The sequence below is a fragment of the Nostoc sp. genome (assembly GCF_036917395.1).
Taxonomy (GTDB): domain Bacteria; phylum Cyanobacteriota; class Cyanobacteriia; order Cyanobacteriales; family Nostocaceae; genus Nostoc.
In genome coordinates this window covers 1-57,479 of sequence record NZ_JBALDI010000007.1, presented here as the reverse complement: position 1 = coordinate 57,479, position 57,479 = coordinate 1, and the positions used below count along the sequence as shown (strand labels likewise).

The 57,479-nt window shown below is 42.7% G+C and carries 55 protein-coding genes, 1 tRNA gene, 1 pseudogene and 1 other annotated feature; of the genes and pseudogenes, 24 read left to right on the top strand and 33 right to left on the bottom strand.

From position 1 onward, the window contains the following. Positions 1 to 329 precede the first annotated feature (329 nt). The 9 genes and pseudogenes from V7K46_RS05805 to rplS all read right to left on the bottom strand — a co-directional run bounded on the left by V7K46_RS05805 (position 330) and on the right by rplS (position 7,236). On the bottom strand, positions 330 to 1,976 hold the full coding sequence (locus V7K46_RS05805; RefSeq protein ID WP_335111651.1) for a type I restriction-modification system subunit M: 1,647 nt from the start codon (positions 1,974 to 1,976) through the stop codon (positions 330 to 332). A gap of 620 nt (positions 1,977 to 2,596) precedes the next feature. Beyond that, positions 2,597 to 2,989: a 50S ribosomal protein L7/L12 gene (rplL, locus tag V7K46_RS05800; protein ID WP_335111650.1), complete on the bottom strand. Its 393-nt coding sequence runs from the start codon at positions 2,987 to 2,989 to the stop codon at positions 2,597 to 2,599. A gap of 241 nt (positions 2,990 to 3,230) precedes the next feature. Next, positions 3,231 to 3,758 (bottom strand): annotated as a pseudogene (gene rplJ, locus V7K46_RS05795) (50S ribosomal protein L10); the annotation flags it as partial. Positions 3,759 to 3,821: 63 nt separating this feature from the next. Then, positions 3,822 to 3,989, bottom strand: a sequence feature (ribosomal protein L10 leader region). Between the two features lie 113 nt (positions 3,990 to 4,102). Then, positions 4,103 to 4,816 carry a 50S ribosomal protein L1 gene (gene rplA / locus V7K46_RS05790; protein ID WP_335111649.1) on the bottom strand — a complete coding sequence of 238 codons (714 nt, stop codon included), beginning with the start codon at positions 4,814 to 4,816 and terminating at the stop codon, positions 4,103 to 4,105. A gap of 214 nt (positions 4,817 to 5,030) precedes the next feature. After that, positions 5,031 to 5,456, bottom strand: coding sequence for a 50S ribosomal protein L11 (rplK, locus tag V7K46_RS05785; RefSeq protein ID WP_292835967.1), 426 nt, complete (start codon positions 5,454 to 5,456; stop codon positions 5,031 to 5,033). Between the two features lie 6 nt (positions 5,457 to 5,462). After that, positions 5,463 to 6,104: a transcription termination/antitermination protein NusG gene (nusG, locus tag V7K46_RS05780; protein ID WP_229490338.1), complete on the bottom strand. Its 642-nt coding sequence runs from the start codon at positions 6,102 to 6,104 to the stop codon at positions 5,463 to 5,465. Continuing rightward, positions 6,104 to 6,325: a preprotein translocase subunit SecE gene (gene secE, locus V7K46_RS05775; RefSeq protein WP_334797941.1), complete on the bottom strand. Its 222-nt coding sequence runs from the start codon at positions 6,323 to 6,325 to the stop codon at positions 6,104 to 6,106. The genes nusG and secE overlap by 1 nt, the downstream gene beginning before the upstream one ends. Positions 6,326 to 6,649: 324 nt before the next feature. Next, positions 6,650 to 6,722, bottom strand: a tRNA-Trp gene (locus V7K46_RS05770). Positions 6,723 to 6,873: 151 nt separating this feature from the next. Continuing rightward, positions 6,874 to 7,236 carry a 50S ribosomal protein L19 gene (gene rplS, locus V7K46_RS05765; protein WP_334978399.1) on the bottom strand — a complete coding sequence of 121 codons (363 nt, stop codon included), beginning with the start codon at positions 7,234 to 7,236 and terminating at the stop codon, positions 6,874 to 6,876. Positions 7,237 to 7,389: 153 nt separating this feature from the next. Between rplS and V7K46_RS05760 the strand changes: the two genes are divergently transcribed. Both V7K46_RS05760 and V7K46_RS05755 read left to right on the top strand, forming a co-directional pair. Further along, positions 7,390 to 8,334 (top strand): glycosyltransferase family 2 protein, encoded by a 945-nt coding sequence (locus V7K46_RS05760; RefSeq protein ID WP_335111648.1) that lies wholly within the window; start codon positions 7,390 to 7,392, stop codon positions 8,332 to 8,334. A 451-nt stretch (positions 8,335 to 8,785) separates the two neighbouring features. Next, positions 8,786 to 9,844, top strand: a complete 1,059-nt coding sequence (locus V7K46_RS05755) for a glycosyltransferase family 4 protein (RefSeq protein WP_335111647.1) — start codon at positions 8,786 to 8,788, stop codon at positions 9,842 to 9,844. Between the two features lie 5 nt (positions 9,845 to 9,849). Here the strand turns inward: V7K46_RS05755 and V7K46_RS05750 are convergent, their stop codons facing one another. Next, positions 9,850 to 10,512, bottom strand: coding sequence for a hypothetical protein (locus V7K46_RS05750; RefSeq protein ID WP_335111646.1), 663 nt, complete (start codon positions 10,510 to 10,512; stop codon positions 9,850 to 9,852). Between the two features lie 279 nt (positions 10,513 to 10,791). Here V7K46_RS05750 and V7K46_RS05745 point away from each other — a divergent pair, with 279 nt between their 5' ends. After that, entirely contained in the window at positions 10,792 to 11,454 is a 663-nt protein-coding gene (locus V7K46_RS05745) for a hypothetical protein (protein ID WP_335111645.1), read from the top strand. Between the two features lie 259 nt (positions 11,455 to 11,713). Here the strand turns inward: V7K46_RS05745 and V7K46_RS05740 are convergent, their stop codons facing one another. Then, a complete protein-coding gene (locus V7K46_RS05740) occupies positions 11,714 to 14,995 on the bottom strand; it encodes an efflux RND transporter permease subunit (protein WP_335111644.1) in 3,282 nt (1,093 codons plus the stop codon). 169 nt (positions 14,996 to 15,164) lie between these two features. After that, positions 15,165 to 16,661: an efflux RND transporter periplasmic adaptor subunit gene (locus V7K46_RS05735; RefSeq protein WP_335111643.1), complete on the bottom strand. Its 1,497-nt coding sequence runs from the start codon at positions 16,659 to 16,661 to the stop codon at positions 15,165 to 15,167. A 70-nt stretch (positions 16,662 to 16,731) separates the two neighbouring features. On the opposite strand from V7K46_RS05735, the gene V7K46_RS05730 reads away from it, so the two are divergent. From V7K46_RS05730 to V7K46_RS05720, 3 genes are all read left to right on the top strand, one after another. After that, positions 16,732 to 16,881, top strand: a complete 150-nt coding sequence (locus V7K46_RS05730) for a hypothetical protein (RefSeq protein WP_335111642.1) — start codon at positions 16,732 to 16,734, stop codon at positions 16,879 to 16,881. A 306-nt stretch (positions 16,882 to 17,187) separates the two neighbouring features. Beyond that, positions 17,188 to 17,730 (top strand): phycobiliprotein lyase, encoded by a 543-nt coding sequence (locus V7K46_RS05725; protein WP_335111641.1) that lies wholly within the window; start codon positions 17,188 to 17,190, stop codon positions 17,728 to 17,730. A gap of 266 nt (positions 17,731 to 17,996) precedes the next feature. Then, positions 17,997 to 18,323, top strand: coding sequence for an RNA recognition motif domain-containing protein (locus tag V7K46_RS05720; RefSeq protein ID WP_335023385.1), 327 nt, complete (start codon positions 17,997 to 17,999; stop codon positions 18,321 to 18,323). A gap of 169 nt (positions 18,324 to 18,492) precedes the next feature. On the opposite strand, the gene V7K46_RS05715 is transcribed toward V7K46_RS05720, so the two are convergent. The 5 genes from V7K46_RS05715 to V7K46_RS05695 form a co-directional block, all read right to left on the bottom strand. Beyond that, on the bottom strand, positions 18,493 to 18,822 hold the full coding sequence (locus V7K46_RS05715) for a nuclear transport factor 2 family protein (RefSeq protein WP_335111640.1): 330 nt from the start codon (positions 18,820 to 18,822) through the stop codon (positions 18,493 to 18,495). A 65-nt stretch (positions 18,823 to 18,887) separates the two neighbouring features. Continuing rightward, entirely contained in the window at positions 18,888 to 19,130 is a 243-nt protein-coding gene (locus V7K46_RS05710; RefSeq protein ID WP_335111639.1) for a hypothetical protein, read from the bottom strand. Next, positions 19,114 to 19,389: a BrnT family toxin gene (locus tag V7K46_RS05705; protein WP_335111638.1), complete on the bottom strand. Its 276-nt coding sequence runs from the start codon at positions 19,387 to 19,389 to the stop codon at positions 19,114 to 19,116. The genes V7K46_RS05710 and V7K46_RS05705 overlap by 17 nt, the downstream gene beginning before the upstream one ends. Before the next feature lie 903 nt (positions 19,390 to 20,292). Beyond that, complete coding sequence (locus tag V7K46_RS05700) at positions 20,293 to 22,005, bottom strand: diflavin flavoprotein (protein ID WP_335111637.1); 1,713 nt, start codon at positions 22,003 to 22,005, stop codon at positions 20,293 to 20,295. Between the two features lie 153 nt (positions 22,006 to 22,158). Further along, entirely contained in the window at positions 22,159 to 23,883 is a 1,725-nt protein-coding gene (locus tag V7K46_RS05695) for a diflavin flavoprotein (protein ID WP_335111636.1), read from the bottom strand. 110 nt (positions 23,884 to 23,993) lie between these two features. On the opposite strand from V7K46_RS05695, the gene V7K46_RS05690 reads away from it, so the two are divergent. Both V7K46_RS05690 and V7K46_RS05685 read left to right on the top strand, forming a co-directional pair. Next, positions 23,994 to 24,827, top strand: coding sequence for a pantothenate kinase (locus V7K46_RS05690; RefSeq protein ID WP_335111635.1), 834 nt, complete (start codon positions 23,994 to 23,996; stop codon positions 24,825 to 24,827). Positions 24,828 to 25,069: 242 nt separating this feature from the next. Further along, positions 25,070 to 25,603: a hypothetical protein gene (locus V7K46_RS05685; RefSeq protein WP_335111634.1), complete on the top strand. Its 534-nt coding sequence runs from the start codon at positions 25,070 to 25,072 to the stop codon at positions 25,601 to 25,603. Positions 25,604 to 25,703: 100 nt separating this feature from the next. Here the strand turns inward: V7K46_RS05685 and V7K46_RS05680 are convergent, their stop codons facing one another. Continuing rightward, on the bottom strand, positions 25,704 to 26,522 hold the full coding sequence (locus V7K46_RS05680; protein WP_335111633.1) for an alpha/beta fold hydrolase: 819 nt from the start codon (positions 26,520 to 26,522) through the stop codon (positions 25,704 to 25,706). 90 nt (positions 26,523 to 26,612) lie between these two features. Next, positions 26,613 to 27,107 carry an NUDIX hydrolase gene (locus V7K46_RS05675; RefSeq protein ID WP_298921009.1) on the bottom strand — a complete coding sequence of 165 codons (495 nt, stop codon included), beginning with the start codon at positions 27,105 to 27,107 and terminating at the stop codon, positions 26,613 to 26,615. Positions 27,108 to 27,720: 613 nt separating this feature from the next. Here V7K46_RS05675 and V7K46_RS05670 point away from each other — a divergent pair. Both V7K46_RS05670 and V7K46_RS05665 read left to right on the top strand, forming a co-directional pair. Next, a complete protein-coding gene (locus V7K46_RS05670) occupies positions 27,721 to 28,305 on the top strand; it encodes a PEP-CTERM sorting domain-containing protein (RefSeq protein WP_335111632.1) in 585 nt (194 codons plus the stop codon). A gap of 504 nt (positions 28,306 to 28,809) precedes the next feature. Then, the gene (locus V7K46_RS05665; RefSeq protein WP_012412073.1) at positions 28,810 to 28,977 is read left to right on the top strand and encodes a hypothetical protein; all 168 of its coding nucleotides are present in this window, start codon (positions 28,810 to 28,812) and stop codon (positions 28,975 to 28,977) included. 70 nt (positions 28,978 to 29,047) lie between these two features. On the opposite strand, the gene argH is transcribed toward V7K46_RS05665, so the two are convergent. The 6 genes from argH to trmD form a co-directional block, all read right to left on the bottom strand. Next, positions 29,048 to 30,436 carry an argininosuccinate lyase gene (gene argH, locus V7K46_RS05660; protein WP_335111631.1) on the bottom strand — a complete coding sequence of 463 codons (1,389 nt, stop codon included), beginning with the start codon at positions 30,434 to 30,436 and terminating at the stop codon, positions 29,048 to 29,050. 75 nt (positions 30,437 to 30,511) lie between these two features. Then, positions 30,512 to 30,718, bottom strand: coding sequence for a hypothetical protein (locus tag V7K46_RS05655; protein ID WP_334797964.1), 207 nt, complete (start codon positions 30,716 to 30,718; stop codon positions 30,512 to 30,514). A 107-nt stretch (positions 30,719 to 30,825) separates the two neighbouring features. After that, the gene (gene larB, locus V7K46_RS05650) at positions 30,826 to 31,614 is read right to left on the bottom strand and encodes a nickel pincer cofactor biosynthesis protein LarB (protein WP_335111630.1); all 789 of its coding nucleotides are present in this window, start codon (positions 31,612 to 31,614) and stop codon (positions 30,826 to 30,828) included. 77 nt (positions 31,615 to 31,691) lie between these two features. Beyond that, positions 31,692 to 33,476 carry an ABC transporter substrate-binding protein gene (locus V7K46_RS05645; RefSeq protein ID WP_335111629.1) on the bottom strand — a complete coding sequence of 595 codons (1,785 nt, stop codon included), beginning with the start codon at positions 33,474 to 33,476 and terminating at the stop codon, positions 31,692 to 31,694. Between the two features lie 458 nt (positions 33,477 to 33,934). Then, entirely contained in the window at positions 33,935 to 34,420 is a 486-nt protein-coding gene (ispF, locus tag V7K46_RS05640) for a 2-C-methyl-D-erythritol 2,4-cyclodiphosphate synthase (RefSeq protein WP_335111628.1), read from the bottom strand. A gap of 24 nt (positions 34,421 to 34,444) precedes the next feature. Continuing rightward, positions 34,445 to 35,167 (bottom strand): tRNA (guanosine(37)-N1)-methyltransferase TrmD, encoded by a 723-nt coding sequence (gene trmD / locus V7K46_RS05635; protein WP_335111627.1) that lies wholly within the window; start codon positions 35,165 to 35,167, stop codon positions 34,445 to 34,447. Positions 35,168 to 35,704: 537 nt separating this feature from the next. Between trmD and V7K46_RS05630 the strand changes: the two genes are divergently transcribed. Continuing rightward, positions 35,705 to 36,568: a cyanophycinase gene (locus tag V7K46_RS05630; RefSeq protein ID WP_094348499.1), complete on the top strand. Its 864-nt coding sequence runs from the start codon at positions 35,705 to 35,707 to the stop codon at positions 36,566 to 36,568. Between the two features lie 96 nt (positions 36,569 to 36,664). On the opposite strand, the gene V7K46_RS05625 is transcribed toward V7K46_RS05630, so the two are convergent. Beyond that, positions 36,665 to 36,835 (bottom strand): hypothetical protein, encoded by a 171-nt coding sequence (locus V7K46_RS05625; protein WP_335111626.1) that lies wholly within the window; start codon positions 36,833 to 36,835, stop codon positions 36,665 to 36,667. A 334-nt stretch (positions 36,836 to 37,169) separates the two neighbouring features. Here V7K46_RS05625 and cphA point away from each other — a divergent pair, with 334 nt between their 5' ends. After that, positions 37,170 to 39,875 (top strand): cyanophycin synthetase, encoded by a 2,706-nt coding sequence (gene cphA / locus V7K46_RS05620; protein WP_335111675.1) that lies wholly within the window; start codon positions 37,170 to 37,172, stop codon positions 39,873 to 39,875. A gap of 213 nt (positions 39,876 to 40,088) precedes the next feature. Here the strand turns inward: cphA and tatA are convergent, their stop codons facing one another. Next, the gene (gene tatA / locus V7K46_RS05615; RefSeq protein ID WP_335111674.1) at positions 40,089 to 40,262 is read right to left on the bottom strand and encodes a twin-arginine translocase TatA/TatE family subunit; all 174 of its coding nucleotides are present in this window, start codon (positions 40,260 to 40,262) and stop codon (positions 40,089 to 40,091) included. A 486-nt stretch (positions 40,263 to 40,748) separates the two neighbouring features. Next, the gene (locus tag V7K46_RS05610) at positions 40,749 to 41,831 is read right to left on the bottom strand and encodes a DNA-methyltransferase (protein WP_335111625.1); all 1,083 of its coding nucleotides are present in this window, start codon (positions 41,829 to 41,831) and stop codon (positions 40,749 to 40,751) included. Positions 41,832 to 42,007: 176 nt separating this feature from the next. Between V7K46_RS05610 and V7K46_RS05605 the strand changes: the two genes are divergently transcribed. Beyond that, on the top strand, positions 42,008 to 42,154 hold the full coding sequence (locus V7K46_RS05605) for a hypothetical protein (protein ID WP_335111624.1): 147 nt from the start codon (positions 42,008 to 42,010) through the stop codon (positions 42,152 to 42,154). A 124-nt stretch (positions 42,155 to 42,278) separates the two neighbouring features. Here V7K46_RS05605 and V7K46_RS05600 read toward each other — a convergent pair whose 3' ends face one another. Continuing rightward, entirely contained in the window at positions 42,279 to 43,682 is a 1,404-nt protein-coding gene (locus tag V7K46_RS05600; RefSeq protein WP_335111623.1) for a serine/threonine protein kinase, read from the bottom strand. A 94-nt stretch (positions 43,683 to 43,776) separates the two neighbouring features. Here V7K46_RS05600 and cbiT point away from each other — a divergent pair, with 94 nt between their 5' ends. Beyond that, the gene (gene cbiT, locus V7K46_RS05595) at positions 43,777 to 44,379 is read left to right on the top strand and encodes a precorrin-6Y C5,15-methyltransferase subunit CbiT (RefSeq protein WP_334873296.1); all 603 of its coding nucleotides are present in this window, start codon (positions 43,777 to 43,779) and stop codon (positions 44,377 to 44,379) included. 149 nt (positions 44,380 to 44,528) lie between these two features. Further along, positions 44,529 to 45,416, top strand: a complete 888-nt coding sequence (locus tag V7K46_RS05590) for a phosphatidate cytidylyltransferase (RefSeq protein ID WP_273766656.1) — start codon at positions 44,529 to 44,531, stop codon at positions 45,414 to 45,416. A 571-nt stretch (positions 45,417 to 45,987) separates the two neighbouring features. On the opposite strand, the gene V7K46_RS05585 is transcribed toward V7K46_RS05590, so the two are convergent. Further along, a complete protein-coding gene (locus V7K46_RS05585; protein ID WP_335111622.1) occupies positions 45,988 to 46,701 on the bottom strand; it encodes an LmeA family phospholipid-binding protein in 714 nt (237 codons plus the stop codon). 133 nt (positions 46,702 to 46,834) lie between these two features. Here V7K46_RS05585 and V7K46_RS05580 point away from each other — a divergent pair, with 133 nt between their 5' ends. Both V7K46_RS05580 and V7K46_RS05575 read left to right on the top strand, forming a co-directional pair. Next, on the top strand, positions 46,835 to 47,593 hold the full coding sequence (locus tag V7K46_RS05580) for a pseudouridine synthase (RefSeq protein ID WP_335111621.1): 759 nt from the start codon (positions 46,835 to 46,837) through the stop codon (positions 47,591 to 47,593). Between the two features lie 29 nt (positions 47,594 to 47,622). Then, the gene (locus V7K46_RS05575; RefSeq protein ID WP_335111620.1) at positions 47,623 to 48,438 is read left to right on the top strand and encodes a helix-turn-helix domain-containing protein; all 816 of its coding nucleotides are present in this window, start codon (positions 47,623 to 47,625) and stop codon (positions 48,436 to 48,438) included. A 53-nt stretch (positions 48,439 to 48,491) separates the two neighbouring features. On the opposite strand, the gene malQ is transcribed toward V7K46_RS05575, so the two are convergent. Continuing rightward, positions 48,492 to 50,000, bottom strand: coding sequence for a 4-alpha-glucanotransferase (malQ, locus tag V7K46_RS05570; RefSeq protein ID WP_335111619.1), 1,509 nt, complete (start codon positions 49,998 to 50,000; stop codon positions 48,492 to 48,494). A 186-nt stretch (positions 50,001 to 50,186) separates the two neighbouring features. Here malQ and V7K46_RS05565 point away from each other — a divergent pair, with 186 nt between their 5' ends. Beyond that, a complete protein-coding gene (locus V7K46_RS05565; protein WP_335111618.1) occupies positions 50,187 to 50,618 on the top strand; it encodes an NUDIX hydrolase in 432 nt (143 codons plus the stop codon). 120 nt (positions 50,619 to 50,738) lie between these two features. On the opposite strand, the gene V7K46_RS05560 is transcribed toward V7K46_RS05565, so the two are convergent. Beyond that, complete coding sequence (locus V7K46_RS05560) at positions 50,739 to 51,182, bottom strand: type II toxin-antitoxin system VapC family toxin (RefSeq protein WP_335111617.1); 444 nt, start codon at positions 51,180 to 51,182, stop codon at positions 50,739 to 50,741. A gap of 2 nt (positions 51,183 to 51,184) precedes the next feature. Next, the gene (locus V7K46_RS05555) at positions 51,185 to 51,493 is read right to left on the bottom strand and encodes a hypothetical protein (RefSeq protein WP_335111616.1); all 309 of its coding nucleotides are present in this window, start codon (positions 51,491 to 51,493) and stop codon (positions 51,185 to 51,187) included. Between the two features lie 218 nt (positions 51,494 to 51,711). Between V7K46_RS05555 and V7K46_RS05550 the strand changes: the two genes are divergently transcribed. From V7K46_RS05550 to V7K46_RS05525, 6 genes are all read left to right on the top strand, one after another. Then, a complete protein-coding gene (locus V7K46_RS05550) occupies positions 51,712 to 52,839 on the top strand; it encodes a Rid family detoxifying hydrolase (protein WP_335111615.1) in 1,128 nt (375 codons plus the stop codon). Between the two features lie 44 nt (positions 52,840 to 52,883). Then, positions 52,884 to 53,144: a ribbon-helix-helix domain-containing protein gene (locus V7K46_RS05545; protein WP_335111614.1), complete on the top strand. Its 261-nt coding sequence runs from the start codon at positions 52,884 to 52,886 to the stop codon at positions 53,142 to 53,144. A gap of 2 nt (positions 53,145 to 53,146) precedes the next feature. Next, positions 53,147 to 53,452, top strand: a complete 306-nt coding sequence (locus V7K46_RS05540; RefSeq protein ID WP_335111613.1) for a type II toxin-antitoxin system RelE/ParE family toxin — start codon at positions 53,147 to 53,149, stop codon at positions 53,450 to 53,452. Between the two features lie 181 nt (positions 53,453 to 53,633). Then, the gene (locus V7K46_RS05535; protein WP_335111612.1) at positions 53,634 to 54,107 is read left to right on the top strand and encodes a hypothetical protein; all 474 of its coding nucleotides are present in this window, start codon (positions 53,634 to 53,636) and stop codon (positions 54,105 to 54,107) included. A 126-nt stretch (positions 54,108 to 54,233) separates the two neighbouring features. Then, positions 54,234 to 54,509, top strand: coding sequence for a hypothetical protein (locus V7K46_RS05530; RefSeq protein ID WP_335111611.1), 276 nt, complete (start codon positions 54,234 to 54,236; stop codon positions 54,507 to 54,509). 96 nt (positions 54,510 to 54,605) lie between these two features. Next, positions 54,606 to 57,176 (top strand): tetratricopeptide repeat protein, encoded by a 2,571-nt coding sequence (locus tag V7K46_RS05525; protein WP_335111610.1) that lies wholly within the window; start codon positions 54,606 to 54,608, stop codon positions 57,174 to 57,176. The last annotated feature ends 303 nt before the right edge of the window (positions 57,177 to 57,479 follow it).

Below are 57,479 nucleotides of genomic sequence, written 5' to 3'. Positions count from 1 at the left end.
CGAGACCCTACGCGAACGGGGAAGTCAAAAGTCAAAAGTCAACAATTCAAGGTGCGTTAGCCTACGGCATAACACACCCTACAAAGTTTTTATTATGCCAATGCATTGGCTTGTTATGCCAATTTGTTATTTCGGCGATCGCATTTGTTGCTTTGGCGATCGCATTTGTTGCTTTGGCGATCGCATTTGTTGCTTTGGCGATCGCATTTGTTGCTTTGGCGATCGCATTTGTTACTTCGGCGAACTCATTTGTTATTTCGGCGAACGCATTTGTTACTTTGGCGAACTCATTTGTTATTTCGGCGAACTCATTTGTTACTTCGGCGAACTCATTTGTTATTTCGGCGAACGCATTTGTTATTTCGGCATACGCACGAGTTACAGAATAACGGTTTACCTACCCTTCGTTGTAACAAAGTCATCGGGTCAAAACCGTGACTAGTAAACAATTCTTGCTTTGCATCCACCTCAGACTTGGGTACACCACCCAAAAGATGCGATCGCACATCTTGAGGTTCTGGCGGTGGAGTATCATCAGCATAGCGGCGAATATTACAGTTGTATTCGTAGTCAGCTAATTGTTGTTGAGTCACCACCGCCGCATAACCAGGAATCCCAGGATAATCGGCATTAGTTGTAAAATCTTCATAAGCCGAGACAATTTTTTCTATATGTTCAGGACGCAAAGAATTTTGAGCGCGTCCAGCCTGAAATTCAGCATCAGCGTTGATAAATAACACCTTACCTTGAGTCGCTTTTGGTTTTGCACCTTTGGGACGCATCACCAAAATACACGCCGGAATCCCTGTACCATAAAATAATTGTGGTGGTAAGCCAATCACTGCCTCTAAATTATCCTCTTCAATAAATAACTGGCGGATTTTCTTTTCTTCTCCACCGCGAAACAGTACCCCATGCGGCATTACTGTCGCCATAATTCCATCTTGCTTTAACACCGCCAGCATGTGCTGGGCAAACATCAAATCAGCTTTTCCACTTGTAGGGCAAAAAACACGGAATCGCTCTTTAAACTCCATATCATTATCTTTATTACCCCGGCTGTAGTTTTGCGAAAACGGTGGATTACTCAATATTCGGTCATAATGCTTTAAATTCCCGCCTTCTTTAATCGGCACCATCAAGGTATCGTCGTTCTGAAGCACAGCATTGGGGATTCCATGCAGCAATAAATTCATCTTGCAGATAGCCCAAACTCCCCCGTTATTGTCTTGTCCGTAGAGTCTCAAATCGCGGGAATTTCCACCGTGTTCTTCTATGTGCTGCTTAGATAAAATTAACATTCCCCCTGAACCCACACAGGGGTCATAAACCTCCATCCTTTCTTGGGGATTGACAATTCGCACCATTAATTTCACCACTCCACGGGGAGTATAAAATTCACCGCCCTTTTTACCAGCAGAGTCAGCAAAAAAATAAATTAAATACTCATAGGCTGCACCCAACAAATCGGGAAATTCTAAATCTTCATTCCGTAGCGATCGCTTGTCAAAATGTTCTATCATTTGGCGTAACTGCAAATCGCTTAACGTACTTTTGCCACCCACCTGCTTATTAAAATCAATATGCTCAAAAACATTCTGCAACACCGCCTGATTAGCATCAGCAAGTTTGTGTAGGGCAATATTAAGTTTATTGCCTATTTGTTGATGAAAGGTGTTAACTATAGTACTCCAACGAGATTCTAGTGGCACAAATAACGTATAAGCTTCTGTATTAGTTGGAACGTAGCGGTTAGGGTTGTTGGCCCTTTTCTTAGCGGCTTCTTCACTCTCCCCTTTATCCATAAACTCCCTGACAATTTGCTGATAGCGCACCTCAAAAACATCAGCAGCCCGCTTTAAGAACAACATCCCAAAGATAAATTCCTTATATTCAGAAGCGTCCATTTTGCCGCGCAAAATATCAGCCGCCGCAAATAAGTGACGTTCCAGTTTCGGAAGAGTGAGTTTTGCCATAACAGTAAAATCCCCTGCTTTTCATGCTCAATAATTTAGCTTTACTTCCTGAGTGTCACCACTAATTAACTTACCCTCTGTCTTTTTATAGACAATCATTCATAATACGAACTTGAATACAAAAATGGTATTTTACACCAGGCTGATTGGCTTTATAGACAAGATATAAAAAAACAAGAAAAACAATGCGAACTTTTGAAACGAACACAATTAGAGAGTCGTCAAGTTTAAATTGTTGGGTAAGCAAGTTTGTAGTAAGGACTTTACTCCTTATTAGACCTCTTGCATAAATCCTTGAATCACCCCTCCCCAACACATCGGGGAGGGGGCAGGATTTCAAGTTTCCCCCCTTTATAAGGGGGGATTAAGGGGGTCTATTCGACTTATGCAAGAGGTCTAATTTCTAGGCACTAAAGTGCTTACTACAAACCCTCAAAACTAGTACAATAAGGCGGAAATAAGCCAACCATTCCAAATCAACGAAACCCTTATGCTGTATTCATTTTTAATTTTTAATTTTTAATTTTTAATTTTTAATTCCGCCTTGCAGTACTAGCCTGATATGAAAAAAAGGAGCCTGACTCAGACTCCTTAATAAAAAATTAGTAATAAAATTGTGACTACTTAACAGTCACCTTACCGCCAGCTTCTTCGATCCGCTTCTTAGCATCTTCAGCAGCATCCTTAGCAATACCTTCTTTAACTGCCTTGGGTGCAGCTTCCACCAAGTCTTTCGCTTCTTTCAGACCCAAACCGGTCAATTCCCGGACAATCTTCAGCACGGCAATCTTCTTATCAGCTGGGACTGATTCGAGAACCACTTCAAACTCGGTTTGCTCAACAACTTCCTCAGCAGGAGCAGCACCACCACCACCAGGCATCATCATCATGCCGCCAACGGGTGCAGCAGCACTCACGCCAAAAGCTTCTTCAATTTGCTTGACTAACTCAGAAGCTTCCAGCAAAGAAAGGCTTTTTAGCTGTTCTAAAATTTGATCGGTTGTAGCAGACATTGATATAACTCCTGTAATTTTGATTATTTATTTAGCCATTAGTCATTGGTCTTTAACTATAGACTTTTGACTTTTGACTGATGAACCACGAAGTCTATTCAGCAGCAGTTTCGGCGCTGCTATCTTGTACAGCAGGGCTTTCGGTACTGCTATCTTGTACAGCAGCAGTTTCAGTATTGCTATCTTGTACAGCAGCGGTTTCAGTATTGCTATCTTGTACAGCAGCAGTTTCGGTGCTACCACCACTTTGCTCTTGGTCAGCCACAGCCTGCAAAGCACGAGCCAGTGAACCAGGAACTTCGTTGATACCCACAGCAATCTTGGTAGCCAAAGCGTTGATAGCCCCAGCAATTTGGGCTATGAGTTGTTCCTTAGATGGCAAGTCTCCCAGTACCTTGACATCCGGTTCTTTGAGTAGACGACCTTCCAGTACACCACCGCGAAGTTCTGTTTTCTTGGTGACTTTTTGGAATTCTTGGTATGCCTTAATTGCCGATGAAAAATCTTCTTTTACCAGCAAAAAGGCAGAAGCACCATTGAGCAATTCTGACAAAGGCTGCCATTTTTCATCATCTCTAATGGCAATGCCCATTAGGGTGTTCTTCGTCACCTTACAAACGGTGCCACTAGGACGCAGCCGCCGCCGTAAATCGGTAATTTCAGCAACTGTTAGCCCCTGATAGTCAATTACCAGGGCCAGAGTTGACTCACTCAAAGTTACTTTGAGGTCAGCTACTATCTCTTTTTTATTTTCTACTGTTCTACCCATTCCAATCTCACCTCCTTAAAATAATCGGGGAAGTGCCCTAGTTGTACGTTTCTTCTAAACCTGAACCCAAACAACAAACCCCAGCTGATATAGCCGGGGCTGAGTAGTAAGACTCCTAATGCCATAGTTACCACACCTTTATAGGTGGTAATTTTGACAATCAGAGTTTTAACCTCGGCAGGATATTAAGCTATTAGCACCTGCTGTCTCCGGCTTTACCTATTTAATTTAAAGTTAGGAGTAGAGACGCGATTAATCGCGTCTGTACGGGAGTTAGGAGTAGAGACGCGATTAATCGCGTCTGTACAGGAGTTAGGAATAAAATTCATAACTCATAACTCTTATTAACCTGCTTCGCTCAGTTTCAAATCTCGTAGGGCGGTGATATCAACTTTAATCGATGGCCCCATAGTGGCTGACACATAAAATGTGCGCCAATAACGACCTTTAGCTCCTGAAGGACGGTTACGGTCAATCGTCTCCTGTAATGCCTTTAGGTTGACTAACAAATCTTCAGGCGAGAAAGTTGCCTTACCAAACATAACATGAACAATACCAGTTCGATCGGCTCGGAATTCTAATTTACCAGCTTTAAATTCTGCGATCGCACTTGCTAAATCAAATGTCACGGTTCCACCCTTAGGCGATGGCATTAAACCACGTGGTCCAAGCAACTTACCCAGCTTTGCCACCTGTGGCATCACATCAGGTGTGGCAATCAGCTTGTCAAAATCCATCCTACCTTTCTGGATTTCGTCAATCAGTTCTTCTGAACCTACTATATCAGCACCAGCGTTGCTTGCTTCGTTTACCTTTTCGCCTCTGGCTATCACCGCCACCCGGATGATTTGTCCTGTACCTTTAGGCAGTCCTACCGTTGTCCGTAACTGTTGGTCTGTATACTTAGGGTCAATTCCCAGCCGGATATGCGCTTCAGCAGCTTCAGCAAATTTAGCTGTTGCTGTGTCTTTGAGAAGGGCTAAAGCCTCTAGGGGTTGATAGTCCTTATCTTCTACTTTTGCTTGCAGCGTCTGCAAACGACGCGATATTTTCACCATTTTTTTCTCCTGGGGTAATTCCGAAGCTTCGCCTCTCCCCCGATACAATTTTGGATTTTAGAGTAGGAAGTTAAAAGTGAGGAATGAGGAGTTACTAATTTAAAATTCATAACTCTGCCAATTTTAGATTTTTAATTTTGGATTTTGGATTAAAAAAAATTTAAAATCTAAAATCTAAAATCCAAAATTGAATGACTCATAACTCATAACTTTTTTAATCTGTGACTGTTATACCCATATTCTTAGCCGTTCCTCCCACAATCTTCATTGCCGCGTCTATGTCGTTGGCATTCAGATCGGGGAGTTTCGTTTGGGCTATTTCTTGCAATTGTGCTTTGGTAATTGACCCAACCTTCTTTTTGTTGGGTTCATTCGAGCCTTTTTCAACTTTCGCCGCCTTCCGAATCAGCACTGAGGCTGGTGGCGTCTTGAGTACAAATGTAAAACTCCGGTCTTCAAAAACCGAAATTTCTACAGGGATCACCATTCCAGCTTGATCTGCTGTTTTGGCGTTGTATTCTTTACAAAACATCATGATGTTGACGCCGTGTTGACCCAATGCGGGCCCGACTGGCGGTGCTGGATTGGCTTTTCCAGCATTCAGGGCCAGTTTAATGACCGCTACTATTTTCTTCGCCATTTGTATTTAGCTCTGTTTCTCTACCTGATTAAATTCCAATTCTACTGGTGTATCCCTGCCGAAAATTGACAGTAAGGCTTTGAGCTTACTCCGCTCTGGAGAGACTTCAATCACCTCGCCTTCAAAGTCTTTAAATGGACCAGAAAGCACCATTATCTTATCACCAGTAGCCATGTCAATTTTGACAACAGCTTCCTGTTCGCTGGTTTGTTTGAATATACGTTCGACTTCTGAAGAACTCAGTGGTATGGGGTTGACATGACCGCGACCCTTACTACTACCACGTTTTTGTTCTGCACCAACAAAATTAATTACATGGGAGGTGTTTCGTACCACCTGCCAGGTATCATCATCCATCATCATCCGCACCAGCACATAGCCAGGGAAAACTTTTTCTTCTGTATGCTGGCGACTGCCATCTTTGCGGATTTTCACCGCTGGCGTTTGCGGAATTTCTACCTGGACAATTTTGTCAGCTACATCAAAAGTTTGAATACGTTGCTCTAAGTTAGTCTTTACACGCTTTTCACAGCCTGAGGCTACTTGCACTGCATACCAGCGTGCTTCTTTTGACGCTGCTTCTGCTGTTTCTCCTGTTTCCTCCGACTGCAACGTGGAGTTGCGAGGTTCGTCTGTTGCAAAAGTCATCAGAACACCTGTTTTGCTGCCCAACCAAACAATCCATCAACCAAGTATATCAAAGATGCGGAGAGTGCCACCATTAACAACACAGCGGCGGATTCGCTCACTATTTGTTTCCGACTGGGCCAGACTACTTTCTCAAGTTCTTCTTTGATTCCCTGTATGAACTTGCCCAAGCTAAACCCATTTGTGGTTTCTGGCAATTCTGCTTCACTTTTTTTGACCACGACCCTTTATCCCCCCGTTTGTCACTCAATTTTGGATTTTGGATTTTAGATTTACCCCATACCTTAAGGCAAAGGCGCTTAATTTTAGATTTTGGGTTGTCGATTTTAGATTTATTCTCAATCTAAAATCGGCAGATTTTGTCTTTTTAATCCAAAATCTAAAATCTAAAATTCGATGATCCCAGTTTGCAGTTTCGACTCTATTTCACTTAACTGAAAGCAAAACAACTGCAAATACAATAATAAGTTTACCCGAAATTATTATCGCTAACTGCTATATTAGCAGCTGCGTAATTATTTCGGGCTTTGTTTTTTGCTCTTAAGCGCGCCCTGGAGGACTTGAACCCCCGACATCAGGTTTTGGAGACCTGCGTTCTACCAACTGAACTAAGAGCGCACAAGCTGTTTTTGATTCAGTCATTGCGCTGAACTAAATTTCAGTTTAACGCAATATGCGATTTATATCATATCTCAATTTTGCCCTTGGGAACAAGTCAGCGGCAGATGCCGCTTGAGGCTTGAGTCTCCCATAATGATTGAAGGAGGAATCACAAAGGGCGGTCAAACCGTTGCTTGATCCGGGTTGCCTTACCTACGCGATCGCGGAGATAATACAGTTTAGCACGGCGAACCTTACCGCGACGTAATACCTTGATGCTGTCAATCCGGGGAGAATGCAACAGAAACACCCGCTCAACGCCCACACCTTGAAAAACCTTACGGACTGTAATAGTTTCGTTGATGCCACCATTGCGCTTGGCAATAACTACTCCCTCGTAGGGTTGTACACGGTACTTTTCGCCTTCCTTGATTTTCACTCCCACTTTTACTGTGTCGCCCACATAAATGTCGGGCAGATTCGATTTTTTCTGTTCCGCTTCAATGGAGCGGATAATCTCTTGAGCGTTCATAGTCTTTCCGTCTGCTTACAAAAAACTCCCAATCATCAATCATAAATCGATAATCCTATTTCAGTCTACTTGTTGTGATTGATAATTTTACTGATACAACAGCCTAGAGATCAAAGCTATATTGCAGAATGCTGTACCACAAGGGTGAAATTTATGAAATTTAGCGTCGTCATCAGTACTTATAATCGCTTGAACTTGCTGCAAAGGGCAATTGACTCGGCTCGTAACCAAACAATCGAGTGCGAGGTGGTTGTTGCTGACGACTGTTCATCTGATGACACCCAAACATATCTCAAAAGCTTAGGGGACAAGGTTGTTTACCATCGGAACGAAGTGAACCTTGGTCATGCAGCAACTGTAAATGCTGGAGTTGCCAAAGCTAGCGGCGACTGGATTAAGTTTTTAGATGATGACGACTATTTAGCGCCCAACTGCATAGAAGAGATGGCTAAGGCGATCGCACTTCGTCCCGATGCTGTAATCTGCTCTTGTGTGGCGGCTCAGGTGGATGGCAATGAAGTTGAACTCAGTCGCACCCCGCAAGTTGGCCCCGGATTAGCTTTTTATGTTCCACAAGCCGATATTCACTACGGTATGCTCTTAGAGCTTGTACCTTTTGGCACACCTGTACAAGTAGCTTGTCAGCGTGATGCTTTCCTGCAAACTGGTGGTTGGGACTCCACACTCGATGCTAACTGTGATGACATCGATTCCTGGATTCGGATTGCTCAGTTTGGTGATGCTATTTTCTTCAACCAATGTCTTGCTTACCGCACTATTTGGCCGGGTGCATATAATCAAAAGTTTTCTTTGTCTCGGCGGTTGGCGACAAATATTTTGATGAAGGAGAAAATTTACGCCTTGGTAAATGACCAACATCGCTCAAAGATTCCCGTCTTTCAGGATATAAAAAATTACCTGAAACTCCATTGGATTTTAGTAGCACTGAAGCAAAAAAATATCAAAAGTTTTTTTTCAATGATAGATCCGTCTGTACTTTCTCCTCAGTCTTGGAAATTTTTGCTAACTGCTGTCTCATCACGCCGCTCTCAAGGACAAAATTCTGAGGTTCGTAAACTTGTATTGATTGAGTCCTAACTTTTTAAGCATTGATAAACATTTGATTATCAGAGAATATTATGCCTGAAGAAAAAGTATATTTAGAGCTTTCAGAAAGTTATAAATACACAGCCAAAATCAGAGCGATCGCTGTGTTGAATGGTATTCATATATCTGCTGTGCTGTAGTAAAGTCCGATGCCAGGGTATTAGCTTATGCTGGTCATAGCCATTGGGGAATACAAAATAAGGCTATAGAGACTGAAATAGCAGATTCAGTCTTCAGAATTTTGGAGTTTTACCCCGATTTATCGAGCCGTTACTGAATAAGTCTTTAAGCTAAGTAACTGGTTATAAGCGCTCTTAGTCAGTAGCAAGTGGTCAATTTCACGTGCTACTGACTACTCTTGAGTTGTCGCTGAAGACCTGAATAATTATGTTGATTTACACCCAGTTACTTATCTTGATTTTTTATACATATCTCAAAGATTATGCGAATCATACATATTTTAAACCACGTTCAAGAAATAGGTAACGGTATTGTGAATGTGGCTGTGGATCTGGCTTGTTTACAGGCAAAATCTGGTCATGAGGTAGCGGTTATTTCTGCTGGTGGTGAATATGAGAAATTACTAAAGATGTATGGTGTCAAACACTACCAATTAGACCAAGCTAGGAAACCGATAAATATTATCAAAGCAGCTGGGCGTTATCGAGCGATCGCAGCAGAATTTCAGCCGGATATCGTTCATGCACATATGATGACGGGAGTCATCCTAGCACGCATTTTTAAAGGGCACAAATATGCTTTAGTTTCCACAGTCCACAACGAATTTCAGCGTTCTAGCCTGCTGATGGGTTTAGCTGACAGGGTAATTGCCGTTAGCAAAGCTGTACGAATATCTATGGCAAGGCGTGGTATTTTAGAAAACAAGTTGCGGGTAGTATGCAATGGAACTTTGGGTAGTCCTCGCACCCGACAAATACAAGATTATCAACCTTTAGCGTTACAGCGTCCAGCGATCGCTACCGTAGCCGGGATGTATCAACGCAAGGGAATCAGTGAGTTAATCGCTGCCTTTGAACAAATTGCTTTAGATTTTCCCCAAGCGCACCTTTATTTAGTAGGAAATGGCCCTGATAAACGGCTATTTGAAGCACAAGCACAAGCAACTTCTGTAAAAGAACGCATTCATTTTGAAGGCTTCCAGCCGGAACCTCAACGCTATCTCATATCTTGTGACATATTTGTGTTGGCTTCTCACCGTGACCCTTGCCCTCTGGTACTTTCGGAAGCTAGGGAAGCTGGAACTGCGATTATTGGCACTCAGGTAGACGGGATTCCTGAAGCTTTGGACAATGGGCAAGCAGGACTTTTAGTGCCAGCCAAAGATAGTAATGCTTTGGCTGGAGTTTTAGTGCAATTACTGAGTAATGCCGATATGTTGCACGAATGGAAACAACGGGCAAATCACAACCTAGAGTGGCTGAGTGTTGCTCGCGTTCATCAGGAAACACTGGCGGTGTATCGTGAATTAATTACACAGTGAGAGCGTTAACAATGTAGCGATCGCTTTAGTTTTAAAGCTACGCCTAAAGCACCAAAGAGCAGTACACTCAAAACGCTAGTTGATTCAGGAACAGCAGTATAATAACTAGCCACTCTGATCGGGCCATCTTTATCCGCTTTCTCTGGTGGCACTGATGGAATGATTCCAGCACCTGGCGCTAGATTGGGCAGGGTAGCAAATGGATTGTAAAACAGGGTTCCGTTTGGGATTACGCCACCACTAAAAGTGATGATGTTATCTTTGATGGTAACGTCTGTAAAAATATTCTTTAGTTCAGGATTATTGGAGTAACCAATCTTGCCATCTCCATTAACATCTCCCCATTGCACTGGTTCATTATCAAATGGTGGAGTAGAATTCTGATTACTATAGGACAGCGTTTTTAAATCAAAGACCAAGCTATTTATATCGTATCCGGTGGCATTGAGAAAGTTATTAGCTACATCTGGGACACCATATTCTACTATTTGCCCTGGTTGATATTCTGGCCCAAGGGTTCTTGGCTTTTTCGTGTCGAGTATGTCTTGATTTTTAGTCGTCACAATCGGTTCTACCAAGATGAAGGCTCTTGCTGGTGTCAAAGAAAAAAAACTAATTCCTGCTGCTCCTAGAACAGACAAGGCTATTTTGGTTGCTATTGTAGTCATATTTGTGTCCTCTTCATATTGATTGAGAGAATGCGATACCGCATAGGTTAAATCAAACAGCAAAACTCACTTTGAAGCTGCTATCTACCTACTGGATAAATAGGGGTCAATATGTGCCTGTTTACTGAGTTTAGATTTACTCATAGGTTGATTTATAAAGCAATTCTTGTAATGCTTTATCACTATAACTAGTAATTTCACGCAATCTTTATAAAAAGTCTAAATTAGAACTTATGTGTTGACAGATTGGGCAATATGTGAAGTTAAAAAATTGGTGAAATGGGGGAACAGGTGAAAAAGAGAATTTATTTTACAACTATTGCAGCGATCGCCGTCTTTGGTGCTGGTCTAGTTACTGGAAACAATACAACCAATTCCTTTGCACAAAGTACCGAAAAAGTATCTGCAAGTACTGAAATGATTGAGGGTTTGACAGTTACAAGAATAGAGGCGAATATTATTGTACCAAAAGATATAGAGGATTTAATTGCAAAATCAGATATTATCGCTATAGGAAAACCAACGCAATCGATCACGGAAAGTACACCTTTGATTCAACGTGATTTTGAGGGTTACGTTACTGAAGCGATCTCCCAAACTGAATTTAAAGTACAACGTGTGCTGAAAGGTGCGTCATATTCTGACACGCTATTGATCGGACAACAAGCAGCTATAGTTGCAGACAGAATCACCGGTAAAAGTTTCCTTCAGGTCTTTTACGATTACCAACCGCTAGTCAAGAATGCGAAATACATTCTTTTCCTTAAGAAAGGTTTGAATGGTAGTCCATTGTATTTTCCTGTAGGGGTTTATTATGGCAAATTCAATATTGATGGCACAGACCAAGCTGAAAATAAAATAGAAAATTCAGATTTCAAGTTGATCCGAAAGGATGTGATTGAGAGATTTAAGAAGATTATAGACGAGACATCAGCTAGTTAATGATGCAACGCCGCTTTACTTTACAGCAAATAAATGGCTTGGCATTGTTTAAATAAGCTGTTCCTCCATTTCCCCGAATACGGTGTACACAATACAGTTTATCGAATAGCCCAAAGAAACCTCACCCTGGTTCTGCTACGCAAAACCTGTCCCTCTCCTTAGTAAGGAGAGGGATGTCTGTCAGGACAGGGTGAGGTTTTTGTTTTGGGTAATTCGATAAATTCTGTACACTGTTTTTGCGTTAATCCTGATCAGGAATTCAGATAAATTTTTTCGTAAATCCACGCAATCGGCTTAACACTGGCTTCGCCCAATTCCCACCTAGCAAATCGTGCAGCAGGATATAAAAACAGGGGATGATAAATAATGTCAGCATTGTTGCGATCGCCATCCCAAAGAAAACTACAATTCCTAAAGGCTGCAAAAATTCAGAACCTTCGCCAATGCCCAACGCCAAAGGAAACAGTCCCAAAATAGTGGTGACTGTGGTCATGATAATTGGGCGCAAGCGTTGAGGAGCTGCTTTCATAATTGCAATTTGGCGAGTACAACCTTCTTCATCGCGAATTTGGTTTGCCAGTTCTACCATTAGAATCCCTGCGTTCACCACAATTCCCACCAGCAGCACAACGCCAACAATTACAGTTGCACCAATTGCTGTTTTGGTAATGTAAAGTCCAAAAATTCCCCCAGCTAACGCCAGTGGTACGGTGAACATAATTACCAATGGGTCAATTAGCGAATTGTATTGCACCGCCATGACTACAAAGATTAAGAACGTTGCCAACGCCCCCAAAGTTTTTAAAGCATCTTGAAGTTGCTGATTAGTTTCTTGGGCAGAACTAGGGACAATTGAAACCCCATCAGGTAAGTCTACATCTTTGAGTACCTCGTTGACTTCTGCGATCGCTTCACCAAGACTAGCTCCCTCGCTGAGATTACCTGCCACAATAAAAGCTTGGCGCTGATTAATCCTTTGCACCTCACCAGGCGCTTGACCTTCTTGAATGTCCGCAACATCTGAAAGGCGGATTAGGTGATTGTTTTCTGTAAATAGCGGTAATTGCTCTAGCTGCGAAGGACGCTGAATAGCTTGTTTATTTAGCTGCACCCGCACATCAACTAAACGATTACCGCGTTGAATTTGCGTCGGAACTGAACCTTCAATTGCTGTTTGAACTGTTGCACCAATTTGCCCGGCGCTCAACCCTAAAGCCGAAACCCTTTCCCAGTCGGGGCGAATTTGGATTTCCGGTTGTCGGGGGTCGGCATCTGGTCGGAATGTTGCTAATTTTGCCCTTTCCTGCAATGCTTGCAGCACTTGCGCCCCTGCTTTGGTTAAATTTTCTTCATTCTCACCTTGCAGAATCACGTCAACTTCTGACCCTTGCACTGGAGAATTACTCAAGATTAAACCCCGCACCTGACCAGGATTGAGGCGCAGCAGAATTCCTGCTAAGTTAAGTTTGTTAAATTCCTGAGTTACTTTTTTGACGAAGGCTTCGACATCTGTGCCTGGTTTGAGATTGATGGTGCTGCTGGCACGTAAAGGATTTTCTGTAGTATTGCTGCCAAATAAATTACCACCCACAGTTGTGAAAGCAGACTCGGTTTCTGGTTGTTTGAGCAAAATGTCATCGACAATTTGCATAACTTTTTCAGAAGTTGCTAAAGGTGTACCGGGAGGAAACTGCGCTCTCAAGTTAGCTTGACCAGTACTGATGCGGGGTAGAATTTCCTGGGGAATTTGACCAAACATAAAGAAGCTGCTACCACCTAAAATTACCAAAGCAGCGGTAACTACGAAGAGCCGATAGCGTAAAACTCTGGTTAAGAAGTTACCGTATCCCCGTGTAGCATCTTCAAATCGGTGATTAAACTGTCTAAGCAGCCAAAATTCGCTGATCCGACTAGACCAGGGAATTCCCAAGAGTCGAGAAGATAGCATCGGCACTATTGTGATCGCGACGACAAGCGATGCTGCTACTGCGAAGCTAATTGTCAGAATCAGTTCATTAAATAGCAGGGCAATAAAGCCGCCAATTAAGAGAAATGGCACTACAGAAACTAAGTTGGCACCTGTAGCAGCAACTAAAGCAGATTCTACTTCTTGGGAAGCAGCGATCGCACTGTCAATAAAGAATTTTGAATTTCTCCCCTTCTCCTCTTCTCTTCTCTGTCTCTGATTGGGAGTCATCCCAGCTTTTTCGGAAATGTTCTCTAGGATCACAACCGATGTATCAATTGCTTGACCGACTCCTAATGTCAGACCTGCCAAACTGAATACATTCAAAGTCAAGCCAAAGATTTTCATCATAGCGATCGCTGCCAGAGTACATAGCGGAATCGTCAAACTGATAATCAATGTTTGCCTGAATGATCCCAAAAATAACAACACTGCTGCTGCTGCTAATAATGCCCCAGAAATCCCCGAAAAGATGACATCATTTAAAGAATTGCGGATGAAGAGAGATTCATCTGTGGTGGGACTCAAAGTCATGTCTGCTGGAATTAAACCCGATTGTCGTAATTGTTCAATTCGCCGCTTCACAGCATCTACAACTGTGATTGTATTGGCCTCAGGCTGCTTTTGAACTGAAAATTTCACCGCAGGCTGACGGTTGAGGTAAACAAATAGTCGCTGGTCTTCTGTATCATCAATTACCTCCGCAAAATCTCGCAAATAAACGCGCCGGGGAGGAACTGGGGTAGTAGTGGTATTAGTGGTAGTAGTAGTATTCGCGGTAGCAGGGGAAGCGGAGGAAACTTCCAAGGAAAGGTTTTCAATTTCCCTGGCATTTTGGAAACGTCCTACAGTCCGAGTCAATGGCTCAGAATTTTGCCCCAGAATCCGACCACCAGAAGTATCTTGGTTACGGGCTGTTAATTCATTTAATACATCATTTAACCCCACACCCAAAGCTTGCAATCGGTTTAAGTCAACAAGCACTCGTACTTCTTCCTCAGCACCACCAGATACATCAACTGCGGCGACTCCTGGTACAACACTGAGTTCACGTGTTAACTCTTCATCAGCAAATACGCGTAAATCTTTACCTGGCAACGAGGCAGATGTCAACGCCAATTCATAAACCGGCAATTGGGAGGGATCGACTTTAAATAAGCGCGGCTCCTCTATCGTATCTGGCAGTTGTCCTCGACCTCGGTTAAAAGCAGCAGTAGCATCGTTTAGGGCTTGGTCAATATCGCCCCCTGGTTGAAAGTATAAATCGAGGCTTACTTGTCCTTCACGGGTGCGGGAGAAAACTTGCACTACATTCTCGGTTGCCGATAAAGCTTCTTCCAAGGGTCTGGTGATTTCATCTACTGCTACTTCTGGGGAAATACCAGGCGCTTCTAGCCGAACCCCAATTCGGGGATAGGTAATTGACGGTAGGAGATCGACTTGGATAGTTGTGAGAAAAAATACCCCTATGACAATTACTGCCACAGTGAGCATGAGTGTACCAATGTGTTGGCGGATAGCGATCGCACTAAGGCTAAATCCGCCATTGCCATTATTATTATTTACCTGTTGCATGATCCTAAGTGATAAGTGCTAAGTGCTGACTACTGAGTACTTCTTTCATTGGTGGTCAGTGCAAATTAAAGGGTTTAAATCCCCTTATGTAACTCTCTTCTCTACGAAACGCGGCGCGAACAATTTTGAATTTTGAATTTTGAATTTTGAATTGTTATTGCTCACCCTACTATTGCTTTTCTGAAAGAATTGAAAGACTTACAGTGTCACCTTCTTTTAACGGCTTACCACTACGAACAACATAGCGTTCTCCCGCTTGCAAACCGGATAAAATTTCCACTCTCCCATCAGCCCTTTTTCCCAACATTACGGCTCGTGCTGTTACCTGGGTTTTGCCTTCTGTGTCTTTGAGGACAAATATTGCTCCACTTTGGTCTTGTGACTTTGCCTCTGTTATACCAGATGTGTTAGATGGAGAAGAGTCCTGCCTTACATTTGTTTGCGTCTCCCCTGTGCCCTTGGAGTTGTTATTGCCTGCTTTTTGAATAGCTGTTTGCGGCACTACAACCCGCTGTTGTGTCTGGTTTTCAAAATTGACTCGCGCCAGCAGTCCACTGCCAATCTTGCCTTGAGTGTTGGGAATCACTACCTCTACAGGTATCAAGCGAGCTGTGGCATCGGCTGCTGGAGAAATGCGCGTAACTCTGCCAATTAATGCTTGATCCGGGAAGGCATCTAAGCGCACTTGTACAGACTGCCCAACCTGAATTTGTGCCAGTTCTAATTCCGAAACTTGGACGACAACTTTAACCGTTTTAAAATCGCCAATTTTCAAAACTTCATTACCTGCTTGCAGAAGATTGCCAGGTTCTGTCACCTTTTGTGTGACTACGCCAGTGATGGGGGATTTGAGTTGAGCGTAAGACCTGCGTTCTTTGGTTTGGGCAACTAATGCCTGTTGGGCCAATACTCTGCCTTGAGCAGCAGCGACGGCTTGCTGTTCTGTACGGACTTGTTCTTGAGCTGCCCGTAGTGCCTGAGCGGCTGTTTGCGCCTGGGTACGTGCTCGTTGAGCGACTTGTTCAGCGATCGCTCCGGCTTTGAATAGATTTTGTTGGCGTTGTGAGTCTGCCTGAGCTTGTACCACTTCTAGCCGGGCCCGTTCAACGTCTGCACGGGCATTGCTTACCTGATTGGTTGCCCTCGCTACTTCTGATTTGAGGGCTGCTAGTTCTGCTTCTGCTTGCTTTAATTCGGTCAAAAGTATGGCATCGTCTAACTGCCCGATGTTTTGTCCAAGCTTTACCGGATCGCCCACATCTAAGTTCAAAGCCAATAACCGGGCTTCTACCTGCGATCGCACTGATATAATCCGAAAGGGTATTGTATTACCTGTATATTCTGGTTGTTTTTGCAGCAAATCAGTTCGAGCGATCGCCACATCTACAGCCGTTGCACCACTACCAGGACTTTGAGATTCTGCATCAGCCGATTCCTTGGGTAGTGATCCACAATTCGCCATCAGCAGTCCTATGCCCAGCAAACAGGGAATCAATAATATTGATGCAAAAGGGGAAGACACCTTTGTGTGAACGCTACTCTTTACATCTGCGACAGCCAGATCAGTCTTCACAACTGAATCTAACAGGGTATTAATTACCTGGTTAGCGGCTGCGAAAGGTGAGATTTTCGCCTGCTTTTGCGGCTTATTTCTGTCCAAAATCATTTATTTTTCTTTTATTTGGTGAGCTTTTGGGATTAAACAGCCGTGCATTACCAAGTAATTTTGAGACATTATGACCAATGAAAAGCGGCGAGAGTCAATTAACTATCTTCTTGCAGAATTATGTATCAAAAATTACTTTTTATCTCAAAAAATTCTCACCACTTTAACTCGTTACATCGAGGAGGCAATTTTTTCGCTGACGATGCAATTATTAATTTAGTATAAATACTTTTAAATTTTTTGCAATCTGCCCTTAGTAGAAGACTTGCGTTTCCTGAAGATATCGGACTTTTATGCCCCTACTTTTAAAATGGGCAGTATCAAATAACTATACTTATGCTTACATAGCAAAATTTAACTATAGCAAAATGCCTAGTAATTTTTACGCTTGATCTAATATATTAAGAATAGTAAAGATAAATTGCTTTTCTTGACGCTGTAATATTTAGATCAAGCAATTGCATATATAGCAAAGAAAAGACCGATATCTACTACAGCCACAAATCTTAAATGAGGAAAGTTACGAGTGACATCATTATTAAAAATTGTCCAAACTACAGATGAATCCCAGATTTCGGAATTTTTCCAGGAATCAGTGGGTAAGTGGCGATCGCAACGACGCTATTACACCTTACCTCAGGGAGAAACCAAGGAGATGGAGAGTATAGTTACGATCAATTTTCTAGAGCAGGGCTGTGATCAATTGCAAAAGCTAGCTCAGATGCACGATTTGCCTGATACAGTCAGTTTGATCTGTGGTGCAGCAGTTACATGGGAAAGTACGGATGTGGCCAAGGCCAGGAAAGAGTCGCAAGGTTCAACGATATTTGGGGCTATGGGAAACATTTTGTATCGCGATCGCGGTTTTGCCATATCCAAACCAGTCACCGCCCAGTATTATTTCTCCAACCCGAAAACACTGTGTTTGCGAACTGAATACAACGGTTCAGTGTTTGAAGAAGAGTTAAAACTAATTGGCAGCAAATACCGCACCAGACAGACCATCATCTCCCGTGCTGGTGAGCAGTTGATGATTGGTCAATATTTAGAAAAGAGAGTGGAGGATTAGTTTATCGGGTGGGTGTGGCTGGCAGCTACAGCTTCACCCGTTTTGGTACTACCCAGCACTTAGCTCTTAACTGCTATATAACTTTTTATAACATTTTGTCAAACTTTACTCTAGAAAATTAGTTGTCATGTCATCATGGGAAGTGAAATGAGAATTAATTCGGCGACAGTGTTTGTTTTTAGTATTGACAGGCTTTTTCCTCTTGGTATTACAGACTTCTCTCCGAAATCTAAATCTCTACAAACTTATGATTTTGGAGACATTTAATGTCAATTTACGTTGGTAACCTCTCCTATGAAGTTACACAAGATGCACTGAGTGCTGTTTTTGCAGAATATGGTTCTGTAAAACGTGTTCAGTTGCCTACTGACCGTGAAACAGGTCGTTTACGCGGCTTTGCTTTCGTGGAAATGAGTTCAGAAGATGAAGAAACAAAAGCCATTGAAGCTCTTGATGGGGCTGAATGGCTGGGTCGTGACCTGAAAGTAAATAAGGCCAAGCCCAGAGAAGACCGAGGTGGTTCCTTCGGTGGTGGTGGTAATCGTGGCGGTGGTGGCGGCGGCTACAACCGTGGCGGTGGTGGTCGCTACTAAGCTAAATAGGCGAAAGCAACTTAGTTGAATCTAGAAAAGGCTCAGGCAGCAATGCTTGAGCCTTTTTTATGCAAAACTTGAACTGTGAATAATTTTGGATAGTTATTAATTATACCGCGCCTATGATTCTCTAATCAGAATGTCCTGATGAAAAATCATTTTCCATCGATCATTGTTCAATTTCCAGATGGAACTTCGCAGCGAATGAACAGGCTGTTCCCCAGATATATATCTGACTATACATTACTAAAACAACCCCTGTTGCCAAAACTAAGGTTTTAAATTCTGTTATCGCTCTTTGAGTCAGGGATTCAATGGGTTCATTCTGCAAGCTGTTGATAATTTGCTGCTTATCAAAAACACGCCCTGAACTTCTGAACTCAATGAACTCCTCAGCAAGTAAGTCCATGACATCTTTAGCTGACTTTCGTACATCGGATTGAAGCAAACACTCCTCAAATTCACAAAGAAGCGATTCCTGTAAATCGTCTGCTTTCATCTACTTACTGGAGTTGATTAAACTTTTGATAAGACGGCTTGCAACCGTCTGATGCAACGGCGTTGTTAGGCTGTCTCGCCGTTTGCTGCTTGTGGCATTGACTCAATCAACGCCCTTAACACTTTATTGACCGATTCTGCTGTGGTGAAAACCTGAGCCACATCTTCATCTAAGACCACAACTGTTAATTGTTGGGTTCCACTACGGGCAGCAAAGCGATTGGGCTTTGCCTTATGATAATCAAAGCCATACTCAGCCTGAAGCTCGTCGTCAGAATTTTGCGATTTTTCTTCATGTATTTCGTTCATAATCTTCACGTTCCTTTCGAGTAGCTAGACGGGCGCTGATGATACGGATAGCATTGGAACGCTCAGTGAAGGAAATCAACAGCAAGAGATTTTGTTGAGAGTGACCAATAATGATTTCTCGCTGCTCATCTATAGAGTGCGCTTCATCATCAAAGATGACTGCCAGAGAATTGCCGAAGACAGTTTTGGCTTCTTCAAAGCTAACACCATGCTTCTTCAAATTTGCGGCTGCTTTTGATTTATCCCACTCGAACTCCATGACCAGATCATATCTGATTAACTATGCAGATTTGATAAAACTGCTCATCGATTAGGTGAACGATTGGCTGTAGGTTTACCACAACTGTATTCATTGAATATTACTGCGATCGCTCTGGTTAAAAGTTTTCAGGATTTATGGAGTTTTTGCAAAAAATCAAACCAGTAGTGCTGTATAATTTCCAGCCTTAAAACAAATTAGCCCTAAGCTCTAGCTTGGATCTTTTCAGTATTTCTAGATCAAGCAAGTGTTTTTTACTGTACAATAGTAATTAATCCCCTAATATAAGAATTTTTCTCTGGGGATTCAAACTAAACATAGGAGGAAATTTTGAAGAAAGACATTATAATGTCTTTTGCTTCATTGTTTGTGTTGGCTTACATATCTTTAAATGTAGCCAATACAGCAGCGCATACAGACTCGGCAGTAAAATCGGTAATTTCAGGAATTACACTTTTGAAACAAAAATGACAAAATGATTAGGCTACTGGTAATAGCTTTTTCAGTCATTTAATTATTCAAGCTCGTAAATTATGGAGTTCACGGGCTTTTTTTATTTATCTTATTTACATTCTAACTCACTAACTCATTTTTTAGTAATTTTAGTAATTTAGTTACAATTACCAAGCCCTTCGTTTTTATGGCGTTATCGCTGCCTGATTCTATGCGGAGTATTGTTAATTACATGGATTATTATAAGTTTCATAATTTTATTATAAAATATACTAAGATAAGTATATTTTTATTTCATACATTCAACAAGATCCGCTATCAGACATAATCTGATCCCTAGCAAGTATGCCCAAAATTAAAGTACCCCACCCCTAACCCCTCCCCGCAAGCGAGGAGGGGGATAATTGTACTAGCAAAAATCGGCTGGGGTCGGAAATTAGTCATGATTGATTAATAATGAGTTGCCGACTTGCGATGATGCACGGCTGTAACGCCATCTTGATTTAGCACTTTGCCACTCTCGACGGTTGCATAAACCAACCAATGATCGCCAGATTCCATCCGGTTTTGTACGGAACATTCTAGATATGCTAATGCATCGGTAAGTATGGGAGAACCGCTCTCAGTTTCTTGGGTGGCGACATCTGCAAATCGGTCTTGTGCTGGACCAAAGGGTTTGAGGAAGTGCTTCATCAACCCCAAGTGATCACCTTCTTTGAGGATATTGAGGACAAATTTATTGCCGGAGTGTGTCAGTGTTTCTACTGCGCGGTCTTTAGCTACAGCTATGGTTAAACCAGGGGGACTAAAGCTGGCTTGAGCCACCCAAGAGGCTAACATGGCACTGGAACGATCGCCTTCTTTTGCTGTGAGAACACAAAGAGAACCGACAATCCGACCAACTGCTTGTTCTACACTTGTTGCAGGTTGCCTTGGCGATCGCACTTTTCTAGCTTTCTTCAGTCCTTGGGCAAAGTCGGTTCCAGCTTCTTCACATAATTGTAAGGTGACATCGTTAGGTTTGAATTTTACGCGGATGGTGTCAAAGCCAAACCGATAGCCAGCGTCTTTCAATTTACCTTCGATTAAATCAACTGCTTCCCCACTCCAGCCAAAGGAACCAAAAACACCTGCGAGTTTATTGTTAGTAGCAGTGGATAATACAATTCCTAAAGCTGTTTGCACGGGTGTGGGTGCATGACCACCAAGGGTAGGAGAACCCATGATGAAACCGCCGGCTTTTTCCACAGCCGCCCGGATTTCTTCTGGTTCAGTAAATTCGCAGTTAATCGATTCTACAGCAACGCCAGCTTTTGTAATCCCACGAGCGATCGCTTGGGCTAATGTGGCTGTATTCCCGTAAGCTGATGCATAAATTAACGCTACTGTCAAGTCAGCAGATGTTTGTTGTTGACTCCATTCCCGATAAGCTTTGGTTAGTTCGATTAAGCCATAGCGTACCAAAGGCCCGTGTCCAGTGGCATACATTCTCACGGGAAAATCGGCAAGTTTATCTAGCGCTGTTTCAACTTGACGGGCATGGGGAGCCATTAGGCAATCAAAATAATAGCGCCGATCTTCGTTATATATTTCCCAGCCTTCATCAAATACCTGGTCACCGCAAACATGGGACCCAAATAACTTATCTGTATAGAGAATTTCTGTTTGCGGATCGTAGGTGCAAAGTTGATCTGCATAGCGGGGATTGGGGGTAGGAATAAATTGTAAATTATGCCCATTGCCCAAATCTAGAGTTTCTTCTCCCCGCATGACAAGAATTTGCAAATCTGGATTTTCCAACGCCCCACGTAAATTTTTTGCCCCCGGATTAGAACAAACAAAAGTGATTTGCGGGGCAATTTCTAGTAAAGCTTTTAAAGTCGCAACGCGGTTGGGGTTGACATGTCCCAAAATTACATAATCTAACTCTTCGACATGGAAACGCTGCTGCAAAGCTTCTAAATAAATTTCCGTAAAGGTTTCCCCTGGAGGGTCGATTATGGCGGTTTTCTCGCTTTCTATTAAATAAGAATTAGCAGTTGTACCTTTAGCAAGAGCATATTCAATTTCAAATCTCAGCCTAGACCAACTGCGCGATCGCAATATTCTTGTATCTGTAGCTATTGGATAAACTTGAACGTCACGGGGTTTATTTGTTGACATGGGGAGTAGGGAATGGGGAGTGGGGAATAAGAAGTAGGAATCACCACTCCCTATTCCCTTTTTTAATAATGCTTTACTACATGGCTTTTAGGGTAATGAGGAATTAAGAATTAGGAAATACCACTCCCTACTCCCCACTCCCCACTCCCTCTGTTAATAGTGGTTTCCGACTTTACGGTGATGCACAGCAGTTAAAGCATCTGGCTTAGAAACTCGTCCGGCGTAGACGGTGCTGTATACTGCCCAATGGTCGCCACAGTCCATTCTACTGACGACTTCGCACTCCATGTAGGCGAGGGCGTCGTTGAGGATGGGGGCACCATTTTCGGCTGGCTGGGTTCTCACACCTTCAAAGCGATCAGCGCCAGGGGCGAACCGCTTCAAAAAGTGCTTCATTAGTGGTTGGAAATTACCTTGTTCTAAGATGTTAAGAACAAAGCGATCGCCTACTTGCATGAGTGATTCAATTGCCCGATCTTTGGCTACTGCAATGGAAAATCCCAAGGGTTTGAAGCTGGCTTGATTCACCCAAGAGGCTAGCATGGCACTGGAAACATTACCCTTTTTAGCAGTGATAATATATAGTCCGCCGCTGAGTCTACCGAGTGCTTTATCTAAGTCAGCACCCAGAGATTTCATGGCTTTGATAGTGCGATCGCGTGTTACCCATTGCCCTAAGTCTGTACCCGCTTCTTCACACAGCTTGTAGGTATTTTCTGTGGGTGTTTGTTTAATCCGAATTGCTGGAAAAACTGTTGTCAAACCCAAATTGCGGAATTTACTCACCAACGGATCTATCGGTTCATCATCGCCACCGCCAGTTTCAAACACGCCGATGGCTTGCTTTTCTTTGGCAGATCCTAAAACTGTGCTGAGTGCAGCTTGGATGCTAGCAGCGCCAGAAGCCGGAGGTAGACCAACGATTAGTCCAGTACAGCGGCTAACTACTTCCCGCAGTTCTTGTAAATCGACTTCAGATCCCAAATCGACAATTTCCACGGCGACACCAGTTTTACCGATACCGTTGGCAATTGCTTGAGCAAGGCGATCGCTATATCCGTATTCTGAAACGTAAAATATCCCAATTGCCGTTTCTGCCTTGGTTTGTGTTTGGCTCCAAGTGCGGTAACGTCCGATTAGTTCCTCAACATTGTGGGATAATAATGGCCCATGTCCTGTGGCAACCATGCCGATGGTTTTCAATTCCGCCATCCGCTTCAGGGCAGACAAAACTGACCGCGCATTCGGCCCCATCAAGCAATCGTAATAGTAATGAAAGTCTTCTTCGATAGCCGCCAAGTCATCATCAAAGGTGCTATCTGAGCAATAGTGCAGCCCAAAGGCATCGCAGGTATAGAGAATTTTGGTTTTGTGGTCAAAGCTGAAAATGGTATCCGGCCAGTGTAAATTTGGAGCAATCACGAATTCAAATTCATGACCATTGCCCAAATCCAAGCGATCGCCATTTTTCACAATCCGCCGTTTGAATGGCTGATGTATTAAATCCTCCAGAAACTGAATCGCTACCCTAGAGCCGACAACGGTAATTTCCGGAGCCATTTGCAGCAAATCTTTAACTAAGCCGCTGTGGTCTGGCTCGGTGTGGCTGATAATCAAATAATCAATCTCTGTTGGCTTGATTAGTCCGGTAAGCGTATCAAAATACAGTTGACGGAACTTTTCGTGGGAGGTATCAACTAAGGCAGTCTGCTCCCCACGGATGATAAACGAGTTATAAGTAGTACCGTTTTGCAGACCAAACTCAATATCGAAGCGATCGCGATCCCAATCCAAAGAGCGAATAGCCGTCGTCTCTTGAGCGATTTCCACAGTCTGTATGGTGAGCCGTTTTTCAATTTTTTCGGTGAGCGCTACCATAACTCCCCTCCTTGACAAATTGAGTATTTATTCCTCTAGGTTTATTGTTACACGGCTTGAATGTTAATTTTTATTAAAATATCTCTGACTGACCTAAAAAAGTTAAAACAGTGAAACCGTATAAGCACCCAGAACAAACAGAGAATGTTTGGCTAGCTTTGGAAATTGGGAATTCTCGACTGCATTGGGGATTATTTCTAGGCGAGACGCTTTCCTCAGCTTGGGATACCGACTATATACCAGAGTCTGTTATACAGCAGTTGGCTGAATGTCAAACCCTGAATGATTTACTAGAGAAAATTTTTCCACCCGATCAGAGAACTGATGAACAACAAAGACATGCAGACAATTCCTTCCCTGCGTCACCGCCTCCCCTCGTCCTCGCCTCTGTAGTTCCCAGCCAAACTGCTATTTGGCAAATTTACCCCAATGTTCGTGTTATTAGCTTAGACCAAATACCACTAAAAGGTGTTTATCCTACATTAGGAATTGACCGCGCTTTAGCTTTGTGGGGTGCGGGGAAAACTTGGGGTTTTCCAATGTTGGTGATTGACGCTGGGACAGCACTGACTTTTACGGCTGCGGATGATAATCAGTGTCTGATTGGAGGTGCAATTCTGCCAGGACTAGGCTTGCAGTTTACGACTCTCAGTCAACAAACAGGACAATTACCATTAGTAGAAATGCAAAATTTTCTGTCTCTACCACCACGTTTTGCACTTAATACTACAGGAGCAATTCAAAGTGGAGTTATTTACACTTTCATAGCTGGAATCAAAGATTTTGTTGAAGCGTGGTGGCAATTATTTCCTAATGGTAAAATTGCGATTAAAGGGGGCGATCGCACTTTATTACTAAACTATCTACAAGCCTTATATCCTGAAATAGCAGCATGTTTAATTGTGGAACCAAATTTGATTTTTTGGGGAATGTGTTTAGATTAGCTTCATAAAATCTTGTTAGCTAATCAGTGTTTACTGATTTTATCTCAGTAAGTAAATATACGGTTAATAAAAAACTTACAGAAAGCATACATTTAGTTTTCATAATTACACCGGATCTGCACCTGTCACCCGCGAAACTAATAGCTATGGCTGGTATTCGCTTTGGTTTCCTATACAAAATGGGAACCCAAATACTATTCAATTCTTATGTCCTTAATAGATTGTAATCAAAAGAGTAAAAAATGAAAAAGCTTTTGTTTTTAGGTATTTTGGCGATTGGTATCACAATTCCAACGACATCATTATTAGCGCAAAATTCAGTAGATAACCCAGATAACAGTGATCCTCCGGGATTGAGAAGACCCCCTGAATTAAACAAGCCTATTATTCCTGAGCCACCATCACCAACAACACCGACAGAATATCTTTACCCAGATAACAGCGCAAAACCCATTTTGCAAATGATTACAAAAGAACGTGCGATTGGACAATTAAGACAGGGTTTAAATCTCAAAAATGCACGGCTTGTAACTTACGCCGATTACATCAAATTTAAAAGTAAACTTGGCGGCGATAGCATCGAAAACGCTCAAGTACACCCTAACCGTCGTGTCTGGTTAATTGAAATTGACGCACCAAACGGGATTGATGTAGCACAACGAGTCCGTGATGAAAAAACACCACGTCCAGAAAAATTTAAAAAATCGAAAATTTTAATGGTAGTGGATGCAGAAACTGGAGATAGACTAAGCATCGATATCGCAGAAAATCAATAACTTAAATTTTGACCTAGCTATTATATTGACTCTGACGTTTATTTAATTAATATAAATAAACGTTTTTTTATAGATATAAGTTTTCTGAACCCGCTTGACTCTAATTATTAATTTCCTTTATAAACTCCCGAATCTCGATCGCTACAACCCCAGCACAAGATTCTGGTAAATCGTTTCCGGCATGGGTAATCATTTTTAAATCGACTTTTGGCATTAGTTGAGCATAAACCCGGCTCTTGGCTAAAGCATCTGCTGTATCTTGGCTACCTTGTAAAATAAAAACTGGGACATCTATCATGTAAAGCTGCTTTTGCACTAATTCCGCTTCAATTTCTGTTTGTCGCCGTTTGAAAAGTAATTGGCAACCTATAGGATACGGCAATAGCGCCTGACGCAGCTGCAAGTCTTGTGCAATTTTTTCATGCCAACCTAAGATTTTAGTCAAAGGAGTGAGCGATCGCAACAATTTAACTATTAGTGGTGGATAGTTCAGTAATCGCCGCATCTTTTGGTAATACTGTTCTTGTCCTCCTATTTCTACGCCTTCTGGTGCTAGCAGTACCACACCATCAACTTTCTCTGGATACTTTAAAGCATAGCTAGTAGCAATCCAACCCCCAAGAGAATGCCCTACTAAATACACTTTTTCTAACTTGACAGCTTGCAAAAATTCAGATAAACATTCTACTTGTAAATCTATCGAATGGTGGATATTAGGATTCTCTGACTCACCAAACCCTAACAAATCAGGTGCGAAGCAATGGAAATCTTGTGCAAGAGACTCCATCACAGATAACCATTGACTGCTCTCATTCCAAGCACCATGTAAAAAAATTATAGGAGTTTTTTCACCGACTTCACGCCAGAATATCAGCCCTTGAGAGAGCTTTCTCCGGGAGTTACGGAATAGTGTACCCATTTTATTTAGTAGTTAACTTTTAGCACCATAATTAATAGTCATTAGTCATTAGCATCTGACAAAAGACAAATGACTAATGACAAAATATTATTATGCCAATGTTGTCAAGCCTTTTAAGTAGTCTTGCAACTGCCGAGTATGATCGTGAGACATTTGTCCTAAAGGTAGAAAATTGGGACAGAAAGCTTGGATTTCCATGACTTCTAAAGTATCCTGAATTTCCATTGTCCCATGTACCTCAGCTTCAACCACAATACAAATTGAGTGAATTCTGGGATCACGGTCTGGTGCGGAGTAAACTCCTACCAAACGGTTAATTTTCGCCAATTCTAGCCCAGTTTCCTCCATCAATTCCCGGTGGACTGTGTTGGGAATATCTTCTCCCCAATCTACTATCCCTCCAGGCAATGCCCAAAGACCATCATCACGTCGCCGGATCAGTACTATCTGACCATCGGGTAAAATTGGGATGATACTAGTGCCAGTAATGGGATGACGAAATATAATACCCAGTACTGTTTGTCCAATCCGCCATAAGCTACGTGTGGACTGCACAGCTGCCGGAAAAAAAGCAATAACGTTCAATCTTTAAAATTTCTGTGTTGTATTCTATAGTTCCCTACCACTTACATAGACTCAACTAATAAAAATTTTGTTGAGTTTTGTTTTATACAAAAATGTTTGTGGTTTGAGATTTTATTCTCACGATTTACGTAGAATATTATTAATACTAACATCAAGTTTCAAGAGAAGCACTGTATTAATCTATACATTAAATTTTTTAAGTCAGAAAACTTCAGTTTAGAACTAACATTAGGCTTGTCCAAACCAGCTATCATTAATAGTTTTTCAGCACACATTCAAAAAATTCATCTGAATAATAAGTCTAAATTCTGAATTCTGAAGAGACAATTAAGCGGCGTTTGACATTGCCACCTAATTCTTGATAATGTTGAACCTATGCCACTAAAAATATTTTGTAAATCCAGATGTAGATAATAGTGAGATCAATAAATGCTTCAAAATAAACCTTTCGACGCTCCTATCTAAGTCTTTCAAGAGTTAATTAGCTTGTAATAAGGGGTGAAGCCCTGGTTGTATGCAACTTAAATGCTCATTAGCTTAAGCTTAATATACGAAAACTCTCTATAAGAACCGCGATCGCTTTTGAGACGCCAAAAGCGATCGCACAACTTCTATGAAAAATCTCGTTCTACTATCTGCCATAGTCCTCGCCATCACATCTGGATTGTTTTTCCAGACAATGCAACCCGCCTCTGCTTTAACTTGGAAGTGGAATTATTCTGGTACTGGTATAGAGGCGATTGGTACTTTTACCACTGATAACACCCCTGACGATTTGGGTTTTTATCATATTTTGGGAATTACTGGTACACGAAATCGTGAAACAATTACTGGTCTGCAACCTGTAGAAACTCCAATACCAGGAAACGAACCTTTTGATGTTGATAATTTAGTTAGTCTGAATACTCAACAGTTAACAGGTAATGGTTTTGGGTATTCTACATCGGGGGGAAACTATTCTAATCCGTTTTTCGCTAGTTTCTTGCCAACACCAAGTTATTTAGAGGTTTTTTCTGCGCCACCACTGACACCAGGTTTTGAAAATTTTGGGACGGAAGATAGTGAGTTACCCATTAGTTTTTCTGCAACCATAATCACCGTACCTGGACCCAACCCACCTCTATCCTTAGCTTACTTGCCCTCGCTACTCTCGGTGTCCCTTCAGCACTCAAACGTAATAAGCCATCAAATTAACTGAGAAGAAGCTTGAAAAACTTTCCTAAAACCATTAATAAAAAGCGTTGTTGCACAAATAGGGCAAAACGTTAAGCTCATCCCACCCCTAAAAGGAGTGGGTAATCGAGCGCTGACTTTCTGTAAATTTTGCTTGTATCTATTCCACTTTATTTCACTTTGCGTTGAATGATGAAGGTGAAAGCAATGTATTCGATTTAGGTCTAGCGAATACTGAATTTTATTAGTGGGATAACTTCTTAATTGGTTTGTTTTTAGAACAACAATTAGTTAGCTTATTTACATCTCTTTGACGTATTTGAATCTAAAAAAAGGTATTTTTCGTCTAGCTGGTGGGGATAATTCTAAATTTTTATTGACATAACAAGTTTATTGCGGTAGACTAGTACATTGTTTAAAGCGTATTGATTGCTGCACTAGGCTACAAGTATATCAATAACATTGGTAGCTGATATTGCCTACGTAATGCCTAGTTGCGACTTTTTTGTTGTTTATTAATGAGGTGAACATGGCCAAGCGCCGTAACCCGAAAAAAGAGAAGGCGCTACGGAACCAGGCGTATGCCAGAAAGTTTCGTAAACGGACTACTACAGGAAGAATGCAGAGAAGGTTCCAACAAAGACCACCGAAGAGTGAAGAAGAAGAAGGCGCAGCAACAGCTGCTGACACTGACTAAGCTGTCTGCTTAAATCCTTGTTATTTAGATTATTTATTTTTTAGGGCGCACATTTGTACGCCCTTATTTATTACTCGACAGCAATTTGAGCGCGGGCGGCTATGAGCGCTTTGCTTACCTGTACAAAGCCAGTACCACCGTAACTATTGCGGGCTGCCACAACTTGACGGGGGGATATCGCCTCATAAATATCTGCTGCAAATGCCGGATGTAGTTCTTGCCACTCTTCCAATGTCAAATCTTTTAGGAGTTTACCTGCGGCAATGCTAGTTTTTACCACCTTACCCACAAGGTTGTAAGCTTCCCGAAAAGGAACGCCCCGTGCTGCCAGATAATCTGCTACATCGGTAGCATTGGAAAAATCTTCCGCCACAGCTTCTGCTAACCGCTGGGTACGAAATTCCAAGCCTTCCCTGAGCAAAATCGTCATCGCTTCTAGAGAGGCTTTGATTGTGTTGACACTATCAAATAGACCTTCTTTATCTTCTTGCAGGTCTTTGTTATATGCCAAGGGTAGCCCCTTCATAATCACTAACATCGCCTGAAGATGACCGAATACACGTCCCGTTTTCCCCCGCACCAATTCTGGTACATCGGGGTTTTTCTTTTGGGGCATAATACTGGAACCCGTGGCACAGCTATCTTTGAGGGTGACAAAGCGGAATTCTTCAGATGACCAAAGAATGACTTCTTCTGCAAGGCGGCTGAGGTGAACCATAATCAAGCTAGCAGCACACAAGAATTCGATCGCAAAATCGCGATCGCTGACTCCATCAAGGCTATTAGCATAAATATCATCAAAATCCAAGAGCTTGGCTGTGTAGTGGCGATCAATCGGGAAAGTCGTTCCCGCTAAAGCACCGCACCCCAAAGGTGAGATATTCACGCGGCGAGAAACATCTCCTAAGCGTTCCCAGTCGCGTTGCGCCATTTGAAAGTATGCCAAGAGGTGGTGAGCTAAACTTAGGGGTTGGGCGCGTTGTAGGTGAGTATAGCCAGGAATCAGGGTTTCAACGTGCTTTTGGGCTATATCCAGTAAAACACCTTGAAATTCCCGCAATTCACTTTTGATTTGTTGGATTTGGTCGCGCAGGTAAAGTCTGGTATCGGTGCCAACTTGGTCATTACGCGATCGCGCCGTATGCAACTTTTTACCTACATCGCCGACAATTTCTGTCAGTCGTCGTTCAACTGCAAAATGGACATCTTCAGCATCGACACCAGGCTGAAATTTCCCCTGGCGGTACTCTTGGCGAATTTGTTCTAAACCTGCAACCAGTTGCTCTCCTTCTTCTTCGGAGATAATGCCCGTGTGAGCTAGCATTTTGGCATGAGCTTGAGAACCAGTGAGGTCATATTCTATTAATTCAATATCAAAACCTATACTGGCATTAAAACGAGCGATCGCCGGATGCAACGCTGATTCAAACCGCTGGCTCCAAGTTTGTTTTTCGGTCATAAATTATCAAGAAAGGGGCATCAATTTTAGATTTTGGATTAATCATGAATCCAAAATCTAAAATTCAAAATTACTTTAACCGTAGCTAGTTAAATTCCGAATCATATAGCCAATGAGTAAACCAATCAACAATGCCCACACTTGACCTGTTTGTATAAAGTGGCTCCAAGCTTTTTGCATCTGACCCATAACGTCTGGGTCGGTGATTGTTGGTGCTACTGCTGTCAAATTTACAGGCAAATGCCAAAGTAACTGAGATGTCAAATCGCTGTAATTGCTCATCTTTGGTGATTAAGAAGTTAGGGGTGGCAAATTTCAGCATCAGTTTATTATTTACATTAATTACTGATATTTACTGAAATATTTGGATATAACTTCAATGTCTTAACTCAAGATGCAGGCGATGCCAACCGCAATTTCTCGGCTGTTCGCAAAATTTGCCCCGCCAACACTGCTGCACCAAAACCATTATCGATATTTACTACGCCTACTCCTGCTGCACAAGAGTTAAGCATTGTCAATAAAGGTGCTAAACCGCCAAAACTTGCGCCATAACCGATGCTGGTGGGTACGGCAATCACAGGGCAACTCGCTAAACCTGCAACAACGCTGGGTAAAGCGCCTTCCATCCCTGCCACGACAATCAACACCGATGCTGACTCAATCAAGTGACGGTTACTTAATAAGCGGTGAATCCCAGCAACACCAACATCCCAGAGGCGCTGTACCTGAAAACCAGAAAGTTCAGCAGTGACAGCAGCTTCTTCGGCAACGGGTAAATCGGCAGTACCAGCAGAAAGAATGCCAATTTCACCCCAGAATTGTGGTTCGATGGTAGGGGGAGCGATCGCACAAATTCGCGCCGATTCGTAATATCGCAAACCGCTAACTTTTGATTGCAGTGCTGTATAAACTGCTGGTTCAATGCGGGTTGCCATCACCACCGGATTACGGAGGCGCATCACCTCCATAATTTGAGCAATTTGATCAGGCGTCTTACCGGGGCCCCAAATCACCTCTGGGAAACCAGTTCTTAGCTGGCGATGGTGGTCAATTTTGGCAAATTCACCCACAGATTCATAAGCTAAATCTTTGAGTGAGTCTAATGCCGTATCTGGCGTAACTTTACCATTGGCAACCGCTTCGAGGAGCGATCGCAAAGCTTTTTCATCGGTCATTAGTCGTTTGTCCTTTGTACTTTGTTATTTATAATTAGCCATTAGTTAATGGATAACTAATGACTAATGACTAATGACTAATCAATTACTTTAATTTCATAAATGTTCCATAATGCGCCACCAAGGGCGGAGAATCTGATACCTTCAAAACGATTACGTACAGCTGACAGTGACAAGGGGTTAACTAGATAAATAAACGGTAAATTTTCCTGGGTAATCCGTTGGGTTTCGGCATAAATTTCTTTTCGCTTCGCTTCATCTAACTCCCTTGCTCCTTTAATATAAAGCTTACCAATTTCTGCTTCCCAAGGAGCCACCTCCCGACCCTCAATCGGCTTTTGTCCTGCTTGGGGTTTTTGATTAAACATATGTAATCCACCTTCGGGAGACCAGACGTTAGCCCCATCATTCGGTTCTAATCCACCTGTCAAACCCAGCATCGAAGCTTCCCAGTCTAAGGAGTTAGAAAGCTTATCTGTATAAGTATTCCATGCCAGTGGAGTGAAATCGACTTGAATCCCGATTTTACTCAAGTCTTGTTTAATTTGCGAGCCAATTGCTTCGCGGATTTTGTTCCCAGCATTAGTGAATAACGAGAAGCGGACGCGGTTCCTTTGGGCATCTATTAGTTGGTTTTTGTCGTTATATTTGAATCCTGCTTTTAATAGCAGTTCTTTCGCTTTTTGCGGATCGTAATTATAAACTTTTAGCCCTTCCTTAGGTGAAAGGTAATAGGGGCTTTGCACAGAAATTGATGAATCTTGTGGAGTACCTAAACCGCGAAAAGTGTTGTTAATCATTGTTTGGCGATCAATAGCATAAGCTACTGCCTGCCGAAATTCCACAGTGTTGAACCAACTCGATTTTACTGGATTTACCAGGGGTTTTCCATCCCTTTTACCTTTATTCAAATTAAACAAAATAAACGTCGTACCAGTTGCTGGTCCACCATTGTAAATTTTAAAATTACCCTGCTTTTCTTGCCCCTTCAGCAAAGAAAAGTATTCTGGGGAAACTCCTTCAGTATCTAAACTGCCAGAACGAAATTGTAGCAGTGAAGTATCTGTTGATTCCACAATTGGCCACACTACCCGTTCAATATAAGGTTGGGGTTCTCCTTTTGGTCCTTTGCGCCAATAGTAAGGGTTGCGTCGGAAAATTACACGTTGACTTGTGTCATAGCGCTCTAACTTATAAGGACCGTTGACAACAATTTGATCGGGAGGAGTATCAACGCCCCACATTGATAGAAATGTTGGCTTACCCTCTTGGTCTTTTGTCTTTACAGATTTTTCTAAGCTATGGGCAGGCAAAATTGGTAATCCTATAGTTACCAAGAACGGCGCAAATGGTTCCGGATTAATGAATTCAACTTGCCGATCATCAATTTTTCGCACCTTGGGTAATGCACGACTTTCACCAATCCGTAAGACATCTCTAGCATCCGTCGGAATTGCTTCATTGAGGTAAATATCGTTGAAGGTAAACACCACATCATCTGTTGTTAATGGCTGACCATCAGACCATTTCAATCCCTCTCTCAGGGTAAAAACAAATCGCAATTTGTCGTCAGAAATTTGCCATGATTGGGCTAAGTCTGGCTCGATTTTCCCAGTTATAGGGTTTTGGGTAGTTAATCCTTCATAAGTCAGACCAAAAATATTTGGTGACTCTTGGCTAAGAGGGTAGTTAAAAGTTTTAGGGTCAGTCAGAATACTATCTACTAATTGAGGTACTTGAGCAGCCGAGGTTTTAAAGTTAGTTGGGTTGCAAGCACTAACTGTAAGTGCTATGGCTGAAACCAGAATTATTACAAACCAAAAGCGTTTAATTAAAGGAAGGATAGTATTAGCAAATTTCATAGTTTTAATACACAAATACTGGAATTAATTTTCTTGAGATTGTAACCAATAAAAAAAGTTTTGGATTTTATCAAAAAACTGAGTATCAGTATTCTGTAGAACCTCGAAAACTTTATATTTACTGAATTTATTATAACTTTGGTGTACTTATTTACGGGATGATTTATCTCACGCATAGGCACAGAGAGGATAAGAAGTTTTAGACTTCAATTCATAAAATTTCATCCCTTGATTCAGCGATGCCAGAATTTATACTACTTGTATCTATTCACGATGTAAATGTGCATAGTGAATTATGCACTCTTAAATCAATTTATCTACAATGCGTTTTTCTAGAATAGTTCTATTTAAGCTCTTATTCAGGATGCTAGTAAACAATGTAATCATTTCTGCTTGGTTGCTATCTCATATCAATCTATTAGTTTAAATCCTCACGATTATGATGCACCAAAAACAAGTTACTCAAAAGCAACTAGCAAGACAACAGCATAAGCACATATACCTTCTTCTCGTCCAACGGGGCCTAATTTTTCATTCGTAGTAGCTTTGATGCCAATTTGATTTGGTTGTAATTCTAAAACAGCCGCTAGTTTGTCGCGCATATTGTGAATATGCGGTTTTAATTTTGGACGTTCTGCTACTACTACCGAGTCAATATTTCCCACCTGCCAACCTTGATCCCGAATCAGTTGATGTACTTGAGTTAATAGTACTAAACTATCTGCTCCCGCCCATTTGGGATCACTAGGGGGAAAATAATGACCGATATCCCCCAAAGATAATGCCCCAAGCATCGCATCCATAATCGCGTGAGTCAGCACATCAGCGTCACTGTGACCTAATAAACCCAGTTCATGGGGAATTTGAATTCCACCTAAAATCAAAGCGCGATCGCTCACCAATTGGTGAATATCGTAGCCGTTACCAATCCGAATTTTAGTCATTTGTTATTTATTATTGGGGATTGTTTAGTAGTTATTTTCAATCTCCTTCATCTTCCCCAGCTCCTCCTGCTCCAATTTTTCCAGGAGATCGGGGCGGCGATCGCGGGTTTTTTCAATTTGTTGTTCGTAACGCCACCGGGCGATCGCTGCGTGATTTCCACTGAGCAATACATCAGGCACTTTCAAACCGCGAAAATTGGCAGGACGAGTATATTGGGGATAGTCCAATAACCCCTCCTCAAAACTTTCTGCTGTCAGGGACTCTGTTTTGGCAACGGTTCCTGGTATTAGTCGCACTACACCATTAATCAAAGCCATTGCTGGAATTTCGCCGCCAGTCAGAATAAAATCGCCTAAAGATACTTCCCGAGTTACCAAATGCAGCACCCTCTCATCCACTCCTTCGTAATGCCCGCAAATAACTACTAACTGGTCATAATTTGTCACCAATTCTTTCAAAAGAGGTTGATTAATCGTTTGACCCTGTGGACTCATCAAAATTATTTCTCTTCGGGGTAGAGTTGGCAGCGACTCCACAGCGGTAAAAATCGGTTCTGGCTTCATTAGCATCCCTACCCCACCGCCGTAGGGTTCATCATCCACCTTCCGGTGTTTGTCAGTGGTAAAGTCCCGTGGATTAATCAGATGCACTTGGGCAATCTGTTTGGCTAAGGCTTTACTCAGTAACCCAGAATTGAGAACAGAGTTAAAACAGTCAGGAAAAAGTGTAACTATATCAAAGCGCACAGTTATTCGTATTCGAGGACACTAATCTTAAATTTGGATGTCTAGCAAACACCGCCAAGCCAAGGTCGAGTCAAACTCCAGTTAAACTTTATCAATAGTATCTAAAACTACCAGACCTCTTGGATTTTAGATGGGATCAAAAGTTTTTCTAATTACTTAATTTATGTTTAAATGTTGTCACAAGTACATTTAAATTAATAATCATATCAAGTTAACAACTTCCAGGATGCATCGAGCCAGCCTCAGAAAAAAGCATAGTCTTAACTGCTCGTCCCCAGCCCCAGAGGGGGAATATAGCCCCTTAAAGACTATTTTGCCCTGCTGCAAGTGGACAGGTGAAAAACAAGGCCCTGGCTTTGAGGATGGGAACGAAGACGTTTAGACTGAGGCAACGCGAGCGTTAAGCGAGAATTTGGAGAGTAGCTGACCCAGCTCCAAAGTTCCAAAAAGTGTCCTCTCAAAGAAGCAAAGCGCAAAAATCATGGCTGCAACTGATCCTTGTTAAATTCACCTGAAGTTGTTGACAGGAGAAACAAAATGCCGCAATTACAAGCTAAATCGCTGGAAATGAGGACACCCCAAGCAACTAAAACCGCCGTTCTAGTTATCGGAGGCGCAGAAGACAAAGTTCATGGGCGCGAAATCCTACGAACTTTTTTTGGACGTGCCGGTGCTAGTAAGGCTTATATTACAATTATTCCATCTGCCTCTCGCGAACCCGCCATCATCGGTGGTCGGTATATTCGCATTTTTGAAGAAATGGGTGCCCAGAAGGTAGAAATTTTAGACATCCGCGAACGGGAACAGTGTGAAGCCTCCCAAATCAAAGCATCCTTAGAAGCCTGTAGTGGGGTATTTTTGACAGGAGGAGACCAGCTGCGTCTCTGTGGCGTATTGGCAGATACACCAGCAATGGAAATTATTCGGCAGCGAGTCAGGGCAGGGCAACTTACCTTAGCAGGCACCAGTGCAGGAGCTGCAGTGATGGGGCATCATATGATTGCTGGCGGCGGTAGTGGAGAGACGCCAAATCGTTCCCTAGTCGATATGGCAACGGGTTTGGGATTTATTCCGGAAGTAATCGTTGACCAACACTTTCACAACCGGAATCGGATGGGGCGGCTGATTAGTGCGATCGCAGCTCATCCTGATCGCTTAGGTATTGGCATTGACGAAGATACTTGTGCAGTGTTTGAACGTGATGGTTGGCTACAAGTTATGGGTAAAGGCAGTGTCACCATTGTTGATCCCACTGAACTCACCCACACTAACGAACCCCATGTTGGTGCTAATGAACCGCTAACCGTGCATAATTTACGTCTGCATATCCTCAGCTATGGCGATCGCTTCCACTTGTACCAGCGCACTGTATTGCCTGCTGTACATCGAATCTCCAGCTGACGGGATAGAGTATCTGAGGTTACACTGAGTTGACCGCAAATTTTAGATTTTGGATTTTGTGAAAAGTTGTAAGGAGGAGCCACTGCGTTGCACGAGTTAAGAACGTTGTTGCAAGTGGTGAACCAGCGCACCCAAGAAGGTTTCCTTCTGTAGGCGACTGGTGTTAGCGTAGCGGTAGCGAGTCCGCGTTCGCGGAAGCGTCTCGTAGAGAGCGTCACCCGTTCGCGCAGCGTCTCCGTCAGGAGAAGGGCGTTGGTTTCTCTCCATAGGAAACTTTTCAAGACGGATTTTAGATTTAAAGAGTTTTTCGGCACATGCCGCCAGAAAGTGGGACAAACAAATCAAAAAAACCCTCAAAGACTCGTTAACGCTAGGCTATCGTCAATCTAAAATTCCCACAGCTAAATACCCTAATAGTCTCTTTCAATCCAAAATCATAAATCTAAAATCCAAAATCGGTTGACCGCACATTTATTTCTTATTGTAGAAAAATGATGAGAATACTATGTAAAAAGAAAAAACTGTTTGTAATGAACAGTTTAGCGGTCAATTCCAGTAAGAAACTAGAATTTTGGTTCCGAATCTCCATCTACCTATTCCCATGAGAATCCTCAAGATCCAGACCTTACGCGGCCCAAACTATTGGAGCATTCGACGCCACAAGCTGATCGTCATGCGCCTCGATTTAGAAACCCTTGGTGAGACGCCCTCGAATGAAATCCCTGGCTTTTATGAAGGATTAGTTGAGGCGCTGCCGAGTCTGGAGGGTCACTATTGTTCGCCTGGCTGTCGTGGTGGTTTTCTGATGCGAGTCAAAGAAGGCACTATGATCGGCCACGTTGTGGAACACGTAGCCTTAGAACTCCAGGAATTAGCTGGTATGAATGTCGGCTTTGGTCGCACCCGCGAAACTGCCACACCCGGAATTTACCAAGTAGTGCTTGAGTACCTGAATGAGGAAGCGGGACGCTACGCTGGACGAGCCGCGGTGCGCTTATGCCAGAGTATCGTTGATCGAGGCCGTTATCCCAAGGCAGAACTAGAGCAAGATATCCAAGACCTGAAAGACTTCACCCGTGATGCTTCCTTAGGCCCTTCCACTGAAGCGATCGTCAAAGAAGCAGAAAAAAGAGGTATTCCCTGGATGTCTCTGGAAGCCCGCTTTTTGATTCAGCTGGGCTACGGCGTGAACCAGAAGCGGATGCAGGCCACAATGACGGACAACACCAGCATTCTAGGCGTAGAACTAGCTTGCGATAAAGAAGCCACTAAACGCATCCTCGGTGCCGCTGGTGCGCCAGTACCTAGAGGTACAGTGATCAACTTCTTAGACGATTTGGAACAAGCCATTGAATACGTTGGCGGTTATCCGATCGTCATCAAGCCCGTGGATGGCAATCATGGACGTGGGATCACCATTGATATCAGAACTTGGGAAGAAGCTGAAGCCGGATACGAAGCTGCTAGACAAGTTTCCCGGTCAATTATCGTCGAAAGATATTACGTTGGACGCGACCACAGGGTACTGGTAGTAAATGGCAAAGTAGTAGCAGTAGCCGAACGCGTTCCGGCTCATGTGATTGGCAATGGCAGATCGACCATTGCCGAACTGATTGAACAAACAAACCTTGACCCAAATCGCGGTGAAGGACATGATAATGTCCTAACGAAGATTGAACTAGACCGCACCAGCTACCAGCTGCTAGAAAGGCAAGGCTATACCCTAAATAGCGTGCCACCCAAAGGAACCCTTTGTTATCTTAGAGCAACAGCAAACTTAAGTACAGGTGGTAGTGCCGTAGACCGTACCGATGAAATTCACCCAGAAAATCTCTGGTTGGCACAACGGGTAGTGAAGATTATTGGTTTGGATATCGCCGGACTGGATATCGTCACTACAGATATTGGTCGTCCGCTGCGGGAAGTGGATGGGGTGATTGTCGAAGTTAATGCCGCTCCCGGTTTCCGAATGCACGTTGCCCCAAGCGTGGGTATTCCCCGCAACGTCGCCGGCGCAGTCATGGATATGCTATTTCCCAACGAGCAATCTAGCCAAATTCCAATCCTCAGCGTTACTGGTACTAATGGCAAAACCACTACTACCCGACTACTAGCACATATTTATAAACAGACGGGAAAGGTAGTAGGTTATACTACGACCGATGGAACATATATCGGTGATTATTTAGTAGAAGCTGGCGATAACACAGGCCCCCAAAGTGCCCACCTCATCCTCCAAGATCCTACAGTGGAAGTAGCGGTACTGGAAACGGCTCGTGGTGGAATTCTCCGTTCTGGATTGGGTTTTGAAGCAGCAAATGTGGGGGTGGTATTGAATGTAGCCTCCGACCACTTAGGAATAGGTGATATAGATACCATTGAGCAGTTAGCTAACCTCAAGAGCGTAGTAGCGGAAGCTGTATTCCCTGATGGCTACGCGGTACTTAACGCCGACGATCGCCGTGTCGCCGCCATGTCAGAAAAAACTAAGGCTAATATTGCTTACTTCACAATGAACCTCGACTCGGAATTGGTGCGAAAGCATATCCAAAAGGGCGGAGTAGCGGCAGTATATGAAAATGGTTATTTGTCAATTGTTAAAGGTGATTGGACACACCGCATAGAAAGAGCAGAAAATATACCTTTAACAATGGGCGGACGTGCACCGTTTATGATTGCCAACGCTTTAGCAGCAAGTTTGGCAGCATTCGTACAAAACGTCACGATTGAGCAGATTCGTGCTGGTTTGAAGACCTTCCGGGCTTCAGTTAGTCAAACGCCAGGACGAATGAATTTATTTAATTTAGGAAACTACCACGCTTTGGTAGACTATGCCCACAACGCAGCCAGTTACGAAGCTGTAGGTTCCTTTGTTCGGAACTGGACTACAGGACAACGGATTGGCGTAATTGGTGGACCCGGCGATCGCCGCGACGAAGACTTTGTTACTTTGGGTAAATTAGCAGCACAAATTTTTGATTACATCATTGTCAAAGAAGACGATGACACACGGGGACGCCAACGGGGTTCAGCCGCCCAGTTGATTATTCAAGGCATCACCCAAGTTAAGCCGGATAGCCGTTATGAATCAATTCTGGATGAAACCCAAGCGATAAATAAAGGCTTAGATATGGCTCCTAATAACAGTCTGGTGGTAATTTTGCCAGAAAGCGTCACTCGCGCTATTAAGTTAATTAGGGCACGTGGTGTAGTGAAGGAAGAGACACATCAACCAAGTCCTGGCACAACTGCCATCGATTCCCAAAATGGGATCGCACCTACTTCTGTTGCTAATACACTCCTGTAGTCAGGAGAAGACAGCGCTGGCTCCCCAACGCACTGCCTCCTCTTGACTCCTGTATTTTGACTACTTTACAGGACTTACGCACAGGTAACGGAAAATCGAACCACAGAGGACGCAGAGAAGCCAGGGCGTTGCGGGGGTTCCCCCCGTTGTAGCAACTGGCGCGACACGGAGGAATAAGAGTTTGAGAGGTTTTTTGCGTAAGTCCTACTTTAATTATTGTTTTTCTTGTTCCGAATTGGTTTCGTCACTGGGAATTTTCATCTCCTCCTTAAAACCTCGTAGGGTTTTGCCCAGTGCGGTTCCCAGTTCGGGAATTTTTTTGGGGCCAAAAATTAGAACAGCGACTATGGCAATTACACCGATTTCTGGCCATCCCAGTCCAAACATATAAATTTCCTCTAAGGCATCTTTAATTAAATATAGACATTGATCGCTCAAATCCGATGAGTTCGCTACTGATAAGCGCTCGACCCTCTTGCAAAAACAGGGTATAAATAAAATCAATAGAAATAAGTCTTTTTGTCCTCAAAAACTTTTGGCAAAGCAACTTGGGATAATCTGCCAAAGTGGCTCAGTCTGTGATTGACCAACTCAAATCCGTGAAAAGTACGACTAAATCTCCTCAGTCTATTCAGCAACACAATCTATACTAATGTAAGTATCTTGTAGTAGAAAGAATATTAAATATTTATTAAATAATTTTGGTTGTTCTTTGAAAATCAACTTTTAAAATTATTCTCCCTCAAAAATCATTTGAATCTCAATTTTAGAATTTAATATTAATACATTTTTGTTGAGGAGTTGAAACTGTCTCTACACGACGGACAATTTCATGCCTTAAAAGTACTAAAAATTAATTTGAGAGAGCTTTCTTTAAAATAGTCCTAACTGTACTGACTGGTTATTATCAGCATTTTCTGTTGCTATTGGTGGTAAATCTGCTGGAGGTTCAACAACCAAAGGAGCATTTTCTTCAAATCTCAGTTTTGAGCTTATGATGTAATCTTCATCAATCTCAAAAGCTAACCAGCGTCTTCGTAAAGTTTCTGCAACTCGACCTGTCATATTAGAACCAGCAAAAGGTTCTAAAACAATATCACCTGGTTCTGTACAAAGCTTGATGACAAACTCTGGTAAAGCTTGAGGAAATCTTGCTGGGTGTGGCTTAAAACCTTCTTTTTTGCAACGCCTTTGGTAATAATCGTTAGAAGCAGTATTCGAGGCAGAAATCACATTTACAGGCTGGAATAAATCTTCAAATAAAATTTCTTGTATAAGAGTTTGTTCCCCCATTTCTTCTTTGTCTGTACTACAACGTCCATCAATAATATTCGGGGGGATAGCTCCTCCCCTGTCCTTCCCAAATTTATCAGAAATATCATGCCCTGATGGTCTAACTTTGGGTTTATAGCCATTCTTCAAAAGATTTTTCATTGCATCACTATAAGGCTTTAAAACCCTTCTATTATTAGCTTTAGGATGCGGTTCTTTTGACAGCCACCAAATTGTATTTACCGAATCTTTAACTCTTTCCCTGCGAACTGTTACCCATTCAGCAGGGGTGGGTAATTTTGCTGGATTATACCAATACAATTCTTGTGCTAGATAAAATCCCAGTCCACCTTTTTCTTTTGCTTTGCACAAAGCAACAACCAATTCAAAATGATAAAGAGAACGAACTGGCATCCCCTTAATCCAACTACCACCAATATCAATAACTAGTGAGCCTGTTGGCTTAAGAATACGGTAAAACTCTGCCGCATAATCTTTAAACCATTCAACATATTCATCGGCATCAACATTTCCATATTCTTTTTTACGAACCAGTGCAAATGGTGGAGAAGTACAAATTAGATCGATACTTTCGTCGGCAATACTTGCCATTAATTCTAGGCTGTTTCCCAAATAAGCAGCACCAAATTTTGTTTCGTAGTAAGGGTTACAATTAAGTCTCATCTAAACTTTGTTAGTACAATTTTACGTATGAAGACAGTATTATTCATAAAAGCATAAGTTTTCCAACTGTTAGCTATTTTTTTATTAATTTAGGACTTACGCACACTCTACGAATTCTTCTTTTCTCTATGAGAGGCTGCGCCCTAAGCGTTCGCGTAGCGTCTCGTAGAGAAGCTATGCCGCAGGCTTTACGAGACGCTTTGCGTACCCCTACGGGGATCTTGCTACACGTAGTGTCTCCTAGAGAAGGCGTGTTGGCGGTAGCCTGCGGCAAGCCACTACGTGTCTCCGATAAACTAAGCTTTTTGGCGATTTTTGCCTAAGTCCTGTAATTTGCTGGATAAATAGGGCAATGTGCCAAGTATCTGCCAAAATAGTACATCTGTCCTAGATAGAGGATGGCCGAGATAGAACTGGACAACTTGAACAAAGTGATCATTAGCGCAACTAACTTCTAATTGGATTGGTAATTGGCAAACCTAACCAATCGCTTAATTCATGAGCTAGCCATTCCAGTTCCGCTTCCGACTTAATAGCACCACCAATACCACCAAATTGATATTTTTTTACTCCTACCCAAATATCCAATTGTGCTGGAACGGCAATTCTAGTGCCTTCAGAGTCTTTAGTAAAATGTTTGGGAATGTAAACCAACTTAGTAATACTTTGTCTTGGTGATGCACGGGGACGATAAAATTTCCAAGCAAACAACTCCCAGGTTAAGGTAATTTGTTCTGGATTCAGGCGTAAGCACGTGCGTCCAAATAAATGAAAGAGAAATTTATACATCATCATAAAGCCAGCACCCCAAAAGGGAAGTGAGAATAAGGTAAAGGGGATGTTGACAGGAAAAGGTACCGAGAGGGCACCAATTGTCCAAAAGAGGATAAATGAATTCCAGACGATCGCAAATAAACCTGTGGATAATATTGATGGATGAAAACCATCTGGTGGAACGATAATTTCTAGAGAATCCCAATTTTTGGTTAATTGAATCTTACTCCCATCTGGTTTGCCAACAATTAAAGCAGGCGAGTTTGTCGGTTGTGGTTTCTCCAAGGCTGCGAGTGCAACAGCAGCAGAACTAAAACGCCGTTCTAAACTGGGTTCAATCATCCACTTTAGCCAATTGGTAAAGCTGGGACTCAGATTAGCCACTTGTTCAAATTGAATGCGAAAATCCTTTTGGGGTAAATCGGCTGGGTAAGTACCCGTCACTAAATAAATTAAGGTTGCGCCTAAACTATAAATGTCAGAAGCAGGAACGGTACGCCCACCAAATTGCTCCTGTGGCATATATCCATAAGTTCCCACCACAGTTTTTGTGCCGCTTTCTGTGGCTAGGACAGTTTGCACTGAACCAAAATCTACCAGGTAAACTTGACCAACACTATTGCCAGAACGTTCTCCCAATAAAATATTGCTAGGCTTAATATCACGGTGGATAACAGGCGGATACAGCCCATGTAGGTAAATGAGAATTTCTAAAACTGCCTTGGCTATTAGTTTGATTTCTGCTTCTGTAAAAGTCCGCCCAGTTTGTAAGTATTGCTCTAAAGTTTGTGCGGGGATATAAGTTTGTACTAGGGCAAATCCTTTGATGGTCGGTGAATTTACCTCAAAATAGTCTAAATAGCGAGGTATTAAGGGATGTGACAAACATTTTAAAGTTTCAGCTTCTCGCTCAAACAGCTTGAGTGAATCCCACTCAAAGTCACCACCCAAAGAGAGTAACTTGATGACAACTAATTCCTGAGTTTTCAAATCACGAGCTAACAACGTCCGCCGCCCTGCTTTTTTTCCTAATAGCTGCTGAACTTCGTAGCGATCGCCTAATATTTCGCCAATCATTATGGTTTCTGATAACGCTGCGGTTGAAAAGTTTTTATAGCTTATGGCTTTTCAGTTTGGCAAACCGATATCTTTAGTATAATTGCGTAGTTCTATGCCCTCCCAACTTTGGCCTTATATTACCCCTGGTATTCCCGATGATTTATTCGAGCACTTGCCAGGAATTCCCCTGAGCCAGCGAGAAGTCCGACTACTGTTAATTGCCCAACTACGACTAAAATCAGATTCTGTGTTGTGGGATATTGGCGCAGGGACAGGTACAATTCCGGTAGAGGTAGGGCTATTATGTCCAAAAGGACAGATTATCGCTATAGAAAGGGATGAAGAAGTAGCTAATCTAATCAAGCGTAACTGCGATCGCTTTGAGGTGAAAAACGTCGAAGTAATTGAAGGTAGCGCCCCAGAGTGTTTACATGATCTTAAGATTACTCCTCACCGCGTTTGTATCGAGGGAGGACGCCCCATTCAGGAAATTCTGCAAGCAGCTTGGCATTATTTGCCACCATCCGGTCGGGTTGTAGCCACAGCTGCTAATCTAGAAAGCTTGTATGCTATTTCCCAGAGCTTTTCCCTGTTAAGGGCTAGAAATATCGAAGTTGTTCAGTCTGCGGTTAACCGTTTAGAGACGCGCGGCTTTTCTCAAACCTTTACCGCCGTTGATCCCATTTTTATCCTCAGTGGTGAGAAACTAGACTAAATCAAAAAGATTTTAGATTTTAGATTTTAGATTTTAGATTGGGGATTTAGGTCATAGTTCATAACAAACCAAGCCACAATTACCAATCCCTAATCTCGAATACCTAATCTCTAATCCAAAATCCAAAATCCAAAATCCAAAATACTTTTATGCCTTGGTCTCGGATTATTAGTGGAATTGTTGCGATCGCTCTTGCTCTTTGTGTGACCCTTTTGGGGGGTTGGTACTTTACCATCATGTTTGCGGTTATCGTCTTTTTGGGTCAAGAGGAATATTTTAATTTGGTGCGAGCCAGAGGCATCGCTCCCGCCGCTAAAACCACTATGGCTGTCAGCCAAGTCTTGCTGGTGATTTGTACCCTTGATGGCAGTTTAGCTGACGCTGTAATGCCCTTAGCTGGTACACTTATTTGTTTTTACCTACTGTTTCAACCCAAATTTGCCACGATCGCTGATGTTTCCGCTTCAATTATGGGGCTATTTTACGTAGGTTATTTGCCGAGTTACTGGGTGCGGTTACGAGCAATTGATAGTGCTGCTTTTAGCAATCTTCCTTTCGGAGGTTACTGGCCCATAACCTGGACAGATTTCTGGGAAAAGGCAAATTCGGCGTCTTTACCACAAGGTTTTACAGCAACACTGCTGACTTTTTTGTGTATTTGGGCAGCCGATATCGGCGCTTACACTATTGGCAAATTCTTTGGAAAAACCCGTCTGTCTGAGATTAGCCCGAAAAAAACTGTAGAAGGTGCTGTTTTTGGCATTACTTCAAGTGTTGCTGTAGCCATAGCAGGAGCCTATTATCTCCACTTGCCCAGATCCCTTTTTACTGGTTTAGCATTGGGTTTGTTGATTGGCATTGCTAGTCTTTTAGGGGATCTTACCGAGTCTATGCTCAAGCGGGATGCTGGAGTCAAAGATTCTGGACAGTTAATCCCTGGTCACGGTGGTATTTTAGACCGTACCGATAGTTATATTTTCACAGCTCCTCTGGTTTACTATTTCGTAACATTACTTTTGCCGCTGATAACTGAATAGATGAGTTGGGCATTGGCCAAACAGGGCATGGTGCATTGGGCATGGGGAATAAGGGATGAGTCTTTAATACTCGTGAATGAGTCTTTGATACTCGTGAATGAGTCTTTGATACTCGTGAATGAGTCTTTGATACTCGTGAATGAGTTTTTGAACTCCACTCCTTTGCCCCCCTGGTTACTGAGCTTGTCCTGAGTGTAGCCGTAAAGCCTACGAGCTACGCTTAGGGCGCAGCCTCTGGTAGAGTTGGGCGCAGTCGTAAAGCCTACGGCATAGCTACGCTTAGGGCGCAGCCTCTCCAAGAGTTGTATCCTGGATTATCTCACTACATCTCTCAAAACCTTGTGCTTTTGAGCAGGGGAGCAGAGGAGAGTTATTGTACAAGTTCTTTCCCCTCTGCCCCTCTACCCCCCGTCCCGCGTCATGGGTTCCTGCCATAGACCTTTGCCCCTAGAGCCTTTCTGCACCTCTGCATTTCTTGTTTGTGAGAAATGCGGGGTATGCCCCCCTGCCCTTATTTCGAGAAGCATTGTATTATTTAAAGCAAGTAATTAATATTTTTAATTTTTAATCATCAAGGGTTAACGTTAATCCGCCCACGACACACTAGCTTGCCTGGGATCAGCATTAGTTCTTGGATATCAACATCTGAGCCAAGATCCAAATTGTACTCATGATTGCCCTCTAATATATTTTCTTGGTCGGGCTTGATTTGGATATTTGCCAGTCGCAACTCATGCCCATTGAGTAATTCTAAGCCCAGACAAATCTCTAGAGGTGTTGTTTGACTATTGGTTACTTTAATGCCTCGCAGTATAATTTGGTTGTTCTGAAGGAGAATTTCTTGCCAATTAATTGGTTGTGGCTCTGGGTAATGTGTTGGTGAAACCTTAACCAATAGATCACTCAAAGCAGTCGATAATAAGTTAGATGACAGAGAAGCATTGAGATCCTTCTCGTCTACGATCAAATCGCCAACCACTGGTACTGTTTCTAACAGTCGCAGTGGCTGTCCCTTGACTATTGAACCGATATTTATCCGAATATTTTCTGCGATTAATTGAATTTTTGTAATTAGGAGACCTTGATAAACAGCATGAGTAGCAAATATAGATACCAAGGGAATGCGTCCAGAGAGAATTTGGCGATCGCTCGCTTTAATCTCCACTTCTAATTCAGCTATTTGGCTGACTTGTGTTCTCAACCAGAGCTTTAGGGCTGTTGTGAGTACTTGCGTAATTATGCGGATTTTATTGGTATTTCTTGTTTGGGAATTTTGCTCTGGCATCTAACTAATCTATTTATGAGTATTTGCTTAACAACCGAACATAAATTAAATAAGTCTTAAATTTAACATTTATGCCTACTCACTACAAAATACAAATATCATTTAATTGTTAACAGTAAATAAGCAATTCCACATGGAGGCACGGTTACAAAAAATTCTCGCTCAATGGGGTATCGCCTCACGTCGTGAAGCCGAAGAAATGATTAGGCACTCACGGGTGCGAATTAATGGGGTAATAGCACATTTAGGTCAAAAAGTTGATCCCCAAAAAGATGCGATCGCGATCGATGGTAAGCCTATATCCGAAAAGCAGCGTCCGGCTTTAATATATCTATTGCTGCATAAACCGGCAGGCGTGGTTTCTACTTGCTACGACCCTCACGGCAGATCAACAGTCCTGGATCTACTATCTAAAGAATTACGAGAGGGTTCAGGTATTCATCCAGTTGGGCGTTTAGATGCAGACTCTACAGGAGCATTAATCCTGACAAACGACGGAAATCTGACATTTGGACTAACGCATCCACGCCACAGCATTTCCAAGACATATCATGTTTTGGTAAAAGGACATCCTCCAGAAGCGGTACTGCAAATGTGGTGTCAGGGTGTGATGTTGGAGGGTAGAAAAACCAGGGCCGCTAAGGTACACCTCATAGAACGTCGTGCCGAGCAAAGCTTTTTAGAAATCGTGTTGCAGGAGGGAAGAAATCGCCAAATTCGCCGGATAGCTCAACAGTTAGGATACCCAGTAATCAAGCTGCATCGGACTGCTATCGGCCCAATTCAATTACAAACTTTAAAAGAACCCTTTTTGTCAGAGGGGAAATATCGTTCCCTTAAAGACCAAGAGATTCAGTTTTTGCAACAACAGATAACGCAACCTAATTATTGATTCAGCGGAGTTAAGGAGTGTCAGCAGGCATGAAATGGCGAAAAAAGAAGAATAATCACCAGCCATCAATTTCATTAGAGCAAGAACGAGCCGAAAAGTTAGCAGAATTGGGCGCTCAACTTTGGGCATTGCGTCAAGAACAGGGTCTATCTCTAGAACAAGTAGTTGTATCGACCAGGATTTCTCGGCGATTATTGCAGGCGATTGAAGAAGGTAATTTAACCGAACTGCCAGAACCAATCTATATTCAGGGTTTGATTAGGCAATTTGCCGAGGCACTAGGTTTGAATGGAGTAGAATTTTCTGGCACTTTTCCGATCCGTTCTGCACAAGTGAACCCCCAAGTTAGGGTGAATACTTCACCTCTGAGTCAACTACGCCCGATTCATCTTTACTTTCTTTACATATTCCTAATTGTATGCTCTGTAAATGGCTTATCTCAGTTATTAAATAATGCTGTAATACAAGCAAGTAATAGTCAAAACCAGCCATCTCCAAAACAAAAATCTGTTGTTAAACCAGAAATAGCCCAACTAAAAGAGTCAGTGAAGGTTCAGCCTGTCAGCGATACCCTTAGCGGCGTCAAACAGGGACAGGCTGTACAGATTGGTGTCACTTTGAAAGCGTCATCCTGGATTCGCGTAGTAGCTGATGGCAAAACCAAGTTTGAGGGGATTCTGCCAGAGGGAACTCACCGGATTTGGAAAGCTCAGGAGCAACTGACAGTGAAAACTGATAATGCTGGTGGTGTTTTAATGAGCGTCAATCAAGAGAAAGCCAAGGAAATGGGAGAGCCTGGGAAAGAGGAAGAAGTTAGGATTGCTGCTGCCAAGCCTAAGTTTTGAAATATGGGGCATTGGTTATTCTTTCTTCCCCTGCTTCCCCTGCTCCCCCTGCTTCATTGTTCTTGCGGGGCGCGTCCATTGAGTTCGGTAAGAACTTTCAAGCGATCGCCTAATTCCTGTGTCAACGCTGCTGTTTGATAGCGCCACTCCCAGTTACCCTCAGGAATACTGGGAAAATTCATCCGCGCTTGGTTCCCTAATCCCAAAATATCTTGCAAGGGAATAATCGCTTGGTTGGCTATGGAACTCAAAGCTAGACGAATTAAATCCCAGTGGATGCCTTCAGGACTGATAGAACCTAAATAAAGCAACAACTTTTGCTTTTCCTCGTCGCTAGCTGTATCGAACCAGCCTAAAGTTGTGTCATTATCGTGAGTCCCGGTATAAACTACAGAATTGCGCGGATAATTGAATGGTAAAAATGGATTAGCGGCATCAGCACTAAAGGCAAATTGCAAAATTTTCATCCCTGGAAATTCATACTTGTCTCGCAGCGCTTCTACCCCTGGTGTAATTACTCCCAAATCTTCTGCTAAGACGGGTAGCTTGCCCAACTTTTGCCTAATCACTTCAAAAAAAGCATCTCCAGGCGCTTCCACCCATTTACCATTGATGGCAGTTTCTTCACCTTGAGGCACAGCCCAATAAGCCTCGAAGCCCCGGAAGTGGTCAATGCGAATTATATCTACATAATCCAGCATTGCCTCAAAGCGCTGTACCCACCACTTAAAGTCTTGTTTTTGCAATTCCTCCCAGTTGTAAACTGGGTTGCCCCACAATTGACCGGTGGCGCTAAAGTAATCTGGTGGGACTCCTGCCATTTGGGCGGCAGCTCCTGTCTGTTCGTCTAGACAAAAGATGTTGGGATGCGCCCACACATCAGCGCTATCATGAGCTACGTAGATGGGGATATCGCCGATAATGTCAATACCGCGCATGTTGGCGTAGCTTTTAAGCTCTGACCACTGGCGGAAAAACTCAAATTGGACAAACTTGTAATAAGAAATCTCTCCATTGAGCCGCTCTTGTACTTGCTCCATTGCTTGTGGATCACGCTTGACAAGTTCTGACGGCCATGTGTGCCAGTTTGCATTCTCGTTGGCATCTTTCAACGCCATAAATAAGGCGTAATTATCTAGCCAATAGGCTTTGCTGTCGCAAAAACCTTCAAACTCTTTTTGTTTGATGGGTGTGGCATTGGCTCTAAAATGTTCATAGGCTTTTTTGAGTAGCCCAATTTTAACCGCCACAACCTGCTCGAAATCTACCTTTTCTTCTGGAAAACCTGGTAAATTAGCAAAGTCTTCTTCTGTTAGCAAACCCTCATCTTGCAGTTTTTCTGGGCTAATCAGCAGGGGATTTCCCGCCATTGCCGAGTAGCACATATACGGAGAATTACCGTATGCAGTGGGGCCTAAAGGTAAAACTTGCCAATATTGTTGATGGCTTTCTTTGAGAAAATCGATGAAGCGATAGGCTTCTAAACCTAAATCGCCAATGCCAAATCGACTGGGAAAAGATGTGGGATGCAGCAAAATGCCACTTGATCTAGGAAAAGGCATATTTAACCTGAATTATAAGAGGAAGCGATTGTCTGAACGACACGCTAGGCGATCGCATCGAATCTATCACAGAACAGCATTTGTAGGGTAAATCAAGTAAACTCATTTTGTTTGTCATTGGTCATTTGTCCTTGACTAATGACTAATGACTAATGACCAATGACTAATGACCAATGACTAATGACTATGACTTACCGAAATCCTACACCGACAGTTGATATCATCATTGAACTAGTAGATCGACCTCATCGGCCAATAGTGTTAATTGAAAGACATAATCTACCCTTAGGTTGGGCTATTCCTGGTGGTTTTGTGGATTATGGGGAAGCCGTGGAAGTGGCGGCCCGGCGGGAAGCTGAGGAAGAAACGGGTTTGCAGGTGGAGTTAGTTGAACAATTACTGGTGTATTCTAACCCCGATCGCGATCCGCGTCAGCATACGATTAGCATTGTGTTTTTGGCGACAGCGACGGGGGAACCGGTGGCTGGGGATGATGCTAAGGGTATAAGCATTTTTGAGTCTTGGCGTGTGCCTGGTAATTTATGTTTTGATCACGATCGCATTTTGCGGGATTATTGGCGATATCGGCATTATGGGATACGTCCGAGGTTGGGGTAGGAGGGACGAACCGCAGAGGCGCAGAGAGCGCAGAAAGAAGAGGGGAGAATAATATCTGGAATTCTCTACCATACAGTTTGGGTAAATGTTCTGTAGGAATCCGTTGGTGTTGGGAGGATGTCAAAGCCAAGATTCTAAAGCTAAGGCTTGCACCTGTTGTATCCTTTGAAAATCGCTGTCCCCTGAGACAATGGTGAGGTTATAGTGCAGAGCAGTTGATGCTATCCACAAGTCGTTATCGCTAAAACCCAAGTCTTGAACTGTAAACTTTCTACGCTTTGCTTTGTCTTTGGGACCAAAATGTTCGACAATTTCTCCTTTGAGGCTACCGTAAACATCGGCAACTCCTCCACTAATGGGATAAAGATCAATGGTTTGCAGAAAAGTTCTGACAAAGGGAAGATTTGCTTCTTGTTGAAAAGACTTTTGCACCATGTAAAGGAGTTCACCTTGCACAATAACGCTAGTTGCAACCCCTAAACCGATGTGTTCTTGTAACCGACGAATGACGTTTGTTTCTCCGAAAATGATCCTGCTACAATGGTTGGTATCTAGGAGGTACATTACTAAAATTCAGCCGGGGAACGGGTTTGGTAAACAAGCTGCAAGCACTCCTCAAAATCATCCCCTTGCCAGGTTCCGGCCAATTTTAGTAAGTCTTCTGCTTTAGAGCCTTTAATAATTGGTGTTGCTTCCTGTATTTCCGGTTTCGTTTTTTGATTGGAAGCATCATTATTTTTTTCTGTTGACAGGTCAAGAGAGATTTCCTTGGTTGTTGGTTTTGTCTTGAGAAAACGCAAAAAATCTAGTGTTTGGGCTAGTAGAACATCTGAGGATGATTCGATTTCTTGGAGGAGTAGTTCTTTAATATTCATTCTGGTTTATTCATAAATGATGTTTTGCAGTCTGTCGTAACAGTATTATACGAGTGCGATCGAGATGCTGACCTGACGGGATTATGGGATACGTCCGAGGTTAGGTAGGAGGAACGAACCGCGAAGGACGCAAAGGGCGCAAAGGAAGAAAAGAGAGGAATATCTATGACACAAAGTTTTTGTGATTATACTGTGTCAGTGGTATTTAAAGGTGCATTATGGACGCTGAGGAACTTTTAGAGAAATACGCAGCAGGACAACGGAAATTTCATTCAGCAAATCTTCAAGGAGTAGACCTCACAAGCAAAGATTTGAGTGAGATAGATTTATACAAAGGAAATTTAAATGGAGCAGACTTGAGTGAAGTAACTCTGACCAAAGCTAATCTTTGGGAAGCAAGCCTCTCTAGAACATCCCTAAGATGTACAAATTTGATGAGGGTGCAAGGTGGGTCAATTAATTTAAGTTGGGCAGACCTTAGCGGTTCAGACTTAAGTTATGCAAACTTGAAAGCTGCAAATCTGACTAAAGCAGATTTGACTAGAGCAAACTTTACTCAGGCAGAGCTAACTGGAGCAAATTTTCAAGGTGCAAATCTCCATAAAGCTATACTGCGGGGAGTTAGTTTGGAGAAATGTAATTTCTCAGGAATGAATTTAGCTGAGGCTGATTTAGTTGGGATATACCTGGGACAAGCAAATCTCACAAACACCTGTCTAAAAGAAGCAAATCTAGAAAGAGCCTGTCTTTCAGATGCAAATTTGATAATGGCAAATTTTAATGGTGCAAATCTGAAGAAGGCAAATTTAACTGGCGCAAATATCTATGGAGCAACCTTTAAAGATGCAGACCTGACTGGTGCGATAATGCCAGATGGAGAAGTTTACAAGCCGATCGCAGCTGAAGCAGAAATCGGTAAACAGCAAACATCGTTAGAGAAAGTAATATCTATGACTCGTAAAGTAATTCGTACTGATAACGCACCCGCACCAGTCGGCCCTTATAATCAAGCGATCGCAGCTTCTGGTCAATTTGTATTCATCGCTGGACAAATTGCCATCGATCCCCGCCTTGGTGATGTCGTCTACACTGATGATGTCAAAAAGCAAGCTGAGCAAGTTTTAGCTAACCTGGAAGCTATCCTCACAGCATCTGGTGCGACTTTTCAAGATGTGGTGAAAACCACTGTATTTCTAGCTGATATGAATGATTTTGCGGCGGTGAATGCTGTTTATGCTAAATATTTCCCGGAAAATACAGCCCCGGCGCGGGCTTGTGTGCAGGTATCGCGCTTACCTAAAGATGTGTTGGTAGAAATTGATGCGATCGCTGTGATTAGTGGTTAGAAAAAATAGAATCATTGCTAAAGCTGATTTCAGAGAGATAAATCATGAACATTAAACTCAAACCTGAACATGAGCAATTTATCCAAGCCCAAATTGCTAGTGGTAAATTTACGAATGCAGATGAAGTACTTGATGTAGCATTTCAACTGCTAGAAAAATTAAATTCTGAGTATGTCCAATGGGTGGAAGAAACCCGGCAAAAAGTTGATGTCGCAATTGCTGAAATTGAACGGGGGGAAGTTTTAGATGGCGAAACTGTAGTCATGCAGATATTAGAAAAGTTTCAAAAGGCGCGTGAGGCTTAGTAATGAGTCGCTATGTCATTTCACTATCTGCAAGTCGCGACTTAAATGAAATTTCTGATTACTTTTTAAGCCAAAACCTGGAAGCAGGAGAAAAACTATTTAGAGAGTTTAACAATAAATGTCAAAATTTAGCGGTGTTTCCAAATATGGGACGCAGCTATGCTCATATTAAACCTTCATTACGTGGCTTACCCCTAGATGGATATGTAATTCTGTACCAAGTGATTGATGATGGGGTTAAAATTTTGCGCGTTGTCAGTGGTCGTCAAGATTTAGAATCTTTATTTGCAGAGTCGGATGAAGAGTAAAGCCATAAATTTTGTTAACTGAGATAAAAAAATATAAACACGTTCTTTGGCTTGCCGGAAAGTGTAGATAAAACTCTGTTAATTATCTCTCAACAAACGCGTTCACGAAGTGACTCTGAAAGAGTATCGCCTCTATAACTTTGGGAATACTAAAACTAAGTATCCTAAAGGAGTATTAAAAATGCCCGAAAATCGCATCAGTGCTAGCCTAGCCCCAGCAGACAAAGAAGCAGTCATGGAGGCGATCGCGACAATTAAAGAAAAGTTACCATTTTTGATTGATTTGACCCCTGAAGATCGGCGAACGATGCTGAAGATGGGAGATAAAAGTCGGGCTTTTGTGAGCAAAGCTTTAGAAGTGGCGACACAGAACCCTAACTTTTTACCTCGTTCTTTTGACTTGGAAGAAATGCGCCGGGATTTAGGGATATTTGAGGACTTGTATCCGGTGCTTTTGTCTTTAACGCAACTGCAAGAACTGGTAGATGATACCTGTATAGCGGCTGCTAGCGAAGCGTATGCCGCAGCATTAGCAATTTATAGCTATGCCAAAGCTAGCGGTGATGTCTCAGGTTTAGATGCAGTCATTGATGAGATGGGACGCAGGTTTTATCGCCGTTCTAAGAAAAAGAAACCCGAAGCCGCAGCTAGCTAAAGGATAAAATAGGCGATGCCTGCGGCGGCCTGCACCTACGCAGCAGTTATCAATTTGGTAAAATACACGTTCTTTGTAGGGGCATAACAATGTTATGCCCCTTTCGCGTTTTGAATCTAAAGATTCTTGAAACCCGCGCAGGCGGGTTTTGTCTGTATAGCCGCGACTTCTAGTCGCCAGGGCATTTTTCAGCCTCAGAAGGTCAACATTGAGCCTCAGAAGGTCAACATTGAGCCTCAAAAGGTCAACATTGAGCCTCAAAAGGTCAACATTGAGCCTCAAAAGGTCAACATCGAGCCTCAAAAGGTCAACGTCGAGCCTCAAAAGGTCAACGTCGAGCCTCAGAAGGTCAACATTGAGCCTCAGAAGGTCAACATTGAGCTTCAGAAGGTCAATATATAATAAATTACCTAAAAAAAAATTAATAAATTCTGAAATATAGAGTGTGTATTTAGTAGTTATTCTGTAAGCATTAGCATTTTAAAATTGAATTTTGTAATGAACCCATATAACAAGCCCAGGAATCTACAAGATATTATTAAGCAACGTCAGCAATTGGGTTTTGTGGGTCGTGAAGACCAAACCAATCAATTTCGCCAAAATCTGGCATTGCATGTAGAAGACGATCGCCGTCATTTTTTGTATAACATTTGGGGTGAAGACGGGGTTGGTAAAAGCACACTTGTACGACAGTTTCGCAAAATTGCTGAAGAAGCAAAAAATATTACGGCTTATATAGATGAAGCTGAAAAAACTGTACCAGAAGTTATGGGTCGTTTAGCTGAAGAGTTGGAACGGCAAGGTCAGAAATTGCCGCAGTTTACAGAACGCTACAAAGTTTACCGTCAAAAGCGCCAAGAATTAGAAACTGATCCAGAAGCCCCTCAAGGTTTATCGGCTTTTGTAGGCAAAACTGTAGTTAAAACTGGTGTGCGTTTGGCGCGTCGAGTTCCCGTTGGCGGTGCTGTCTTTGACTTTGTAGATGAGGATACTTTCGCTACCCAAGCCGGAGAATGGGCATCTTATGTTGCAAAGAAAATAACAAATAAAGATGAGGTGCGCTTAGTTCAAGAACCTGTAGAAATCCTAACCCCGCTATTTTTGCAAGATATTTTTAAAATTGCCGATAAAACTGCTGTTGTTTTGTTTTTTGATACCTATGAACGCACTGGGGAATTCCTAGATAACTGGCTACGAGAAATTTTGGAGGGTCGCCACGGTGAAGTGTCTCTCAATATATTGATCACCATCGCCGGTCGCCAGGAATTAGATAAAAATCATTGGGTACCTTACGAGGGATTAATTGTTCGTTTCCCTCTGGAAGCCTTTACAGAAGAAGAAGCCCAACAATATCTAACTCGCAAAGGCATTACAGACAATCGCATTATTGAAGTGATTTTGCGCCTTTCTGAAAATTTGCCGTTGCTGATGGGAATGCTAGCAGATGCTTATCCCAATGACCCTAACCAAGTAGTTGAGTCTAGCAGCAGTGCTGTAGAACGCTTTTTAAAATGGCTTGATGACCCCAAGCGGCGACAAGTTGCTCTCGATGCTGCCATTCCTCGGTGCTTGAATCGAGATGTTATAGCCAAATTAAGAGGAGAACAAGAAGCCGACGAGCTATTTACTTGGCTGAAAGAAACATCCTTTGTCAATGAACGCTCTGATGGCTGGGCTTATCATGATGTCGTCAAAACCCAAATGTTACGCCACAAGCGCCTTTCATCGCCGCAAGGTTGGGCTGAGATACATGGTAAGTTAGCAGACTATTATGACAGCCTGCGGAACGATCTGCAATTGGACGAAGAGAATAAACAGCGCGATCCTAGCTGGCAAAGTCACACATTAAACGTGTTGTACCACAACTTATGTCAGTCACCGCAAAAGAATTTATCTGTATCTCTCAATGAATTTCTTGCTGCACTCAAAAATAAACGCAAATTTGCCCAACAATATGCAGAAACGATGCTTCAGGCTGGTAAAGATGCGGATTCCTCTGAAGTTCAGCGTTGGGGTGAGCAACTAGCTAGTGGGTTAAAAGCTTATGAGGAGAACCTTTATCAACTTACATTAGAAATGTTTACCGCAGTCCTACAAAATTCTAGGATTGAAGTTAAATGGCAACCAATTGCTCTAGGTTGGCGCGGTCAAACTTACCGCTTAATGAAGCGTTACCCAGAAGCCTTACAAGATATTGACCGCGCCATTGAACTTAACCCCAAACTTGACTGGGTGATCGCACGTCGCGGTGAAACTTATCACTCAATGAAGCGTTACCCAGAAGCCCTACAAGACTTTGACCGCGCAATTGAACTTAACCCCAAATATGACTGGGCGATCACAAGTCGCGGTGAAACTTATCGCTCAATGGAGCGTTACCCAGAAGCCCTAGAAGATTTTGACCGCGCCATTGAACTTAACCCCAAATATAAGTGGGCGATCGCAAATCGCGCTGAAACTTATCGCTTAATGGAGCGTTACCCAGAAGCTTTACAAGATTTTGACCGCGCGATTGAACTTAACCCCAAACTTGACTGGGCGATCGCACATCGCGGTGAAACTTATCGCTTAATGAAGCGTTACCCAGAAGCCCTACAAGATTTTGACCGCGCGATTGAACTTAACCCCAAACTTAACTGGGCGATCGCCCGTCGCGGTCAAACTTACCTGATGCTTAAGCTATATAATGAGGCTCTCGCAGATTTCAACCGCGCTATTAACTTAGATTCTGACTGTAATTGGAGATTGTATAATCGTGCTTTAGCCTACCAAGCCCTTAACCAACCAGATAAAGCATGGGCTGACCTATCACTTGCCATCAAGCTTGCCAAACAGCATTACGAAAAAGATGCTAAAGACTGGTCTAATGCCTTTAATTTAGCCCTTTACTATTTAGCTGCTCAATATCATCAACCAGCAGAGCGGTTATATCTCCATATTTTATCTCAAGGTGCTTCCTCAGAGCGTACCCATGCAGCTATCCAAGACCTAAATGACTTTTTAACCGTGTTCCCTGACCATGTGCAGGCTATATCCATACGACAGTTGTTGCAGTCTTCTCTGACTTAGGTGATGGAATTTCCAACCTAGCCACCAGAAAACCCACAAGTCCCAACAACTACCTGGGAATCAATTCCCTCTCTTATACCTAAAATCTTCTAAACAACACTGGAAAAGAGTTTCAGTCCACTTGAGTGGACTTGCGCTATCAGCCTGAGATTTCAATCTCTGGCGGACGCATGGGTAAGCGCAAGAACCGCTAAGTCGCCAGGGCATTTTGAGCCTTTTAGCCTGACGATTGAGCCTTTTAACCTGAACGTTGAGGCTTTGAGCCTGAGAGTTGAGCCTTTTAGCCTGACGATTGAGCCTTTT

Excerpts from the sequence above, each read along its gene's own strand:
- V7K46_RS05805 (WP_335111651.1), bottom strand. The coding sequence starts at position 1,976 with ATGGCAAAACTCACTCTTCCGAAACTGGAACGTCACTTATTTGCGGCG.
- rplL (WP_335111650.1), bottom strand. The coding sequence starts at position 2,989 with ATGTCTGCTACAACCGATCAAATTTTAGAACAGCTAAAAAGCCTTTCT.
- rplA (WP_335111649.1), bottom strand. The coding sequence starts at position 4,816 with ATGGTGAAAATATCGCGTCGTTTGCAGACGCTGCAAGCAAAAGTAGAA.
- rplK (WP_292835967.1), bottom strand. The coding sequence starts at position 5,456 with ATGGCGAAGAAAATAGTAGCGGTCATTAAACTGGCCCTGAATGCTGGA.
- nusG (WP_229490338.1), bottom strand. The coding sequence starts at position 6,104 with ATGACTTTTGCAACAGACGAACCTCGCAACTCCACGTTGCAGTCGGAG.
- rplS (WP_334978399.1), bottom strand. The coding sequence starts at position 7,236 with ATGAACGCTCAAGAGATTATCCGCTCCATTGAAGCGGAACAGAAAAAA.
- V7K46_RS05760 (WP_335111648.1), top strand. The coding sequence starts at position 7,390 with ATGAAATTTAGCGTCGTCATCAGTACTTATAATCGCTTGAACTTGCTG.
- V7K46_RS05755 (WP_335111647.1), top strand. The coding sequence starts at position 8,786 with ATGCGAATCATACATATTTTAAACCACGTTCAAGAAATAGGTAACGGT.
- V7K46_RS05750 (WP_335111646.1), bottom strand. The coding sequence starts at position 10,512 with ATGACTACAATAGCAACCAAAATAGCCTTGTCTGTTCTAGGAGCAGCA.
- V7K46_RS05745 (WP_335111645.1), top strand. The coding sequence starts at position 10,792 with ATGGGGGAACAGGTGAAAAAGAGAATTTATTTTACAACTATTGCAGCG.
- V7K46_RS05740 (WP_335111644.1), bottom strand. The coding sequence starts at position 14,995 with ATGCAACAGGTAAATAATAATAATGGCAATGGCGGATTTAGCCTTAGT.
- V7K46_RS05735 (WP_335111643.1), bottom strand. The coding sequence starts at position 16,661 with ATGATTTTGGACAGAAATAAGCCGCAAAAGCAGGCGAAAATCTCACCT.
- V7K46_RS05730 (WP_335111642.1), top strand. The coding sequence starts at position 16,732 with ATGACCAATGAAAAGCGGCGAGAGTCAATTAACTATCTTCTTGCAGAA.
- V7K46_RS05720 (WP_335023385.1), top strand. The coding sequence starts at position 17,997 with ATGTCAATTTACGTTGGTAACCTCTCCTATGAAGTTACACAAGATGCA.
- V7K46_RS05715 (WP_335111640.1), bottom strand. The coding sequence starts at position 18,822 with ATGAAAGCAGACGATTTACAGGAATCGCTTCTTTGTGAATTTGAGGAG.
- V7K46_RS05710 (WP_335111639.1), bottom strand. The coding sequence starts at position 19,130 with ATGAACGAAATACATGAAGAAAAATCGCAAAATTCTGACGACGAGCTT.
- V7K46_RS05705 (WP_335111638.1), bottom strand. The coding sequence starts at position 19,389 with ATGGAGTTCGAGTGGGATAAATCAAAAGCAGCCGCAAATTTGAAGAAG.
- V7K46_RS05700 (WP_335111637.1), bottom strand. The coding sequence starts at position 22,005 with ATGTCAACAAATAAACCCCGTGACGTTCAAGTTTATCCAATAGCTACA.
- V7K46_RS05695 (WP_335111636.1), bottom strand. The coding sequence starts at position 23,883 with ATGGTAGCGCTCACCGAAAAAATTGAAAAACGGCTCACCATACAGACT.
- V7K46_RS05685 (WP_335111634.1), top strand. The coding sequence starts at position 25,070 with ATGAAAAAGCTTTTGTTTTTAGGTATTTTGGCGATTGGTATCACAATT.
- V7K46_RS05680 (WP_335111633.1), bottom strand. The coding sequence starts at position 26,522 with ATGGGTACACTATTCCGTAACTCCCGGAGAAAGCTCTCTCAAGGGCTG.
- V7K46_RS05670 (WP_335111632.1), top strand. The coding sequence starts at position 27,721 with ATGAAAAATCTCGTTCTACTATCTGCCATAGTCCTCGCCATCACATCT.
- V7K46_RS05665 (WP_012412073.1), top strand. The coding sequence starts at position 28,810 with ATGGCCAAGCGCCGTAACCCGAAAAAAGAGAAGGCGCTACGGAACCAG.
- argH (WP_335111631.1), bottom strand. The coding sequence starts at position 30,436 with ATGACCGAAAAACAAACTTGGAGCCAGCGGTTTGAATCAGCGTTGCAT.
- V7K46_RS05655 (WP_334797964.1), bottom strand. The coding sequence starts at position 30,718 with ATGAGCAATTACAGCGATTTGACATCTCAGTTACTTTGGCATTTGCCT.
- larB (WP_335111630.1), bottom strand. The coding sequence starts at position 31,614 with ATGACCGATGAAAAAGCTTTGCGATCGCTCCTCGAAGCGGTTGCCAAT.
- V7K46_RS05645 (WP_335111629.1), bottom strand. The coding sequence starts at position 33,476 with ATGAAATTTGCTAATACTATCCTTCCTTTAATTAAACGCTTTTGGTTT.
- ispF (WP_335111628.1), bottom strand. The coding sequence starts at position 34,420 with ATGACTAAAATTCGGATTGGTAACGGCTACGATATTCACCAATTGGTG.
- V7K46_RS05630 (WP_094348499.1), top strand. The coding sequence starts at position 35,705 with ATGCCGCAATTACAAGCTAAATCGCTGGAAATGAGGACACCCCAAGCA.
- V7K46_RS05625 (WP_335111626.1), bottom strand. The coding sequence starts at position 36,835 with ATGGAGAGAAACCAACGCCCTTCTCCTGACGGAGACGCTGCGCGAACG.
- cphA (WP_335111675.1), top strand. The coding sequence starts at position 37,170 with ATGAGAATCCTCAAGATCCAGACCTTACGCGGCCCAAACTATTGGAGC.
- tatA (WP_335111674.1), bottom strand. The coding sequence starts at position 40,262 with ATGTTTGGACTGGGATGGCCAGAAATCGGTGTAATTGCCATAGTCGCT.
- V7K46_RS05610 (WP_335111625.1), bottom strand. The coding sequence starts at position 41,831 with ATGAGACTTAATTGTAACCCTTACTACGAAACAAAATTTGGTGCTGCT.
- V7K46_RS05605 (WP_335111624.1), top strand. The coding sequence starts at position 42,008 with ATGCCGCAGGCTTTACGAGACGCTTTGCGTACCCCTACGGGGATCTTG.
- V7K46_RS05600 (WP_335111623.1), bottom strand. The coding sequence starts at position 43,682 with ATGATTGGCGAAATATTAGGCGATCGCTACGAAGTTCAGCAGCTATTA.
- cbiT (WP_334873296.1), top strand. The coding sequence starts at position 43,777 with ATGCCCTCCCAACTTTGGCCTTATATTACCCCTGGTATTCCCGATGAT.
- V7K46_RS05590 (WP_273766656.1), top strand. The coding sequence starts at position 44,529 with ATGCCTTGGTCTCGGATTATTAGTGGAATTGTTGCGATCGCTCTTGCT.
- V7K46_RS05585 (WP_335111622.1), bottom strand. The coding sequence starts at position 46,701 with ATGCCAGAGCAAAATTCCCAAACAAGAAATACCAATAAAATCCGCATA.
- V7K46_RS05580 (WP_335111621.1), top strand. The coding sequence starts at position 46,835 with ATGGAGGCACGGTTACAAAAAATTCTCGCTCAATGGGGTATCGCCTCA.
- V7K46_RS05575 (WP_335111620.1), top strand. The coding sequence starts at position 47,623 with ATGAAATGGCGAAAAAAGAAGAATAATCACCAGCCATCAATTTCATTA.
- malQ (WP_335111619.1), bottom strand. The coding sequence starts at position 50,000 with ATGCCTTTTCCTAGATCAAGTGGCATTTTGCTGCATCCCACATCTTTT.
- V7K46_RS05565 (WP_335111618.1), top strand. The coding sequence starts at position 50,187 with ATGACTTACCGAAATCCTACACCGACAGTTGATATCATCATTGAACTA.
- V7K46_RS05560 (WP_335111617.1), bottom strand. The coding sequence starts at position 51,182 with ATGTACCTCCTAGATACCAACCATTGTAGCAGGATCATTTTCGGAGAA.
- V7K46_RS05555 (WP_335111616.1), bottom strand. The coding sequence starts at position 51,493 with ATGAATATTAAAGAACTACTCCTCCAAGAAATCGAATCATCCTCAGAT.
- V7K46_RS05550 (WP_335111615.1), top strand. The coding sequence starts at position 51,712 with ATGGACGCTGAGGAACTTTTAGAGAAATACGCAGCAGGACAACGGAAA.
- V7K46_RS05545 (WP_335111614.1), top strand. The coding sequence starts at position 52,884 with ATGAACATTAAACTCAAACCTGAACATGAGCAATTTATCCAAGCCCAA.
- V7K46_RS05540 (WP_335111613.1), top strand. The coding sequence starts at position 53,147 with ATGAGTCGCTATGTCATTTCACTATCTGCAAGTCGCGACTTAAATGAA.
- V7K46_RS05535 (WP_335111612.1), top strand. The coding sequence starts at position 53,634 with ATGCCCGAAAATCGCATCAGTGCTAGCCTAGCCCCAGCAGACAAAGAA.
- V7K46_RS05525 (WP_335111610.1), top strand. The coding sequence starts at position 54,606 with ATGAACCCATATAACAAGCCCAGGAATCTACAAGATATTATTAAGCAA.